The sequence below is a fragment of the Actinomyces dentalis DSM 19115 genome, from assembly GCF_000429225.1.
Taxonomy (GTDB): Bacteria; Actinomycetota; Actinomycetes; order Actinomycetales; family Actinomycetaceae; genus Actinomyces; species Actinomyces dentalis.
The window spans coordinates 1-56,937 of the sequence record NZ_AUBL01000025.1 but is presented as its reverse complement, the minus strand read 5'-3'; the positions used below and the strand labels follow the sequence as shown (position 1 = coordinate 56,937).

Genomic DNA, 56,937 nt, shown 5'->3' with positions numbered 1-56,937 from the left:
CATGATCGGACCGTTGAGCGCGAGGATCTTCTCGGCGCGGGTGAAGTCCCCGCGCACCTCCTGGGAGGCGGCCCGGAACTTCGTCTTCTCGTGATCCTCCGCGACGAAGGACTTCACGACCCGGATCGCGGAGAGGTTCTCCTGCACGGAATTGTTCAGGGCGTCGTACTTCTTGAAGATCCGGCGGAAGATCGGGAACACGTAGGCGACCAGGCCGATGAGCGCGCCGCCGAGCAGCGGCAGCATGATGATGAAGATGAGCGCCAGCCGCGGGTTGATCATCAGGGTCATAATGACCGAGAAGACGATCATGAGGGGCACGCGCACGGCGACGCGGATGATTATCTGGTACGCGTTCTGGATGTTCGTGACGTCGGTGGTCATGCGGGTGACCAGCGAGGACGCCGAGAAGCGGTCGATGTCCGCGAAGGAGAAGTCCTGGACCCGGAAGAACAGGTCCTGGCGCAGGTTGCGGGCCAGGCCGGCGGCGGCGGTGGCGGCGCGCACGCCGGACATAACGCCGCACGCCAGCGAGGCCACCGACATGACGACCAGGGCCAGGCCGATCCGCAGGATCGGGCCCATGGCCCCGCCCGTGAGGGTGTCGATGAGCTCGGCCATCATGAGGGGCAGGATGCACTCGAGCCCGGCCTCGCCCACCATGAACAGCGGCGCCTGCAGCGACGGCCCCCGGTACTCGCGCAGGCTGCGCATGAGTATGCGTACGGTTTTCACAGACGTCTTCTACCAATTCCCTTTTAGAACCCAGCGAACTCTACCAGAGGAGGGGAGGGCGCGAGGGCCCGGTTCGGCGCGACGGCGGGGAAGCGGGGGCGCACGGCCCCGCCGGCGGGGCGGACGCGCTCGCGGGCCGCGGCGCCCAGGCCGACGTGGATCTCGAAGCCGATCCGGATGCCGTACTCCTCGCCGATGGCGTTTTAGCCTGAGAGCATGAAGCGCCCCTGCGAGTCCCCGTCGATCCAGCCGTCGGACCCGTCGCCCTCCGAGGCCGCCCCCGCCCCGGGGCCGCAGCCGGGTGGCGATGATGGAGCGGGCGGCGGTGCGGAGGCCGCCCCCGCCCCGGGGCCGCAGCACTGGCCGGAGCGCCACCGCAGGGGAATCGACCTCGCCGTCGTCGCCCTAGTCCTGGCCTACAACCAGCTCGTCCTGTCCGTGCCCGCGCAGGGCCCGGTCCCGTGGCTGCTGGAGGCGCTCTGCCCGGGCCTGGCCCTCGCCTACCTCCTCAGGCGACGCCGTCCCCTGACGGCCTTCGCGGTCATGCTCCTTCTCACCTGGGCCCAGCTGCTCGCCGCCCCCCTCGGCGGGTTCCTCCCCGTCGACCTCCTGCTGGGGCTCATGGTCCACCACCTCGCGGACACCCGCCGGCGGGCGGTCTCCCTGACGGCCGCCGCCCTCGTCATGGCCTGGGTCCCGATCGCCTTCGCCCCGGCCCTCCGAATGGGCTACAGCCGACTCAGCCTTCCCGGACTGGCCATGATCGCCGTGGCCTGGGCCTGGACCACGGGGGCCCTTCGCCGCGCGCGCCGCGACCGCCTGGCCGCCCTGGTCGACGCCGCCGAGTACCGGCTGCGCGAGGAGCGGGCGCGCCGCCGGGTCCTGGAGCGGGAGGAGCGCTCCCGGATCGCGCGCGAGATCCACGACGTCGTCTCCCACGGTCTGGGGGTCATGGTGGTGGTCGCCGACGGCGCCGCCGCGACCGCCTCCTCCAACCCCGAGCGGGCCGCCGCCGCGATGCTCCGCGTCCGGGACACCGGGCGTGAGGCCCTGGGCGAGATGAGGCGGATGCTCGCCGTCCTGCGCGACGATGAGCCGGCCGGGCTCGCGCCCGGGCCCGGCGCGCAGGACCTGGAGGCGCTGGTCGACGAGGCCCGCGAGACCGGTCTGCCCGTCCGCCTCGAGGTCTCCGGCGGACTCGACCTGCCCGCCGGGCTCGGCCTCACCGTCTACCGCACAGTCCAGGAGGGCCTGAGCAATGCGCGCAGGCACGCCGGCGCGCCCGGCCGGGTCGAGGTGCGCGTGAACAGGGGGCCGGAGGATCTCGTGGTGGAGGTGCTCGACAACGGCGACGGCGCTCCCCCCGCCGCGGCGCCGGGAGGGCCCCCGGCGGGGGCCGCGCTGCCCCCGATGGGCGGTCATCCGGCCGGCGCCGCCCCGGGGTACGGCCTGACGGGCATGCGCGAGCGGATCGCCGCCCACGGCGGCACCCTCGAGGCGGGGCCGCGGCCGGGCGGCGGATTCGCCCTGCGCGCCGTCCTGCCGGTCCGAACCCGGGAGGGGGCATGACCATCAGGATCGTCCTGGTCGACGACCAGGAGATGTACCGGCTCGGATTCCGCATGCTGCTGGAGACCCGGGAGGAGGTGGAGGTGATCGGCGAGGCCGAGGACGGCCGGGCGGCCGTCGAGCTGATCTCCCGCGTGGAGGCCGACGTCGTCCTCATGGACGTGCGCATGCCGCGGATGAACGGCATCGAGGCGACCCGCCGGATCGCGGCGCGGGCCCCCGGACCCCGGGTCCTGGTGCTGACGACCTTCGACCTCGATGAGTACGCCTTCGAGGCGATCCGCGCCGGCGCCGGGGGCTTCCTCCTCAAGGACGCCTCCTTGGAGGAACTCATGGCCGCGATCCACCATGTCCACGCCGGCGACGCGGTCATGGCGCCCTCGACGACCCGCCGTCTGCTGGAGCGCTTCGCCGTCCGTCCGCCCGCCGTCGGGCCGGGACGGACGGACGCGCGGATGCTCGAATCCCTCACCGCCCGCGAGCGCGAGGTGCTCCTCCTGCTGGCCCGCGGCCTGACCAACGGGGGCATCGCCCGGGAGCTGTCGGTCGCCGAGGGGACGGTGCGGGTCCACGTCAGCCGGATCCTGGGCAAGCTGGAGCTGAGGGACCGGGCGCAGGCGGTCGTGCTGGCCTACGAGTCGGGGCTGGTCGCCCCGGGGCGCGGGCGCGGCGCCGACGACGGCCCGCTCGCCCCGACCAGACGGTAAGCCGCCTCCGCCGCTCGCCCCGGGTGGCGGCGGGTCGAGCGGGAGGAGGCGGGCGCGCGGGCGTATGCGATACGCATAGGCCCGTCTGGTCCCGCGGGCGGAGGCCCGGACGCCGACGCCCGAGAATACTCGAGGGCATGAACGATCTCGTCCAGACCTTCAACCTGACCAAGCGCTACGGGGGGCGGACCGTCGTCGACGGGCTGAACCTGCGCATCCCCCGGGGTGCGGTCTACGGCTTCCTCGGCCCCAACGGCTCGGGCAAGTCCACCACCATGAAGATGCTCCTGTCCCTCGTGCGGCCCACCGGCGGGCGGGTCCTCATCGACGGCGAGCCCATGACCCGCCGCACCCGCCGTCGTCATCTGGCCCGTATCGGCGCCCTCATCGAGTCCCCGCCGGGTTACGGGCATCTCACGGGGGCGGAGAACATGCGGATCCTCCAGCGGCTGCTCGACCTGCCCGACCGGGATGTGGCGCGCGCGGTGGACGCCGTCCGCATGGGCGGGCAGATGGGCAAGAGGGTCCGCGAGTACTCCCTGGGCATGAAGCAGCGCCTGGGGATCGCCATGGCGCTCGCACGCCGCCCCTCGCTGCTCATCCTCGACGAGCCCGTCAACGGCCTCGACCCGGCGGGCATCGAGGAGATCCGCCGACTGGTGCGCGACCTGGCGTCCGACGGCGTGACCGTCATGGTCTCCTCCCACCTGCTGGGCGAGATCGACCGGACCGCCACCGTGCTGGGCATCATCGCCCGGGGCACCCTGATCTTCCAGGGCACTCGCGCCGAGCTCGCGGGCGCCTCCGCGCCGGACACGCTCCTGGAGTGCTCGGACCCGGCGGCCGCCTCCGGCCTTCTGGCCGCCCGGGGCGCCGCGCCGGTTCGCGACCGCGACCTGCTGCGGATCCCCGGCCTGACGCGCCGGGCCACGGCCGACGCCGTCGCCGTCCTCGTGAGGGAGGGCATCGGCGTGTACGCGGTGCGCCAGGAGGAGCGGAGCCTGGAGGACGTCTTCATGGCCCTCACCCGGGGAGGCGGACTGTGAACACCGCCCTCGGCCTTCGCGCACTGCGCAACGAGTTCGCCAAGATGCGCCACCTGCGCATCGGGGCCGTCGTGGCCCTCCTCCTGGGCGGCGGGGCCGTCCTCACCGTGGCCTGGGCCATGGGCTCGGGCCTGCCCGACCACCGGCTGGATGCCGACGGCTACGGGTGGAGGCTGCTCATGGTCTCGCTGCACTCCTCCGCCATGCTCGTCGCCCCGGTCCTTCTGGCCGTCGCGGCCAGCCGCCAGGTGGAGATCGAGCACTCGGGCGGCGGCTGGTGGGCCTCCGCCGCCGCGGGCGCCGCCCCGGGGCGGCTGTGCCGGGCCAAGCTCCTCGCCCTCGGGCTGCTCGTCACGCCCGTGCCCGCGGTCTGGGGCGCCATCGTGGCGGCCCTCGGCACGGCGATCGGCGTAGCCGCCCCCTTCCCGGCGGCCCGTCTTATCGGGCTCGTGGTCTCCCTCATGGTCATCGACCTCGCCGTCCTCGCCGTCCAGCTGCTGGCCTCCGCCAGGGCGGACAACCAGCTCGGGCCGCTGGCCCTGGGGATCATCGGGACCCTTCTGGGCCTCTTCTCCCAGATCATGCCCACCTGGGTGCGGTGCCTGAGCCCATGGACCGCCTACGGTCTCGTCGCCCCCGCCGACTTCGTCGGCGAGGACCTGGTCGATCTGGACGCGCACCCGGGGCTCCTGGCCGCCCTGGCCGTGGCCGGCACCGCGCTCTTCCTGGCCGTCACCGCGCACCTGGACCGTCGGGAGGTCTGAGATGAAACCCGTTCTCGCTGAAATCCTCAAGCTGCGCGGCTCCACGAGCTGGGCGGTGGCCGTGCTCCTGCCGGTGGCCTCGGTCGTCAGCGCCTGCATCTTCGTCCGGCCCGACGGCTGGCGGCTCCTGTGGATCCGGTCCGTCGGCTTCTACGGCATGGCTCTGCTCCCGGTCGGGCTGGCGGTGCTGGCCTCTCTCGTGTGGCGCGTGGAGCACCGGGGCTCTAACTGGAACGTCCTCATGAGCACGCCCGTGCCCACGTGGCGGACGGTGGTCGCCAAGACCGCGGCCATCTGGCTGCTCGCATCGGGCATGCAACTCGTCCTGGTCCTGGCCGTGGCGGCCGTCGGTGTCGGCGCTCTGGGCCTTCCGGGCGCGCCGCCGGGGCTCTGCCTCGCCGCCGGCGCTCTGACCGCCGTGGCCTGCGCGCCGGTGTGCGCCCTGCAGTCGGCGATCTCGGCCTTCACCCGGTCCTTCGCCCTGCCCGTTGCCGCGGGACTGTGCCTGACGGGAGTCGGCACCACGATGCTGCTGGCGCACGTGCCGGGGATCTGGCTGCTGCCCCATGCGCTGGTGACGCGGACCACCCAGATCGGGGCCCTGGAGAGGGGTTCGGCCACGGGCTTCACCGTCCAGGACCTCACCTGGGGCAGTGCCGCGGCGACGGTCGGGACGGCCGCGATCCTCACGGGCATTGTCATCGCCGCCACGACCCTTGCGCTCAATCGCACCGACGCCCGCAACTGAGAGCTCACCGAGACCGACCGAAACCGTGGATGTCTCATGGCTTCCGGCACTGCCGGAAGCCATGAGGCATCACGGCGGAAAATGCACGCGAGACCGGCGGAAAGTGCACATCCTGTGGATAGCTCGGGCGTAGCAGATGCCGCCCCGTAGCCAGGTAGTCGATGGCGGCCTCCCCGCCGTCCTCGACGGTGGTGACGGCGCACCGCCGCATCCCGACGACGAAGCGCGGTATGCGGCGTGCAGACAGGCTCCAGCGCCTCGCACTGCGCGCCGGCGACCGGATCCGCGGCACCCGCGGCAATTGCCGCCGGGGCCCGGCGCTGCAAGACTCCCGCCATGGACACCGGCCGCCGCGTCCTCCTCGACCGCCTGTGGTCCGAGGGCCGGGTCTTCGACGCGGCCCAGCCCGACCGCCTCGACCGCCGCCGCAACCTCGAGCCCGAGAGCGCGGAGCTGCTCGCCCTCCTCGTGCGCACCGCCGGCGCCGACCGCGTCCTCGGGCTCGGCACGTCCAACGGCTACTCGACGATCTGGCTGGCCGACGCCGTCGAGCCGGACGGACGGGTCACCACGGTCGATCTCGACCCCGGACGCGCCGCCGAGGCGACCGCGAGCCTCGCCGCCGCCGGCGTGAGCGACGTCGTCGAGCAGCTCGTCGCCGACGCGGGCCAGGTCCTGGCCGATCAGGCGGACGCCTCCTGGCCGCTCATCTTCCTCGACGCCGAGCGCGGCCTCTACGCCTCCTACTGGGCCGACCTCCTGCGGGCGCTCGCCCCCGGTGGGCTGCTCGTCGTCGACAACTGCGTCTCGCACGCCGACCAGGTGGCCGACTTCCGCGCCCTCGTTGACGCCGAGCCGAGCGTGCGCAGTGCGCTCGTTCCGATCGGCGCCGGTCTTCTGCTCATCAGCAAGGACCGCTGAGCTCCGCCGGCGCGGCACCTCCTACGAATCCCATTTCGGGATGCACGACGTTATCCTGAGCTCATGAGCACCCAGATCGCCGTGAGGCTGCCCGACGACGTCGTCACCTTCCTCGACGAGGCCGTCTCCGCCGGGGTCGCTCCGAGCCGTGCCTCTCTCGTCACCGAGGCCCTTGAGCGCGAGATGCGCCGCAGGGCCGCGTTGCGCGACCTCACGATCCTGCACCGCGAGGGCCCCGCCGACGACCTCGATGAGCTCGTCGCCTGGAGCACCGACCAGCGTCCTGCCCCTGAGGACTGACGTGCGCGAGGTCTGCCTGGCCAGGCTCGACAAGACCCGCCCCGTCGTCGTCCTCACCCGTGCAGCGGCACGCGAGGCGATGACGAAGGTGACGGTCGCGCCCATCACCTCGACCGTCAAGGGGCTCTCAAGCGAGGTCCCGGTGGGGCCCGCCGAGGGGCTCGACCATGACTGCGCGATCAGCCTCGACAACGTTTTGACGATCCCGAGCAGCCGCCTGGGCCGGACGCTCGGCCTCCTCAGCCCCGCGCAGGAGAAGGCCCTCGCCCGCGCGATCGTCCTCGCCTACGACCTCGACCTGCCGCTCATGTCCTGAGGCCCGGTCAGGTGGGCGGGAGTGGGCCCCCGAAGGTTATTCAGTGGGCTCATGGTGGCGCTCTCCTGTGCGGACCATTCATGTGCGGTTGGACCACGTCGGTCCGACCGTCGTTCCCGGGGGCGGAGTGCACGTCCCGGCGTCCGGGGCGCAGCGGCGCCGGGCGCCGCGGTCCGCGAGATCGCCGGGTAACCGCCGAGCACGTCACTTAACCCGCGAGCACGTCTGCCAGAGTGACGTGCTCGCGGGTTAAGTGACGATCTCGCGGGTTAAGTGACGTGCTCGCGGGTTGGGTGACGATCTCGCGAGCCGGGGCGCGTCACGACATGCGAGACGCCGTCCCACCATGCGGGACGACCGGCGGGAGCGGGGGACGCCGGAACCGCCCCCGATGCCGCCCGGGCCGCCCCCGACGATCACCCCGGCCGATCCCGCCATCGCGGTTCGGGGCGACGGCGGGGCGGAAAAAGGTGGCCGGCGCTTAACTTTCGGGTGCGCGGCGACTCCTGCGCTCATGGGGAATGGCGTCATTGCGCCATTTCGTGATGGGAGGAGCGCGGGACGAAGGGTGAAAGATATGCGACAGCCACCTTTTTTGAGCCGCCGGACCTCCCGCCATGGGTCCGCCCGCGCCCGCAGCGAAACGAATGGGGCGGATGAGGTGGTGCGCAGCAGCATTCGCAGCCGCGCCCGAGTCCGCGGCGGAGGAGCCTCGCGGGAATCACCACCGCACCAAGGGGCTCACCCGCGGCGGAGCGGATGAAGGCCATGACGGACACCTCGACGAGCAGGGTCGACGACCAGGCGGTACCCGCGGGAACGCCGCTCGACGTCGAGATGCGGCGGGTTATAGGCGTGGATGCGTTGGTCAAGTTCCGGTTCTCCGTTGTGATGGTGGGGTGGAGTCGGGTTCTGTGCCAGCGGTTGATCCGGGGCGGTGCTTGACGTCCTCGGCTGATCGTGCAGCCCGTGAGGGCCCGATCGGTCAGAGTCGGGGCCTGCCCGGTGCGCTGCGATCCGATGAGGAGGCGCGGGAGCGCCGAGGGCGTCACAGGCTCCGGCGCCGGTAGAGGCGAACTGAGCTCACGGCGGACAGGGCGAGCACCGCCGCCGCGATCCCCGACCCGACCGCCCCGGTCCACGGCGAGCCCGCCCACCGGATAATGGTGGCGGCCAGATCGGGGAGCTTCTGGGTCAGGAGCCCGAAGGCGAACATGAGGATCATGGTCGCGCCGTAGGCGTACATTCCCGTGCGCGCATAGCCCAGGGAGAAGAAGAGGAGGAGCTGGATGGCGACGATCACGCCGACCGCCCCCACGGCCAGACCCGCGATCCCCACCGTGGACAGGGGGAGGAGTCCGGTCCAGGGGCCGCGCACGGCGTCGTCGACCCGTGCGGCGATGAGGCCCACAAGGGTTGCGGCGGCGACGATCAGGGCGACGAGCAGGTAGCGGGCGACGACGAACTGCGCGCGCGTCACCGGCAGAACCGAGTACATGGTGTCCAAGTGCGCGCGCTCGTCCTGCGCGAACAGGGCGCTGGGCAGGAAGGCGACCGTCAGGACGCACACGGCGATGGCCGGCGTCGCCCCGCCCATGACGAGGTTCGCTGTGGAGATGATGGCCGCGACGACGACGAAGCTGCACAGCGTGGCGGCGTGGGCGGACAGCTCCGCGCGCAGCAGGTTCCAGATGACGTGCATGTCAGTGCCCTTCTCGATGATTCTTCCGGTGCTTCTCTCAGTGCTTCTCGGCGAGCTCCGCGGCGGAGCGGGCGCTGCGGCGGTCGGGCTCCGGGCCGCGGGTCATGGCCACGACGGCCTCGTCGATGGACGGGGGCTCGATGAGGACATCGGGGCCGAAGACGGCGGTGTCCGCGGTCCTGATGAGCCCCGCGAAGGCGCCCGCCCCGTTGCGCCGGGTTCCGACGAGGACGGCCTCGGCCCCGGGGGTCAGGGCGGAGACGGGGCCGCGGGCCATCGCCCACTGCTCGACGAGGTCGGGCAGGGTCCCGGCGAAGCGGGTGCGGCCGGCCCCGATGATGTGGAGGTGATCGGCGATGCGCTCCAGGTCGGAGGTGATGTGGGTGGAGAAGAGGACCGTCCGCCCCTCGGCGATGAGGAAGTCGCGGAGGATGTCGAGGACCTCCAGGCGCGCGACGGGGTCCAGGCCCGAGGTCGGCTCGTCGAGGATGAGGAGCTCGGGGCGGTGGGCGAGGGCGAGGGCGAGCTGGAGCTTGACGCCCTGCCCCCGCGACAGGTCCTTGATCTTGACCCGGGCCGGCACGTCCAGGCGGGTCAGGAGGTCGTCGAGCAGGTCCCGGTCCCAGTCGGGATAGAAGCGCTCCAGGCTGCGGGCGGCGGAGACGGCCGTCCAGTCCCGGGACAGGGCCAGGCGGTCCAGGACGACGCCGATGCGCCCGTGGCGGGCCCCGGGGGCGCCGCCGAGCACGCTGATCGAACCGGCGTCGATGCCGACCATGCCGAGCATCGCCTTGATGGCGGTGGTCTTGCCGGCCCCGTTGGGCCCGACGAAGCCGGTGACCATGCCGGCGGGCACGGTCATGTCGAGGGGCCCCAGGGTGAAGGTCCCCTGCCTGCGCACGACGGCGTCCAGGCGGATGGCGCCGGCGGGCGCCGGGCGGGCCGCGTCCGCGGGCTCCGGGCCGTTCACTCCTTCTCGGCCGGCTTCCCGCCGGTCTGCTTCTTCTCGGTCCATCGTCGTGCGGTCCTTTCGTGGAGGTCGGGCAGGTCGAGGCCGGCCAGGCGCGCGGTGGCGACGGCGCCGTCGAGCTGGGCGTCCAGCCGGGCGAGGAGCCGTTCGCGGGTCTCGGACTCGTCCTGGGGGAGGACGAAGCTGCCGCGGCCGACCTGGTTGGCGATGAGGCCGGCCGCGGCGAGGTCGTTGTAGGCGCGGGTGGTGGTGATGAGGGAGACCTCGAGGTCCCTCGCGAGCCGGCGCAGCGAGGGCAGCGGGGTCCCGGCGGGCAGGTCGCCGGACCAGATGGCCTGACGGATCTGATCGACGATCTGCTCGTACATGGGCGTCCCGGACGTCCGGGAGAGGACGATGTGCACACACTGTTTATATCGCACATGTACAGCATGTGCAATCCTGTGTCCGGATCCGGCCCCGGTTACGATCCACCCCGTGACGACTCACCCCGCCGAAGCGAAGGAGCTCATCATGGGACGCGTCATCGTCGTCGGTTCCATCAACCAGGACATCACGGTCACGGTCGACCGCTTCCCCCGGCCGGGCGAGACCCTCTCGGACACCTCCACCACCTACCGCCTGGGCGGCAAGGGGGCCAACCAGGCCGCGGCGGCCGCCCACGCAGGGGCCACCGCATTGTTCGTCGGCCGCGTCGGCGGCGACGCGTCGGGCATCGCCCTGCGCGAGGAGCTGCGCGAGCACGGCGTGGACGTCTCCGCCCTGCGCACGGACGAGGAGACCACCAGCGGAATCGCCTTCATCACCGTCAACGCCGTCGGGGAGAACACGATCATCCTCGACGCCGGGGCCAACGGCCGCGTCACCGGGGAGCAGGCGGCCGCGGAGGTCGAGCTCGCGCCCGACGACGTCGTCGTCCTGCAGGGCGAGATCCCCCCGGCCGTCAACGAGACCGTCATCGCCTGGACGCATGCGGCCGGGGCGAGGGTGGTCCTCAACCTGGCCCCCGTCTACCCGATCCCGGCGGAGACGCTGGCGAGCGTGGACGTCCTGGTCGTCAATGAGGGCGAGTGCGGGCTCGTCCTGGGGGCTCCGGCGCCCGAGACGGCCGAGGAGGCCGTCTCCGCGGCGGTGGCGCTGCACGAGCGGGGCATCCCCCGCGTGCTCGTGACGCTCGGCGGGAACGGCGCCGCGCGGGCCTCGGACGAGGGCGCGGTGCACGTCCCGGCGATCGACCTGGGACCGGTCGTCGACACGACGGGAGCCGGAGACGCCGCGGTCGGCGCGCTCGCGGCGGCGCTCGCCGCGGGCCACGACTTCCCGGATGCGGTGAATGAGGGCATGCGCGCGGGCTCGACGGCGGTCCTGTCCGCGGGCGCCGCGGCCTCCTACGCGGGCATCGCGCCCGTCGCCCCGCGGCCCTGAGGCCGTCCGGGCCAGTATGAGGGGGTGTGCCGATCGTAGACGGGAGCCCCCCGCGTGAGAGCCGGGCGCGGGGCATGGCGGGCTCGGGCGGGCGAGGATGGGACCGGGCCCGCTTCCCGACCCGGTCAGCGCAGCCAGACGCACCACCACTTGGTCCATCTCCCGACTCGACGGTAGGAGCACAGCGTGTCGGGGTAGCGCCTGTGGTCGAGCGCATTCTCATTGACGGTGATGCGGCTGTCCTGCTGCACCGCGACGACTGCGGGCCCGGAGACGACGGGCTCGGCGTCGGCCGAGAGCGGGCAGAGAATCATCACCCAGCCGAGAAGAATAGTTACCGTCACGGCGCCGAGAATACGCACCGCGCGAGTGGATTTCACGAGAACCTCCGAAGAATCGGGATGAGGAAGGGCGAGGGGTCGATGCGGAGAGGAAGTAATAATGGCATTACCATGACCCGCGGGCCGATCCGCGTCAATCGGCCGATCGGAGGTCCGCCGGTCGGTCATAATATTGGCGGACGCCCCGTCCCGCGGGGGATCCCGGTCCGCCCCGGCGCCGGGTGGACCCATCGGATGAGCGCATCGACGCCGCCGGCTCCCCCGGTCCGCGCACGGCGGTACCCGGACCGTCATCCTCTTCCGGCGCGCCGCCCCGGCCCTCGGTCCGCACGGCGGTCCGGACCGCCCTTCCGCCGTCGCCGCGGGCGCGGACGGACCCCGGCCGTCGCCGCCGCCCGGGACGCCCTGATCGCCCCACCGCCGCGGGCGCGGGCACGGCCGGGCGCCGCGGTCCGACGCCGTCGGGCCGCAGGACGACTCCGCCGGGACTCCACACCCCTCTGACGTCAGACGACTTGTCCGTCGATTTTACTGACTTCCCGTTCGGAGGTGCGACGCGGCGGGATGTGACGTATTATGGCGCGGGATGCCTTGCAGATAAGGTTCTAGCAATTGAATTGCACAGTATCCCCGCGGGGTCAACGGCGCCTCTCCGTCGGCCCTGCGCGCCGCGGTGCGATCCGATCCCGGATCGCACCGACACACCAAGGAGTTAAGGAGCGCCCATGGTCGCTGTCATTGTCGCCGCCCACGGTCATCTGGCGGAGGGGCTGATCGCCTCGTCCGCCATGATCGCGGGCCCCCAGGAGGACCTCGTCGCCGTCACCTTCGACCCCTCGGAGGGCCCGGACGACCTGCTCGCCAAGTACGCCGCCGCCGTCGAGAAGTCCTCGAGCGACCACTACCTGATCCTCGTGGACCTGCTCGGGGGCAGCCCGTACAACGCGGCGGCCCGCTTCGCCGCGCAGCGCGAGGACGCCGACGTGGTCACCGGCGTCAACCTGCCCATGCTCATCGAGGTCCTCGGCCGCCGCATGATCGGCGGGACCCTGCCCGAGCTGGTCGAGACGGCCCGGACCGCCGGAGCCGGCGGCGTCAAGGTCCTCTCCGAGATCTTCACCCCCACCACCACCGAATCCGACGACGAAGGAGACGAGCTCTGATGGATATCAAGCTCCTGCGCATCGACTCACGCCTGGTCCACGGCCAGGTGGCCAACAACTGGGCGGGGACCCTCGGGGCCGAGGCCATCCTCGCGGTGTCCGACGGCGCCGCCAATGACGAGCTGCGCAAGACGCTCATGCTCCAGACCGGTGGCGGCAAGGTCAAGGTCCACGTCCTGGGCGTGGAGAAGGCCGCCCGCGTCTACAAGAACCCGAAGTACGCCAGCCTCAAGACCGTCATCGTCGTGGAGACCCCGGCGGACGTCGTCCGGCTGCTCGACCTGGGCGTCAAGGCGGACGAGGTCAATGTCGGCGGCATGACCTTCAAGCAGGGCACCAAGGCCCTGTCCCAGGCCGTCTACATCTCGGACGAGGACGCCAAGGCCTTCCAGGAGATCGACAAGCGCGGCATCACCCAGTACATCCAGCAGGTCCCCTCGACCGGCCGCTCGGATCTCATGGAGGCCCTGAAGTCCAAGGGCTTCATCTCCTGAAAAACGCCCGCCCGGTCGTGGCGCCATCGCCGCGACCGGGCCGCGGCGATGGCGCTCGAGGAGGAGCGCCGACGCCGAGAGCTCCCGGGCCCGTCCGGTGATCATCCTCCCGCCCTCTCCCGTCATATCCGCAGAAAGCAGACTCATGCAAGATATCAGCATGGTCCAGATCATCCTCGTGACACTCGTGGCCTTCCTGGCCGGTTGCGACTCCGTTCTGGACGAGCGCATGTTCTACCGTCCGATCATCGCCTGCACCCTCACCGGCCTGGCCCTGGGCGACCCGAAGACCGGCATTATGGTCGGCGGGGCCCTGGAGCTGCTGAGCCTGGGCTGGATGAACGTCGGCGCCGCCATGGCCCCCGACGCCGCCCTGGCCTCGACCGTGTCCACCGTCATCGCCATCGCCGGCGGGCAGTCCCGGGACGAGGCCATCGCCGTGGCGGTTCCGCTGGCCGTCGCGGGCCAGGCCCTGACCATCTTCGTGCGCACGGTCAACGTCTTCTTCGCCCACCGGGTGGACAGGCTCGCCGACCGGGCCAATATGCGGGGCATCGAGGTCATGCACTTCATCGCCCTGTCCCTCCAGGGCCTGCGCGTGGCCGTGCCCACCGCCGCTGTCGCCTTCTTCGCCTCCGGCGACAGCGTGGAGAAAGCCCTCAAGGCCATTCCGGCCGTCATCACCAACGGCCTGCATATCGCCGGCGGCTTCATCGTCGTCGTCGGCTACGCCATGGTCATCAATATGATGAAGGCGCGCAAGCTCATGCCGTTCTTCTTCATCGGCTTCGTCGTCGCCACCTTCTCCACCACAATGGCCGGGAGCGGATCGATCGCCGACCCGAAGGGCGGGCACGACCTGAGTCAGTGGGGCGATCTGTCCAAGTGGGTCGTCAGCACCGTCCCCACCGGCGTCACGCTCGTCGCCCTGGGCATCCTCGGCCTCTGCCTGGCCTTCATCTACGTCCAGCTCAACCCCGAGTTCCACGAGGCCGTGCGGCTGCCCCAGCCCGTCGCCGCGGGCGGCGGTGGCGGCTCGGACGACGACCTCGATGACGACCTGGACGACGAGCTCGACTGAACGCGGAAGGAAGCACGATCATGACCACCGAGGCGAACACCTCCGCCCCCGAGCGCATGCTCACCACCAAGGACCTGCGGAGCATGTACTGGCGCTCCACCTTCCTGCTCGGGTCCTTCAACTTCGAGCGCATGCAGGCCATCGGCTTCTGCATCACCCTCATGCCCGCCATCAAGAAGTTCTACCCGGACGACAAGACCCAGCAGGCGGCCGCGCTCAAGCGCCACCTGGAGTTCTACAACACCCACCCGTGGATCTCCTCGGTCGTCTTCGGCGTCACCGCCGCCATGGAGGAGCAGCGCGCCAAGGGCGAGGGCATCGAGGACGACACCATCACCAACGTCAAGATCGGCCTCATGGGGCCGCTGGCCGGCGTCGGCGACCCCATCTTCTGGGGCACCGCCCGCCCGGTGCTGGGGGCCCTGGGCGCATCCCTGGCGGCCACCGGCTCCTGGCTCGGCCCGCTCGTCTACTTCTTCGGCATCAACGTCATCCGCGTCCTCGTGCGCTGGTACGGCCTGAGGCTGGGCTACGAGCGCGGCACCGCCATGGTCACCGAGGTCGGCGGCGGCCAGCTCAAGCGCATTACGCAGATCGCGGCCATCACCGGTCTGTTCGTCATGGGAGCCCTGGTCTCCAAGTGGACGACCATCAAGTTCCCCCTCGTCGTCTCCACGGCGACCGACCAGAAGACCGGGATCGTCACCGTGACGACCCTCCAGAACATCCTGGACAACCTGCTGCCCGGCGCCGCCGCGCTCGGCCTGACCTTCGCGTGCATGTACCTGCTCAATAAGAAGATCAACGCCCTGTGGATCATCATGGGCATGTTCGCCATCGGCATCCTGGGCGCCTGGACCGGCTTCCTGGGGTGACGCCGCGCCGCGCCGCGGGCACCGACGGGGCCGCCGGGGACACCCTCCCGGCGGCCCCGTCCGCCCCGGGCCACGGCCGTACCAGCACCCGGAAATCCGAGGAGTACAGATAAATGCCCCAGCTCATCGCCACCGATCTCGACGGCACGATCCTGTTCGACCGGAAGGTCCCCCCCGCCGACCTCGACGCCATGAGGCGGTGGAGGGCGGCCGGGAACCTGCTCGTGGTGGACACCGGCAAGTCCGTCTTCGCCACCCGCGACACCCTCGAACCCGAGGGCGTCGCCTTCGACTACGCGGTCGCCTTCACCGGCGCGGTGCTCGCCGACGGCGACTACCGCGTGCTGACATCCCGTTTCCTGCCCGACGGCCTGGCGCACGAGATCGTCATGTCCCTCCAGGGGATCGACGGGCTGACGGTCTTCGCCACCACCCTGGAGACCGACTACATCATTTCGGACACCTACCACGAGATCTCCCCGATCCTCCAGGTGTTCGTCCCCATGACGCCCGGGGAGATGAGCGGGCACCGCTTCATCGGGGTGCCCATGCGGGTGCGCGACGACGACGTGCGCGAGCGCATCGTCGCCGACCTCGCCGGGCGCTGGGGCGAGCAGCTCGAGGTGGTGCGCAACCAGGAGTTCCTCGACGTCATTCCCGCCGGGGCGACCAAGGGCACGGGCCTGAACGACCTGATCGCCTGGCTCACCCGCCCCGACGGTCCCCACCCGGGCGAGAGCGTGGAGACCTGGACGATCGGCGACTCGTGGAACGATATCCCCATGCACGCCGTCGCCGACCACGCCGTCGCCCTGCCCTGGTCCCCCGCGGAGGTCACCGCCGCGTGCGAGCGCACCGCGGGCTCCCTGGCCGAGCTCGTCGACTCCATCCTCGGGCCCGGGGCCCGGGCCGGCGCTCTCGGGGAGGGGCGCTGATGGCGGGGCTGGGCACCAGGATCCGCGACTGGTTCAACGGCGGCGACCCCGACGGGCGCGCCAAGATCCGCCAGTGGGCGCGCGGCTACGACGACAAGCGCCCGGAGGGCTACACCTACGGCATGATGGGGCCGGCCATGGGCCTGTCGGTGCTCGCCGGGCTCCTCTACCCGCTGACCAGGGGGTACGGGAGCGTGGTCGCCCTCGCCCTGGCGGTCTTCCTGCTGCTGGGGCGCCACATGATCGAGCGGCAGGTGGCCGGTGTCGTCTCGGACCTCCAGGAGGCCCGGCGCCAGTACGGGCGCACCCGCAACCCGGAGTACCTCCAGTTCATCGATCTGCGCGCCTCCGGTCTGCTCCGGGACAACAAGATGCTCACCGCCCCGGCCAAGGCGTGGCTCGCCGAGCAGATCGAGTGGGCCCGGGAGAAGACGGCCAAGCACGAGCAGCGGGCGGCCAAGAAGGCCCGCAAGCGCCGCCGCAACGGCGCTCCAAAGCGCGCACCGGAGACAGAGCCTCCGGAGAACGAGTCCCCGGAGAAGGAATCTTCGCAGACCGAGTCCCCGCAGAAGAAGTCCTCGCAGACCGAGTCCCCGCAGGAGGAGACATGACCAATACCGGCCGCTATATCAGAGCCGTCCTGTGGGACATGGACGGTACGCTCATGGACTCCCAGCCCCTGTGGGACGAGTCCTTCCGCAACTGCTGCCGGGAGCGGGGCGGGACCGTCACCCCCGAGCAGGTCGCGGGCATTGCGGGGGCGTCCATTGCGCGCACCTGCGAGCTCATCGCCGAGACCGGCGCCACGGCCTCGCCCCAGGACCCCGCCACCGCCGAGGTCTTCGCCGAGATATCGGCCCGGGTCGAGGCGGCCGTCCGCGCCGATCCCCCGATCCTTCCCGGCGCCAGGAGCATCACCGCCACGCTCAACGAGATCGGGCTGGCCCAGGTCATTGTCACCCAGTCCCCGCGCCCCATTGTCGAGGCGGTCGCCCACGCGCTGGGCGACGTGTTCGTCGAACTGGTCACCGGCGACGACGGGCTGCCGGGCAAGCCCACCCCCGCGCCCTACGCGGCGGCGATCGAGCGCCTCGGCCTGAGCCCCGAGGAGTGCGTCGTCGTCGAGGACTCCGCCACGGGGGCGGCCTCGGCGCGCTCCAACGACCTGCGGGTCATCCAGGTGGGCGGCGAGACCAAGCTCTTCCCCGGCGATCCGGGCCTGGTGGTCGTCAAGGACCTGGCCTCCATCACGCCGCACCTGCTGCTGTGGGACGACTCCATCGGGTCAGTCGGGTAGTGGGGGGTTCAGCCCGCCGGGGCCCCGGACACCGCCCCGGTCGATCCTGGAAATGCGACCGGACGCCCGCCGCACAGCCTTCACGACCCACCGTCCGCATCGAGATCGGGAAGATCCTCCACGACTTCTACCGCGGACGCCTCCTGGAAGCCCTCGAACACGTCATCGAAGTGGTCCTCGTACACCACGTCCGCACCGCTCCCCGAATGCGCTTCAATCGCCCGCCCCCGATGACGGTAGTCGGATTCGAGTATCTCCCTGAAGATCCGCCGCGGCCCTATGAGGGCGACGCACAGCACTATGTAAAAGGCCGTCAACCCCATGATATAGATCATAAATTCCTGGATGTTGTTCAAATCAAATGGCGGAATGAGCATGGTCGAAGCCAGGCAGAATCCCAAGAACACGCCCGTCGACCGGATCATCCAGGCGACCCCCAATGATTCCCTCCATCTAGTCGGGGGGTCCGCGCAGATGACGACGACCGGCGCGAGGACGAGGGCATAAAGCCCAAAAATCCCCAGTATGAGGTCAAGGCCCGAGAAGTAGATCACGGCAATCCATCCCCAGAACATCACAAGGACTGTCGTCGCGGATGTCGCGCACGTCCGCAGCAGGCTCTTCAAGAAGACATCCCTTCTCTTACTCATGATATTCCCGTACTCCTCCGTCCCGCACCCATCGCGTCGGTCTCACAGCGCACCGGCCATCAGACCTTGCAGTACTTGCACCACGGGTTTCCGCCGAGGATGCGCAGAATGTTCGGCGACCCCTTGAGGCGTTGACAACGTCAGTCTAGTCCTTGCGCATCCTCTTGACCCGGGGGTCCGCCATGGCGCTCCTTCCTTCGTAGAACGGTTCGGTCGGTCGGGGCTACTGGTGCAGCGACTCGGAGGGCTCGACGCGCCCGACTTGGCTCATTCAGTGTCGTGGTGGATGTTGTTGAGGGCTTGGGTGAGGTTGGGTGGACCTCGATGGACTGGCGTAGGTGATGGTAGATGGGGCGTACTCTCAGGTCGGACTTGGACATGCGCAAGGGACTTCTCGATGCCGCACAGGCGGTGGTAGGCGCTGATGACCGCTCGGGGTCGGGGTCGGACAGGCCCCGACATGTCCCTTCCAGCCGGCCAGGGTCCGGGCCCGTTTCCCCCGGGTCGCGGTTGATACTCCTGGTGGCGCCGGAAAGACGCACGAACAGGCCGGGGCTGAGCCGTTACCCGGCGACCTCCTTGAGCGCCACCGGCTCGGCGTCGTCATGGGCCGAGCCGATGTGCTCGATGTTGCGCGACCCCCACCAGGAAGAGGAGTGCGCGATCTGCACCGCCCGGAACGCCGTCGTGACCGTGCGGACGTACGGGCTCGCACCCCCGCGCCAGTGCGCAAGTCCGCCCACGCAACCCGCACAATTCCAACGAGAATCAGCCCCCGGCCCACCAAACGCCCCACAATGAGCCAAGTCAAGTCACATGCCGTAGCGGGCGCGGCTGGCGGTGTCGAAGGCGTTGTCCTCCCGGGTTGCGGCCTCCAGACCGGTGAGCCGCTGCGTGCTGGAGGCCTCCGCGTTGGTCAGGGCCAGGAGCGGGGGCTCGTAGGCGGGCAGCTCGCCGTTCAGGTCGGCGAGCGTGGCGAGCACTGGAATGGCGAGGACGTCCTGGGCGCCGACGGCGTCCGGCAGCGGGTATGAGGCTCTCAGGACCTCGCCGACGACAGAGCCCTGGACCGCCGCGCCGTCCGGGCCGACCGCCAGGCCGGTGAAGGCGCCCGCATCGACCTGCACGTCGATCGTCGTGCCCGCGGGCACGGGCGAGGGGCCGGTGGCGGTAATGGCGACCGCCACCGGGTTCCACAGGTGGTAGCCCGCGCCCCAGCGCGCCGGGCTCCAGATGACGCCGGTGGTCGCTCCCCACAGCGAGTCGGTGCTCGTGCCCGTGTCGACGGGTTCCTGGGCGACCTGCTCGTCGCCGTCGGGCAGGGCCAGGGTCAGGGAGGTGGCGGCGGGCGGGTCGATGACGTCGTCGGGGTAGGTCAGGGCCCGCACCGAGCCGAGCGCCAAAGTGTAGTCGCCCTCGGGCATGTCGGCTTCGAGGACGACCGTGGCGCCGGCGGTGGTGCCGTCATCGGAGGGTGGAGCATCGAAGGAGCAGGCGAAGGCATCCGTGCCGCGGGTGAGCGCCGGGGCGGCCTCGACGGCGTAGAGAGCGGAGGCCCAGGTGACGGCGATCCGGGTCCCCGCGGGCAGGCCGCCCCCGGATACGGTCAAGATGCCGCCCAGGAGCACCGGTACCGCCACGGTGGTGCCGTCGGTGGTGGCCACGTCAATGGTCTCGGGGTCGGGGGTGAGGCCTGCCGTGACGCCGGATGCAGCCCACGATGCGGGTGTGGTTGCGGCGAGAAGCGCGACCGTTCCGATTCCGAGCCCGGTCAGAAGGCTGCGGCGGGAAAGGTGAATGAGGCGCGCGGTTCGCAGACCGGTGATGCAGTGCATGATGGTTCCTCGTCTGATTGAAGGGGTTGAGCGGCGCGCAGCGCGCGTCGCGGTTGTCCTCGTGCGAATCAGGGTCGGAGAGGATTACCAGGGCGGAGGCCCGGCGAAGAAGGGGAGGAACCAGTAGTCCCACAGGAGCGCGAGTAGGACCAGGCCCACGAATTGGATCGCCGCCGGGACGATACGGCGCACCCAGACGTCGATGCGGTCCGCGAAGCAGGACATAGCCATCATGACCGTTGCGGCAGCGATAAGAGGAAGGGCCAGGGCCAGACCCTGCCAGATATGCGGCCAGCAATGCGCATATACGCACTTTCGGTCAGGCATGACAGTCTCTGCCCCGGCCATTAAACCGATAAGAAAAACCATGGCGGCCAACGTCACCAACATCACCGTCAGGGTCATTCCGTCGATTCGTCCGCGCGGTTTGCCCTTGGGGATGAAGCAGTACCCCAGAGAATACTCCGCCGCACGACAGAACCACTCCGGGGCGAATACACCACCGCCCTTCAAGGTGCGCGCCTCAATGCTGTTATGAACAGACTCAACGGCTCGGACCATCGACAGCCCATATCCCATGGCGGTCCATGCGACAGCATGCAGCAGGAGAATGCATCCGACAGCAACGGCTCCGAAACGGAGGATGGCGAGGGCTCCGCGCACCGCAGTATCACGAGAGGGCGTCACTAGTTTCATTGCTACATCACTCCCCTAGTGAGTCGTTCCACGAACGCGGATGCCAGTGCCTGACGCTCCGCTTCCGTCGGAGGATAAGTGAATCCCGCAACCTGCTTCATCAGTTGCAGGCCGATCTCCTTAAAAATACCGGAACCGACCCCGTCGGCTATTCCCGAGAAAGCGGATTCCACATTGGCCGCACTCGATTGGAAACGATCTTCAAAGAATGCCGTAAGTCTCTCATCGGGCGACATGGAGAAGATGGATCGCAGGTGCTCCCTGAAAGGCAAACCCGGCTGGTTCGGGTCCACTTTGATCGCCAACCACGCATCCACGTCCGCCAGGAGATCCGCCTTCCCGAACGACGACTTCTCATTCGTTCCCAGATGACTCAATACCCAGGTGAAGAGATCATCTCCGGAAGCCTTCGTCTGCCATTCTCCGAAGAGCGAGTACAGGTCGAGGGCCCAGCCGCCGAGGTCGCCGTACGTGTAGTCCGAAGGTTCGATATTGACGTCCCACATCGCGTAGGCGAGGGTGGCGACCGCCCAGTGGGCCGCATCCGTCACAGTATCGGGCATGGTCATATTGAGACTAAGAGCGCCCTCGCACGCAGCTCGAGCATCATGCATGATGGCATCGTCAGCCTCCGGAGTGTAAACCAACCACAGACCGTAACTGTTGGTGCCCCAGTAAGTGGGCTTGCGCATCCAGCCCAGAATGAACTGCCAGGACATCGGAATGTAGATCGAGTTCGAACCATAAATTGCCTTCAGCAGCTTCTCGCACCGCACCTCCGCCTCGACGTACCATTGGAAGAGCGCATTGAACCCCGTCTCCGAATATGAGCCGTCCTGCTCCACGGGCGGACCGGACACGGCGGCAAGATCGACGGACTGCGCCCGCCGCGAGACCACGACGTGGTCTATGGTGGTGGATCCCAGATCGTCAGTGAGTTCGATGATCTGGTTGTAGTGCCATTCCCGGGGCATGGGGAATCCCATGTTACCGGAGTAACCCGTGGACATTCCAGAAACGTAGGCGGCGACCGCCAGGCCGCGGTCGATCATGACCTGGCAGACGTTCCGAGTGGCGTAGACCCCGATCCTGAAGTTGTAGAAGGCGACGGCATCCATGATCTCCTTGACTCCGCCGAAGTATTCGGCTACGGCGCCCGAGACGACGTCCCCCGTGGCATCGAAGTCAACGCTGAAGTAGATGATGCTCTCCGCGGGGAGCCCGAGCACCCGGCCCCGGACCAGGGCCTCGAAGCCCTCGGTCATGCCATTGGCCCGGGTCAGGTCCGCGACCTCATCGTTGAATCGCTGGTAGATCGGCGCGAGTCGAAGACCGGCCGTGCGCAGCTCGGCGATCTCGGGCGCGCAGAGGTACTTGCCGTTCTCGCCCACCAGGTACCGGCCGACATGCGTATACCCCCGTTGCACCGCGGCGGCGGCCTTGCCGCCCAGGAGCTGGTGGCTGGTGTCGAATCCCGTGGTGGCGATGGTGGTGTCTCCGCAGGAGACCAGCAGGGTGCACCAGGTCGTGTAGTCGCCGGCCCCGGTCTGGGGGATCTCCATGAAGGACTGGAACTCCCGGATCACCGAGCTGGTGGTGCTGGTGAAACCCATGCTGAGGGAGATGTCCAGACCGTTGAGGATCATGGCGGCGTGGAAGATCCTGACGAAGCGGTTGGAGATGTCCGTGCTGCCGACTGAGATGTTCGCCTTCGCCCTCAGACCGCTCTTGGTGCCCTGGCCGAAGTTGCCGTTGGCGACGCCGTCGGCCATCCCGAGCTCGTACTGGAGGGCGAGCAGGAGCGCCGTCTGGACGGATCTGGAGTGCACGCCGTCGCAGGGCACGAGTGCGAAATCCTCCCGGTTGCGGTAAGTGCCGTTGAGCCAGCGCTGGACCTCGCGGATCGCGGAGGTTCCGCCGTAGGCGCCGAGGACCTCGTAGGCGTCCATGGACAGCAGGGAGGCCATGACCTTCACGTCCACGCCCGGGGCGCCGGTTCCCAGCCCGAGGGCCTCGCAGACGGAGGCGACGGAGCCCGCCAGGGCGTCGAAGCCGAAGGACGCCCCGGAATTGAGCGTGACGGCGGTGTACCCCTTGCACCACAGGGCTCCGCTGAGGATGCACAGAATGTTCTGCGGTCCCTTGAAGGAGGCGTTGATCGTACCGATCTTGTTCTTGTAGGCGCTCGTGGTGGCCGGGCCGAAGCCGGAGGCGAGCCGACTGATCCCGAGCTCGGCCTGCAGGGCCCGGCGCAGACCGTAGATGGTGCCCCATCCGGTCAGTCCGTCCTCCTCCAGGGGCACCCATCCCGCGCGGGACGCGTAGGTGGTGTTGAGCCATTGCTGCGTCCTCCTGACCCGGGGGTCCGCCATGGCGCTCCTTCCTTCGTGGAACGGTTCGGTCGGGCGATCGGGACTACTGGTGCAGGGCCTCGGAGGGCTCGACGCGCGAGGCCCGATGCGTGGCGAAGACGGCGCCGAGCAGACTGACCGCCACGCCCCCGGCGATCCCGGCGGGCACGGCGGCCCAGTCGACGACGGGCTGCCAGCCCCGGCCGATGGTGATGGCGAGGATCGCCAGGATCCCCAGGTAGGCGCCGGCCGCTCCCCCGAGCAGCCCGGTCAGGCCCGCCTCGGAGGCGATGAGGACGCGGATGTGGACGCGCCTGGCCCCGATGGCGCGGCGCAGCCCGATCTCGCCGGTGCGCTCCATGACGGAGGAGACCATGATGGTGGTGACCAGGGTGAGGGCCGCGATGGCGGCCACGACGGTCAGGGTGTACAGGACGGCCTGAATGCTGGCCTCGACCTCGGCGCGCAGCGTCATGGGGTCCGGCGGGGCGTCGACGGTCACCGACTGCGGGGCTGAGGGCAGCCAGGCGACGGGCGCCTGCGCGGCCACCTGCTGGGCGGCACCGGGGCTGACCCGGATCTTGACCGAGGCGTACTGGGGCTGGGAGTAGTCGGCGGCCCGGGCCTCCACCATGATGACGGAGTCCAGGAGGCCGACGTCGAGCCCGGCGTCGGTCAGGATGCCGACGACGGTCCTGGGCCGGCCGTCCACCCACACGACGGGCGAGGCGATGACGGGGCCGAGCTGGAGGGTCTGGGCGGCCCGCGACCCGACGATGACCTCGTCGTCGGACAGGGAGGTCAGGGGGCGCGGGGAGCTGACCGTGAACAGGGACTCCGGCAGGGTCTGCGACGCGCTGCCCACGAGCTGGAGCGGGGCGCCGCCCGGCGCGGACGGGCGCGCCGTGACGTCCACCGACGGGTGCGTGGCGAGGACGGCGACGTCGCGCACCCCGGCCAGGCCGCGCAGCCGCTCGGAGGACTGCGCCGAGAGGGCCTGCTCGGCCAGGTTCGCGCTGGTCGTGGACGCCGCCAGGGCGACGAGCTGGTTGCGCTGCGAGTCGAAGACGTCGGACACCTGGAACCTCGCGGTGGTGGACAGGCCCGTGGTGGCAGTGGCCAGCGCCACCGCCAGGGCGACGCAGGCGATGAGGGCCGCGGACCGGGCCCGCCTGGCGCGCAGCCCCTGCCAGACGTCGCCCAGGGCGTCGCGCACGCGCAGGCGGGAGGGGCGCCCCCGCATCGGCTCGGGCCGGAGCTCGCGGTGAGGAGCGGGCGCGGTGCGGTCCAGCTCCTCGACGACGCCGTCCTCGACCCGCAGGTGGCGCGAGGCGTAGGAGGCGACGCGGTCGTCGTGGGTGACCACGATGACGGTGGAGCCGCGCCGGTTCAGCTGCGAGAGCAGCTCCATGACCTGGTCGCTGTTGCGCGAGTCCAGGTTGCCGGTCGGCTCGTCCGCGACGATGACGGGCGCCCCGGAGGCGATGGCCCGGGCGATGGCGGCGCGCTGGCGCTCCCCGCCGGAGAGCTTCTCCACCCGCTGGGAGGACTTGCGTCCCAGGCCGACGAAGTCGAGCGCCCTCCTGGCGGCCAGCAGCCTGCGGCGGTGGCCCAGGCCCCGGTAGAGCAGGCCGAGGGCCACGTTCTCCACCACGCTGCGGCCTTGGAGCAGGTGGAAGGACTGGAAGATGAAAGCGAAGTTCTCCGAGCGCACCACGGCGCGCCGCCGCTCGCCCAGGGTCCGCACGCCGACGCCGTCGATCAGGTAGTCGCCGCTGGTGGGCGTGTCCAGCAGCGCCAGCTGGTTGAGCAGGGTGGACTTGCCGGCGCCCGAGGGGCCCTGGATGGAGATGAACTCGCCCTGGCGGATGGTCAGGGTGACGTCGCGCAGGGCCCGGAGGGGGACCTCGCCGGCGTAGGTCTTGCCCACGCCGCTCATCCTGAGCTCAACCATCGACCCGCACGCTCATGCCCTCGGCGAGCCGGCCGTCCTCGGAGGCGACGGCGCAGGTGCCCGCGGTGCAGCCCAGCTCGGTCACGACCACCTGCGCGAAGGCCCCGCCCTCCTGGGCGACGAGGACGGAGGCGGTGCCGCCGGCGTCGACGGAGACGGCGCGCTGCGGGACGAGCAGCGCGTCGAGCACCGGCTGGGACAGGTTGAGGGTGATCAGCACGTCGCTGCGCCCGATCCACTCGGCGGGGATCTGGCCGCTGCTCGCCCGCAGGACCACGCCCGCCTCGGCGGTGGGCGCGGCCGTCTCCCCGGCCCCCTGCGGCCGGTTCTCCGCGGACGCGGGGCGCACCTGCGCCACCGCGACGTCCACCGACTGCCCCTGGAGGTCGGCGGTGCCGGTCAGGCCGGGGGTCATCCGGGCCTGGACGCCCGCCGGCATGGAGGCCGAGAGGGTGACCTCCTGCGCGCCGAAGACGACCGCCGCCTGCCCGTCCACGGTCGCGCCGACGGCGGGGACGGAGGTGACGACCGCAGGCAGCGTCGGCACGATCATGACCTCGGCGGCCGGCAGGACGAGGGCCGGCTGCGCCTGCGCCCCGGACGATCCCGGCGCCGCCGTCGGGTCGCCGGACGGCGCGGGCGAGGCGGCCTGCGGCGCGGGGGCGGCCTGCCCGGCGTCGGCGTCCTGCGGGGCCTGCGCGTCGAGGCTCCTGTACAGGTCCCGGACGGCGTCGGCGGTGCCCGCCCCGAGCTCCCCGTCCACGCCGACGTCGTAGCCGAGGTCCGCCAGGGCCTGCTGGACCATGCGCACGTCGTCGCCGCGCGCACCCAGGTACAGGTCCCGGTACAGGGCGAACTGCCCCACCAGGGCGATGACGGGGCGGCTGTTGACCCACAGGACCGCCCCGCCCGAGGACACGGAGCCGCCGGCGATCGCGCCGGATCGGGTCACCACGCCGCGGCCCTCGGCCGGGGCCGGGACGGCGACCGAGACGGCCTCGGAGCGGGCCGCCGTCGCCAGGACCGTGGTCTGCTCGGTCAGGTCGCCGCGGGTGACCTGGACGGTCACCGGCCCGGCCGGCGGCGGCGAGGCCGCGGCCTCCCGCTGGGCCGGCGACTGGAAGCGGAGGGCGACGACCCACGTGCCCGCCGCGATCAGCGCCGCGCCCGCGAGCAGCGCCGCCCACGGCAGGAGACGGCGCACCGGATTCACGGGGTTCCGCCCGCTTCCCTGATGATTCCGCGCATGCGCTCGGCCTCGGCGTCGTTATTGGCCACCACCGTGTCGATCTCCGCCTTGTGGGCGGCGATGAAGGCGGCCTGCTGGTTCCAGGTGGCCTCGTACAGAAGACTCGTCCAGCCCGAGGACTCCCGGCACTGGGCGTCCGCCGTGGCCACCGCGATCTCATCGGCGCTGGGCTGGCCGGTCAACTGGAAATTGAGCCTCGTCTGGAGGGACTCGGGCATCTCGCGGCGGATCTCGGTCGCCCAGGGCTCCTGGGGCAGGTCCGCGATCCCCTGCGGGGCCATGCAGGTGCGCCATTGCGCCGCGGCCTCCTGGAGCTGCGGGGAGGAGGTGTCCACCGTGAACCGGTTGAGTTGGGACTCGATGGGGATGTTCCCGCCCTCGTCCACCGGCACCTCGGCCGTCGGCCGCGGTCCGGACAGCTCCAGCTGAACCTCGTCCTGACAGGTGTACAACTGATTCTTGAACGCCTCCGGCTTATTGTCGTAGTAGCCGCCGCCATGGAGGTCGATATTCTCCCGGGAGGGCTTGTAGCCCGGATCCGGGGCCATCCGGTACCCGTACTTCTGGGCGATCTCCACATTGAACAGCGTCGCATTCCCGTGGGGCTGAGTCTCCGGAAAGGGCGCCGAGGATATAGTCAGAACCTCGAAGTCATCGAATCCCGCATTCGACATGCACTGGTCCACCAAGATGTCGGATGCATAGACCTGAAGCCGCAGGAGCGGGCCGCCGTAGACCCGGTCGAAGGGGAGCGACCACGTCGTCGGATCCTTCTTGACTCCCAGAACCTCGTCGGGGGCCACGGGCGCCGACGCCTGGCCCCCGAAGACGCCCGTCCCCGAGCTGCCCCCTCCGCCGGAAGCGGGCGTCCGCGCGGAGCAGGCGCTCAGGGATAGGGCGGCGACAATTATCAGTACGACGGCGCGCGAGGCGCGCACCGGGCCCGTGGAGTGCATCGGGACCTCCGGAGGTATGAGGATGAGAGGTTAAGGATGGTGAAGGATGGCGGGGTGGATCCTCTTGGTAGGATGCTCCGTGAGGTGCCTCACTGTCAAGACCTCCGCGCCTCTCCATCCCCGAAGGGCGCACCCCGCTGAGCTGCTTCCCCGGCGTCGGCAGGCGCGCCCCTCCACCCTCGGGGTGCTTCCCCATCGTGAGGGCGATGCGGTCGACCCCTTGACGTCGTCGCCCAATTCACTGAGCCCTTCTCGCCGGGAGTCGTGGTCCGTGGGCCGGGGGCGGTGCGGGTCGGCCCGAGGACCGGTGATCGCCGCAGCCGCCGTCCGTGCAGGGGTCCGCGGCCGTCGGTTTGTACAAATCTGTTGCAAAAACCCGGATCGTGCCGAAGCGCCGGAGGAGGATCATCAATATTCCGCGCTTTCATCCACGGCCGATCCCGGGCCTGTCCGGGTCGTTGCGGGCGACTCTGATATACCTGCGCCATAACATTGTGCAGGCGGCTATCGGAGAGTTCCCGGGCATGTCGCAGCCCACTGTTTCGCGGGCCGTCAGGGTCCTGACGGAGACTTCACCCGGACCCTGAATGGACTGCTACTCACCGCGGAAAAGGCGTCTTCCGGACTGCTCGACGGAATCGACCCCTCCGGATGGATCGACGACAGGGGATACGTGGGAATGGGAATGATCATCCCGTACAAGAAGCCCCCCAACGGCGAACCGGGCGAGGCCGCGAAGGAGGCCAATCGGAGCATCAGCCGGATTCGCCGGGTCGGAAGAGCGGACCATCGCCCGCATCAAGTCCTGGAGAATCCACCCGCACCGACTACCGGCGCCCCCGGCCCTGAAGTAGGCCCGCGACCACGTCTACGACCCGCCCCGGGCCGCCTTCGACTCCCACTTCGACAACCGCTGAACCCCACCGACGGCCCGGGCCGCCGCGGCCTCAGACCTTCTGGCGGAAGTGCCCGTACAGGCGGGTCAGCGGGGCGGGCGCCCACCAGTTCCAGTGGCCGAGCACCGTCATGGTCGCGGGCACGAGCAGCAGCCGCACCAGCGTGGCGTCGGCGGCGACCATAACGGCCAGGCCCACGCCGATCTCCTTGATGGAGATCATCTCCCCGGAGACGAAGCCCAGGAAGACGGCGATGATGATCACCGCCGCCGAGGTGATGATGCGCCCCGAGCGCTGCAGGCCGCGGGCGACCGCTTCGTCGTTGTCGTGCCCGGCCTCCCAGTACTCGTTGATGCGGGCCAGCAGGAAGACCTCGTAGTCCATGGCCAGTCCGAAGCCGAAGGCCATGAGGCAGGCCACGATGGAGGTCTGCAGCCCCGGCGTCTGCGGCAGGCCCAGGTGGCCGTGCTCGAAGAGCCAGGACGTGACGCCCAGGGAGGCGATGAGCGAGAAGCCGTTGATGAGCAGGGCCTTGAGCGGCACCACCAGCGAACCGGTCATGCAGAACAGCAGCACGAAGACCGCCGTGATGACGATGAGCGCGGCCCACGGCGCGCGTTCGACCATGGAGTCGATGAGGTCGGTCTGCTGCGCGGCCGCGCCGCCGACCCAGAACTGGTAGCCGGTGTCCCGGGCCCGGATCTGCTCGACGGCGTCGACGGCCTCCCGGCCCACCGGATCGTCCACGTCCATAATGACTCGGACGAGCACCATGCCCTCGTGACCGGGCAGTTCCGAGGCGTTCACATGGGCGACGTCGTCCATGGCCCCGATGTCCGAGACGAGTCCGGACGCGCCCTCGACGTCGGTGCGGGCCACGACGCTGATCGTGGGCGTGGCCAGCGCCGGGTAGTCGTTCTGCAAGATGTCGTAGCCGGTGCGCACCGCGGCATCCTTCGGCATGTACTCCGCGACATTGGTGCGCATGTGCAGCGAACCGATGGGGGCGGCCATGAGGCCCAGCACCGCGGCGATGACGAGCATGACGATCCACGGGTGCGCCACGACGCGGTGGGAGAGTCGGCTGAACACGCCGTGGTCGGAGGAGGAGTCGCCGACGGCGCGCAGGACGCGGTTGACGCCGGGCACCCGGCTGAGCGCGCTGGGGCGCACCAGGCGCCCGCCCAGCAGTGTGATGACCGCCGGCACGAGCGTGATCGTGCAGGCCACGGCGACCAGTGACATGCTGATCGCCCCGACCGCGATCGTCTTGAACATGGGCGAGCGGATGATGAGCAGTCCCGTGATGGAGCAGGCGATGGTCAGCGCCGAGAAGGAGACCGTGCGCCCCGCGGTGGCCACGGTGCGCACGACGCTGCGCTGCACGAGCTCCTTCATGTCCGCACCGGTGGGCAGGTCGCCGTCCCGGTGGCCGGCCTCGTCCAGCTGGATCGCGACCTCCTCGCGGTAGCGGCTGACGAGCAGCAGGCCGTAGTCGATCGACAGGGCCAGGCCGAGGATCGAGATGACATTGAGGATGAAGGAGTACACGTCCAGGACGAAGGTCAGCCCCCACAGCACCCCCATGCCGATGAGGATCGAGGCGAGCGCGCCCAGCAGCGGCAGGCCGGCGGCGAGCAGACCGCCGAAGATGATGATCAGCAGGACGAGGGCCACGGGGAGGCTCACGGACTCGCCCTGGGCGAGGTCCTGCTGGACGAGCTCGCCGATGGAGTCCCCGATGAGCTCGGGGGACACGGCGTAGACCCTCGCCTCGGGCGCGTACCGGTGCAGGGAGTCGAGGTAGGCGCCCTCGGCCGCGCGGGCCACGCGCTCGTTGGCGGCGTCGACCTCCTTGTCGGACAGCCCCGCGTCGAGGGTGACGACCTCGACGTAGCCGTCCCCGCCGGTCGACAGCATGGCTCGCGCCTGCTGCGAGGCGGGGTCGGGCAGGGCGAAGGCGTCCGCCACGGAGGCGACGCCCTCCAGGCCGGACAGCTCCTCGCGCGCGGCGCCGACCGCGGCGGCGGCGCTCGCGTAGTCGCCGGCGACGTCGACGCCCTGGACGACGACGGAGATCCTCTCGCCGACGCTGTCGTCGGACGTGGTCATGGAGGCCACGACGTCGGACTCGCTGTCGGGCGTGGAGATGTCGCCGCTCGCCAGCCGCTCGAACAAGCCCCTGGCGCCCCAGCCGTGGAAGGCCAGGGCGGCCGAGACGACGACCAGCAGCGCCCACCCGACGACGACGCTCACGGGGTGGCGGGACACGGCGCGGCCGATGCGAGTGAACATATCGGGTCCTTCGTAGACGGGGTCGGGCGGGTCCGGGCGGGCGGGTCCGGGGACCCGGCCACCCCATAGAGAAACGATCATTTCTGTTTGCGGGGGTCAGCGTAGGCCGTCGGCGACGCCGCGTCAACCGCACGCCCCGACGTGGGCGCGGAGGGACCGGTATCGGGCGGCCCGGCGGCAGGCCCCGGATCCCCGGTTCAGTCCCGCGGGCCCCCGGTTCAGTCCCCCAGGTCGGAGATGTGGCCGCTGGGATCCTTGACCCGCGCCATGAGCACCAGGCCGGCGGCGAGGACCGAGACAATGCCGAGGATTCCCCAGTACCCGGCGCCCCCGCCCGTCAGCCGCGCCCCGATCCAGAGGAAGAAGCCGTACATGGCCGGGGCCATGAAGGACACGGCCCGCCCCGTCGTCGCGTACAGGCCGAAGATCTCCCCCTCGCGCCCCTCGGGAATGAGGCGGGCCAGGAATGAGCGCGCCGCCGACTGGGCCGGCCCCACGCAGGCCGACAGCAGCATGCCGAGCACCCAGAAAATCCGCGCTCCGCCGTCGTGCAGGAAGAAGATGAGCATACCGGCGACGACGAGGACCGCCAGCGCGCCGATAATGACCTTGCGGGGCCCGACGACGTCGTCGAGCCGCCCCAGCCCGATGGTGGCCACACCGGCGACGACGTTGGCGGCAATGGCGAAGACGATGACGTCGCCGCTGGAGAAGCCGAAGGTGTTGCGGGCGATAATGCCGCCGTAGGTGAATACCCCGGCCAGGCCGTCGCGGAAGACCGCCGCCGCCAGCAGGAACCACAGAACCTCCGGGTGGGATCGGTAGAGCGCCACCAGGGTGCGCCACAGCCGCCGGTAGGAGACCACGATGGATTCGGGCCGCAGAATCGGCGCGCCCGGCTCCGTCGGCTCGATCGGTTCGGACTCCAGCCCGGCGAGCTCGCGCTCCCCGCCCCGCAGCTCCTCCTCGGCCAGGGCGCGGCGGCGGCGCCGAGCCTTCTCCCCCGACAGCGTCACGACCACGGGGACGGCGCACAGCCCGAACCAGGCCGCCGCGACGAGCATGGAGACCCGGACGTTGAGGCCGTTCTCGTGCGTCACCCCGAACCAGCCGACCTCGGGGTTGATGAAGCCGACGAAGAGGATGAGCAGCAGGACGATGCCGCCGAGGTAGCCCATCCCCCAGCCCAGGCCCGAGACCGCCCCGACCCGGTCCTTGGTCGCCAGGTGGGACAGCAGGCCGTTGTAGTTGACGCTGGCCAGCTCGAAGAAGACATTGCCCAGCCCCAGCAGGACGATGCCCAACCACAGGTAGCCCGGCTCGGGCAGGACGAAGAAGAGCATGGCGCTGATCACGACGACGACGGCCGTGTAGACGCCCAGCCAGAAGACGGTGCGCCCCGCCCGGTCGGCCCGCTGCCCGGTGACGGGGGCCAGGAGCGCGATGAAGACGCCGGCGACGGCCAGGCCCACGGAGAGGGCGAACTCGTTGTCGGCCTTGTCGCCGAAGGACGCGCTTGTGAGGTAGACGGTGAAGACGAAGGTCGTGATGACGGCGTTGAAGGCCGCCGACCCCCAGTCCCACAGGCCCCAGGCGATGACCGGCCAGGTCAGGAGCCTGCCGTGCGGGGTGGTGGGGTTGGAGTCAGGAGCGGCTGCGCTCGCGCCCTGGGAGGGGGATGCGGGGGTCATGCGATGAGCCTACGGCCGCCGCGATCGCCGCGGGGGCCGTTGCGCAGTACGGACGCGCGCCGGGTTATCCACAGGATGCGCAATTTCCGCCGGTCTCGCGCGTCGTTTCCGCCGGTTCCGATGAAAGGTGGGCGGGGCCGGCGGCGAGGAGCTCGGCGAGGGCGAGGTCCAGGGGCGTGGTCACCTTGAGCGCGAGCGGATCGCCCTCGACGACGACGACCCGGCCCCCGGCCGCCTCGACCAGACCGGCGTCGTCCGAGGCCGCGAGCGCCTCGTCCGCGCCGCGCGCCGCCCCGAGCTCGTGGGCCCGCACGAGCGCGGCGACGGCGAAGCCCTGCGGGGTCTGGACGGCCCGCAGGCGGGAGCGGTCGGGCGTGCCGACGACGACCTCGACGTCGGCGCGCGCCGTCGGGGGCGCGGCCGCGTCGTCCCCGGGGCCGGCGGGTGCGGGGCCGGCGGGCCCGACCTCCTTGACCGTGTCGGTCACGGCCAGGGCGGGCACGACCGCGTCGTGCCCGGCGCGCACGGCGGCCACGACGCGGCGCACCGTCTCCGGGGGGGTGAGCGCGCGCGCCGCGTCGTGCACGAGGACGACCGCGGCCCGCGGGCAGGCCTCCAGGGCCGCCTTCAGCCCGAGGGCGACGCTGGCCTGACGCGATGCGCTCGAACCGGCGACGACCCGGATCCCAACGCCCGCGCCGGCGAGCCCCGCCAGCTCGGCGGTGAAGCGCTCGACGTGCTCGCCGGGCGCGGTCACCACCAGGTGATCGACGACCCCGGAGTCAGCCAGGCCCTGCGCGGCCCGCCGCAGCAGGCTCCGCCCGCCGATCTCGACGAGCGCCTTGGGCCCGCCCGCGCCCAGTCGGGTCCCCGCTCCCGCGGCCGTGAGGACGGCGACGACGGCGCCGTCGTCGTCCGTCGCGCTCCCGGCGCGGGCCGCGGCGGCGTCGGCTCCTGCGGGGTCGTCCGAGGCCCCCCGTACGTCGATTCGCATGTCGTTTCCGCCGGTTTCGCGCGTCTTTTCCGCCGGTTTCGGCGAGGGAGGGGTCAGGCGGCGGTGCCGGAGGACAGGACCTCGTCGAGCTTGGACTCGGCGACGTCCTCCGCCGTCTTCTCCGCCAGCGCCAGCTCGGAGACGAGGATCTGACGGGCCTTGGAGAGCATGCGCTTCTCCCCGGCGGACAGGCCGCGGTCGGTGTCGCGGCGGGACAGGTCGCGCACGACCTCGGCGACCTTGATGACGTCGCCGGAGGCGATCTTCTCCTGGTTGGCCTTGAAGCGGCGGGACCAGTTGGTCGGCTCCTCCGTCAGCGGCGCCCTGAGGACCTCGAAGACCTTCTTGAGCCCGGCCTCGTCGACGACGTCGCGCACGCCGATAAGATCGACGCTGTCGGCCGGGACCAGGATCGTGAGGTCCCCCTGGGCGACCTCGAGCTGCAGGTAGGTCTTCTCCTCCCCGCGCACCTTGCGCTGGCGGATATCAATGATCCGGGCCGCGCCGTGGTGGGGGTAGACGACGGTCTCGCCGACTTCAAAGGTCATGGGTGACGTCACTCCAGTCGAGTAAAGGGGCCTCAGTTTATCAGGGGATCCCGCGGAAACGCCGGGGAGTTACCTCACAGGCTCAGGTTCCGGCCGCCAGCTTGTAGCCCACTCCCCGCACCGTGATCAGCAGTTTCGGCTCGCCGGGCTCGACCTCGATCTTGGCCCGAATGCGCTTGACGTGGACGTCGAGGGTCTTGGTGTCCCCCACGTAGTCGGCGCCCCAGACCCGGTCGATGATCTCGCCGCGCGCGAGCGCCCGGCCCGGGTTGCGCATGAAGAGCTCGAGCAGCTCGAACTCGCGCGGCGGCATGGCCACGGCCTCGCCGTCGACCGCGACCTCGTGGCGCCCGACGTCCATGCGCACCCGGCCGACCTCCAGCACCGGCTCGGCGGGCTCCTGCTCCTCCCCGCGGCTGCGGCGCAGCACCGCGTTCACGCGGGCGAGGAGCTCGCGGTAGGAGTAGGGCTTGGTCACGTAGTCGTCGGCCCCGATCCGCAGGCCGACGACGGTGTCCGCCTCGGAGTCCCGGGCGGTGAGCATAATGACCGGGACGGTGGAGGTGCGCCGGATGCGCCGGCACACCTCGATGCCGCTGAGCCGCGGCAGCATGAGGTCGAGCAGGACCAGGTCGATGGCCCCGCCGCCCGACGGGCCGGCGGCCTCGAAGGCCTCGACGGCGGCGACCCCGTCCGCGGCCTGGACCACGTCGAAGCCGTCGCGGCGCAGGCTGAAGGCCAGGGGCACGCGGTAGTTCTCCTCGTCCTCGACGAGCAGTATCCGGGTCATGGGCGACTCCCTTCCTCGGGGGCGGACTCCTGCTCGGGGGCGGACTCCTGCTCGGGGGCGGGCCGGTCCGCTCGCATCCGCGCGCCCCGGCGGGGCGGGGCGGGCCCCTGCCGGGCGGGGCCGCCGCTCTCCCCGGGATCGCCGCCGGGATCGCCGCCGGAGTCGTCCTCATCGGGGCCGTCCTCATCGGGGTCGGGGCCCGACAGCGCGGCGAGGGCCGCGAAGGCCGCGCCGGCGCCCCCGGAGGCCAGGACGTCCTGGGCGCGGGCGGCGGGCGGGCGGGCGGCGGGCTCCTCCCCCCGGGTCCCGGCCCCGGGGTCCTGGGGCCGCAGGCGGGGCAGGACCAGGGTGAAGGTGGAGCCGCGCCCGAGCGCCGACCACAGCTCCACGGTGCCGCCATGGTCGGCGGCCACGTGCTTGACGATGGACAGGCCCAGCCCGGTGCCGCCGGTGGCCCGCGAGCGCGCCCGGTCGACCCGGTAGAAGCGCTCGAAGACCCGCTCCTGGTTCTCCCTGGCGATGCCGATCCCCTGGTCGACGACGGCGATGCGCACCAGATTCTCGTCGGAGGGGTCGACGCCGACCCCCACGCTCACCCGGGTGCGGGCCTCGGAGTAGCGGATGGCGTTGTCCAGGAGGTTGCGCACGGCGGTGGTGATGAGGGCCGCGTCCCCGCGCACCCGCAGCCCCCGGGTCCCCCCGGCGACGAGCGTGATCCCCCCGGCCTGGGCCTCCACGCGCACCTGGTCGAGGGCCTCGGCGACGACGGCGTCGACCTCGACGTCCTGCGGGCTGGCCAGGGCGTCGCCCTCCTGGAGGCGGGAGAGCTCGATGATCTCCTGGACGAGCACGTCCAGGCGGGTGGCCTCCTTGCGCATGCGCCCGGCGAAGTCGCGGACGATCTCGGGGTCCTCGGCGTTGGACTCGACGGTCTCCGCCAACAGCGCCAGCGCCCCGACGGGGGTCTTGAGCTCGTGGGAGATATTGGCGATGAAGTCGCGGCGGGTGTCCTCCAGGCGCTTGTGGGCGGTGCGGTCCTCGACGAGGACGAGGACGTGCCCGCGCCCGATGCCGGCGACCCGCACGTGGAGGAAGAACTGGCCGGCCCCGGCCACGTGGCCGCGCGCGACGGCGAGCTCGGCGTCCTCGGGCGCGCCGGTGGCCCGCACGCGGGCGACCATGGCGCGGACCTGCGGCTCGCTCACGGCGTCGTCGCGCACGAGGTTGAAGGTGTAGGCGGAGGCGGAGGCGCGCAGGACGTCGTCGTCCTCGTCCAGGACGATGACGGTCGAGCGCAGGACCGCCAGCACGGGGACGATGGACTCGTCCCCGGTCAGGGCGGCGGCGCGCCGGTCCTCCCGCCGGGCGCGTGCGAGAGCGGATCCGGCCGCGGCGCCGACGGCGAGGCCGACGAGCGCGGCGAGGATCAGCAGCGCGATGGTTCCCACGCCGTCCAGGTTAGGCGCCCGCAGCCGCTCGCGGCGAGCGGCGGGCGTGGGATCATGGCCCGAGTTCGCCCAAGGCGGGGCGCCCGACGGCGGTCGCGTCGGCCCGGCGCGTCCGCCGCGCCGGCCGGCCCCGATCCGCCCGGGCGCGCCGCGCAGCCGCGACGCATAGCGAGGAGCCGTCCCGTGCACGACATATTCAGCCAGATCTTCAACCAGGAGCTCAAGCAGCTGGGCTCGGACCTGCAGTCCATGGCCGCCCAGGTGGCCACCGCCATCGAGCGGGCGAGCGAGTCCCTGCGCAATGGCGACCTCATCGTCGCCGAGCAGGTCATCGACGCCGACGAGCGCATCAACGACCTCCAGCGCGATATCGACGACATGTGCGTCATGCTGCTCGCGCGCCAGCAGCCCGTGGCCGACAACCTGCGCACCGTCATCTCCGCCCTGCGCATGGCCCAGACCCTCGAGCGCCAGGGCGATCTGGCCCGTCACCTGGCGACGATAGCCCGGGGGCGCTACCCCGAGCCGCCGGTGCCCGAGCCGGTGCTCGGCCTCATTCTGCGCATGGCCGACCTGGCGGTGCGCGCGGGCGCGGACGTCTCGCGCCTGGTGGCCACCCAGGACCTGGAGCTGGCGGCGACCATCGAGGCCAATGACGCCCAGATGGACGCCCTGCACCGCCGGTCCTTCCAGATGATCCTCGACCCGGCCAACGAGCTGAGCCGCCAGCAGGTGGTCGACGCGGTCCTCATGGGCCGCTTCCTGGAGCGCTTCGGCGACCACTCCACCTCGGTGGCCCGTCGCATGACCTATCTCGTCTCCGGCACGACGGCGCCCGTCGTGCGCGACGACGGCGGAGCGCGCTGAGGGCGGGCGGTCCCGCCCTCAGCGGCTCACGCGCGGCGACTCACTTGCCCTGGTTGGCGACGGCGGCGATCTTCGCCTCGGCCTCCGGGTCGAGGTAGCGCCCGCCCTTCTTGAGGGGCTTGAGGGTCTCCTCGTCGAGCTCGTAGACGAGCGGAATGCCGGTGGGGATGTTGAGGGCGGCGATATCGGCGTCGGAGATCTCGTCGAGGTGCTTGACGATGGCGCGCAGCGAGTTGCCGTGCGCGGCGATCAGGACCGTCTTGCCGGTCTTGATCTCGGGGATGATGGTGCCCTCCCAGTAGGGCAGCAGGCGGGCGAGGACGTCCTTGAGGCACTCGGTGGCGGGGATGGGCTCGCCGGCGTAGCGCGGGTCGGCGTCCTGGGAGAACTCGCTGCCGGCCTCGATGGTCGGCGGCGGCACGTCGTAGGAGCGGCGCCAGAGCATGAACTGCTCCTCGCCGTACTCCTCGCGGGTCTGCTTCTTGTTCTTGCCCTGGAGGGCGCCGTAGTGGCGCTCGTTGAGGCGCCAGTTGCGCTCGACCGGGATCCAGTGGCGGTCGGCGGCGTCCAGGGCCAGGTTGGCGGTCGTGATGGCGCGGCGCAGCAGCGAGGTGAAGAGCTTCTCAGGCAGGACTCCGGCCTCCTTGAGCAGCTCACCCCCGTGGACGGCCTCGGCGCGGCCCTTCTCGGACAGCGGCACGTCGACCCAGCCGGTGAAGAGGTTCTTAGCGTTCCATTCGCTCTCGCCGTGGCGGAGCAGCACAAGGGTGTAAGCCATGGTCCTATCCTGCCAGGCCGGAGGGGCGGACCACCAGGGCCCCGGGTCCCCCAACCTCGCGATCGGGGGCCCGGGGCCCTGGTGGAGCCGGGTCCGGCTCAGGCGTTGGCCTTGAGGTAGGCCTCGCGGACCTCGGCGGAGATCCGACCGCGCGTGGAGACCTCGATGCCCTCGGCACGGGCCCAATCACGGATCCTCTGTGTCTCGCCGGGCACGGAGGAACGGGCGCGGCGGCGGGTGTTGCGGCGGCCGGAGACCCGGCGCGCCTTCGCCGTCCATTCCTCAACCGACTCGCGCAGCGCGGCGGCATGCTCCTCGTTGAGATCGATCTCGTAGGTGACGCCATCAATTCCGAAAGTCACCGTCTGGGTGGCCTCGGAGCCGTCGATGTCGTCCACCAGAATAACCTGCGTCCTCTGTGCCATGGCATCCACTCCTGTTCGTACGGCCGCGATTTCGGCGATCGCAGCTGGTAACGCCAACAGTAAACCGAAACCCGCCGATCCGCAAACCCAATGGGGAAGTCCCCCCGAGGAGTCCCGCACACAAATCAACCGCCGGCTCGGGGCTCGAGCATATGACGACGGTCCCGCGCCGCGAAGGAGACCGGGCCCGGCGCGCTCGCCCGCAATAAGGCCATCACCTCGATTCCCCGTGATTCCAACGAAAAGTCGCCCCCATTGCGGTGCTGCCGCAATAGGGGCGGGGTCCGGCGGGCGCGGACCCGGCGCGCCGAGGCGCGCGAACGGGGCACGGACGGCGCGCGAACGGGGCTGGGCGGGGGGTGACGCGCGCGATAGGGGCGCCCCCGGGGCCGCGGACTGGGAGCGGCCCGACTGGGAGCCACCTGTGGGAATCGAACCCACGACCTATTCATTACGAGTGAATCGCTCTGCCGACTGAGCTAAGGTGGCGCGCCGCAAAAGCAGCGGACCATACCCTACCGGCCGGGCGGCGCCCGCCGCAATCGGGTCCCGCCCGCCGCCGACGTGGTCCTGGACACAGCCCGGCCGTGCGGCACCGGCCTTCCGCCGTCGGCCGAATCATTCCCCCGATCCCATTCAGACCCGTGAAGACCGGCGCCCGCCCGGCCCGCCCCGTGGAGCACGCCGGGCATTCCATTCAGACCCGTGAAGACCGGCGGGCGAGGTCCCATACTCGTCGCCCATACCCTTGTCCCGTGCGCATCCACGTCACCTACACCGGCGGCACCATCGGCATGGTCGACTCGCCCCGCGGCCTGGTTCCCGGCGCGGACCCGGAGAACCGGCTCGACGCCGCCCTGAAAGAGGCCGGGCGGTCAATCGGCGGCATCTCCTTGACCGCGCTGAGCCCCCTCATCGACTCCTCCGACGCCACTCCCGAATCCTGGCAGCGAATCATCGACGGCCTGCGCGCGAGCGCATCCGAGGCCGACGCCTTCGTCATCCTGCACGGCACCGACACCATGGCCCACACCTGCGCCGCCCTGTCCTACGCGCTGACCGACCTGGGCCGCCCCGTCGTCGTCACCGGCTCGCAGCTGCCCCTGGGCGCCGTCGGCTCCGACGCCGCCCCCAATATCGCCGGGGCCCTGCGCGCCGCCGCGAGCCGTCGGGCGCGGGGCGTCGGCCTCTTCTTCGGCCACCGCCTCCTGGCCGGCAACCGGGCCGTCAAGGCCAGCTCCTGGGCCTTCGACGCCTTCGACTCCCCGGCCGTCGCGCCCCTGGCCCGGGCGGGCGCCCCCTGGCGGTGGGCGCCCGCCCCGCCGCCGGGCGCGGGCTGGCCCGATCCCCGCCCCTACACCCGTCAGGACGCCGTCGTCATCGACCTCTTCCCGGGCATCACCGCCGCCCGCCTGGAGGCGATGCTGACCCCACGGCCCGACGCCGTCATCCTGCGCGCCTTCGGCGTCGGCAATATTCCCGACGGCGAGCCCGGGCTCACCGACGTCCTCGCGAGCGCGATCGGGGCGGGCACCGCCGTCGTCGTCATCTCCCAGTGCCATCAGGGCGGGGTCCGGCTGGGCCGCTACGCCGCCGGGGACGCGCTCGCCCGAGCCGGCGCCGTGAGCGGCGCCGACATGACCCCGGAGGCCGCCTACGTCAAGGCGGTCTTCCTCCTGAGCCAGGGCCTGCGCGGCTCCGGGCTGGCCGCGTGGATGGGCCGGTCCATCGCCGGGGAGCTGGACGACCGGCCGGCCGGGGCGTGAGCCGGGCGCACCCGACCGGGGCCGGGCTCGCCGTCGGCGGTGCCGAACGCCGCACGGGCGGGCACGAACGCGCACGACGGCGCGGCCCCGCCCGGCCGAGCGTCAGTTCTTGCCCTTGCAGGTCAGGCCCTCCTGCGGGAGCTCGCCGGTCAGCAGATAGCGGTCCACGGCGTCGGTCACGCAGTCCCCGGCCCGGCCGTAGGCGGTGTGGCCGTTGCCCTCCCAGGTCAGCAGGCGGCCGGAGTCGAGCTGCTCGGCCAGCGCCTCGGCCCACGGGTAGGGGGTGGCGGGGTCGCCGGTGGTGCCGATGACGAGGATGGGGGCGGCGCCGGAGGCGTGGATCGGCTTGCGCTCACGAGTGGACTTGTGGTCCCAGACCTGGCAGAACAGCTCCGGGTAGCTCAGGTCCGCGCCGAAGGTCGGGGAGGCCTGCTCCATCTCGTGGGCCTCGGTCTGCCAGGAGGCCATATCGCCCTCGACCGGGTAGTCCAGGCAGTTGATGGCGTTGATGACCTCGCTGCTGTTGCCGGAGTAGGTGCCGTCCTCATTGCGCGAGGCGAGCGCGTCGCCGAGCGCGAGCAGGATCGAGCCCTTGCCCTGGTTCATCGCCTCGGCCAGGCCGCTCGTCAGGTACTGCCAGTACTGGTCGTCGTAGAGGAGGGAGAGGACGGCGCTCTCGGCCAGGGAGTAGGTCAGCGGCCGCTTCGCGTCATTGGTCGGGAGCGGGGAGTCGACGGTCAGGTCCAGCAGGTCCTGGATCTGCTTGACGCCGTTGTCCACGTCCCCGCTCAGGGGGCAGTTCTTGCCGCGCTGGCAGTCCTCGACGTAGGCGCGCAGCGCGTTCTCGAAGCCCGCGGCCTGGCCCAGGCTGACCTGCCCGGAGCTCAGGGTCGGGTCGACGGCGCCGTCGAGCACGAGGCGGCCGACGTTGCCGGGGAAGAGCTCGGCGTAGGTGGCGCCCAGGTAGGTGCCGTAGGAGTACCCGAGGTAGCTCAGCGCGTCGTCGCCGACCACGGCCCGCAGGATGTCGAGATCGCGGGCGGCGGAGATCGTGTCGATGTGGTCGAGCAGGCCCTCGACGTGGGTGTTGGCGTCGCACTGGCTCTCGAGCTTCTCGGCGTGCGAGGTCACACTCTCCTGGACCTGCTCGTCGGTGAGCTTGTCATTGGGCCCGGCGTCCGCGGCGGCGCGGTCCGCGTCGACCTCGGCGTCGGTCATGCAGTCGACGGCGGTCGAGGCGCCCACGCCGCGCGGGTCGAAGCCGATGACGTCGTAGGAATCCATCAGGCGCTGGGACAGGAGGTGGCCGGCGCTGTCCACGAGGTTCACGCCGCTGCCCCCCGGGCCGCCCGGGTTGATGAAGAGCGAGCCGATGGCCTCGCCCCCGGCGGGCCGCCTCTTCAGGGCTATCTGAATGGTCTGCCCGTCGGGGTGCTCGTAGTCGAGGGGAACGTTAATGGTGGCGCAGGTGAAGGTGGTGTTCGGGTCCGCGTTCTTGCCCCCCTCGCAGGGCTGCCAGTCGATGCTCTGGCTGTAGAAGGACTCCAGGCCCTGGGGGACGGGGGCGGGGCTCGTCGCCGCGACCGGGGTGGGAGTGATCGCGGTCGACTCTGCGGGAGTGAGGAGGTTGTGGCCGCACGCGGCCAGTTCGGCGCAGGCCAGGAGCGCGGCGCTCACGGCTGCGAGGGCGCGGACGGCGCGGGAGCGGGTCGAGATCTTCATGCGGGCAGCCTACGGGCGCGTGCCCGTCGCGGCACTCCCCCGCGAGGCGGAGAAGGCCCCGTCTCTCCTCGCCGAGATCGATCGCGACCAATTATCGAGCCCGGTATGAACGGTGTCGTGACGGCCTTCGGGACCTGCTCGCAGGGTTTCGTGAGAATCACTGCCGGGGATGGCGCGGACGGGCGGGCCCGGGGTGGTGCGGACGACCCTCCCGGGGGCCGGCGGCGGTCGCGACGGGCGCCCCTCTGGCGCCCAGACGTGCACTTCGCACTCGAAAGTGCAGTTCCAACCGTCGTTCTCGAGTGCAAAACGCACCGCTCGAGTGCGAAATGCGCATCTCGACGAGCGGGGGACCGGCGACCGCGTCCCGGGCATCGGCGTCGCCGGCCCCGCCCCGGAGCATCTCCAGTGACCCGGCGGGAAAGGCTCACTGTCACGGCTGAGCCCTTGTCGTCACGGAGCCGTTCCCACTGCCCTGACAGCCGTCAGGGGCGTCGTCGCAGCTGTGATGCCTCAGGACGCCGTCGAAGCGCGCCGGAGAAAAGCCCCACCCCAGCCGACGGGCGATGGTATCGGCCGCGGCGGAGGGGAATTCGTGCCAGCCGGGCTCCAATTCGCGCCGGGCGACGTCGAACAGCCCGCGCGCGCAGACCTCCAAGTTCTCGTCGAGAAGGCGCCCGATCTCCCCGGCCAGATCGGGCAGCGCGCGCTCGAAGCGCCGCGTCGGGTCGTACGGGCTCCCGGGTCGATCGGGGGCCAGGCGCAGCCGCAAGACCCAGCACAACTGCGCGAGCGCATGAGCGCGCACATGGGCGTGCGCGGCGATGTGCTCGCCCCTCCGGTAGCGGCCCACGCCGATGAACAGCTTGGCCAGGAACAGTCGCACCGCGTTGTCCGGTCGGGGCGGCCGCGGCGGCGGAGCGAGTATCAGGTCGCCCCCGTCCAGGGCCGTGTCCCGCTCGGGGTCGCTGATCGGCCACGGCTGTCCGGCGCCGAACTCGAGCAGCACGCCGTCGTCGTAGATCACCACGCCGCCGTCGGCGCCCTCCCGGGCCCGGAGCACAATGCGCTCGGGCTCGGGGAGGAAGGGCCACGCATCGCGGTGGCGCCGGTTCGCCTCGGGGGTGAAGAAGATGTTGAAATCCAGGTCCGACCACTCGTCGCGACGCGCGGCACCGGATCGGGCCGCGGAGCCGAAGAAGACCAGGCTGGTGATCCCGGAGTCCGCGGCGGCCGCGCGCACCAGTGATCGGCGGTAATCATCGAGATCCATCCGGCGCTCTCCGAAGTCAGCGCCCCGAGCGCAGGTAGTCGATCCGTTCGAGGGCGGAGCGGCGCGACTGCTCGAAGGCGGCGTCGGCGGCGGGCACGTACTGACCGGTCTCGCGGGCCACTCCCCGGCGTTCGCCCCAGGCCCAGATGGTGTCGAGGGTGCGCACCATGCCGAGTTCGGGACCCAGTCCGCCGTTGCGGTTCAGCACCCCGAGCGGCAGCTCCCGCCGCTTTCCATCGGGCTCGACGAGACTGACGTCGGCGTACGAGGACGAGCGGGAATAGCGGAAGGTCGCCACCAGCTGGGCGCGGGAGGCCGGCCAGGCGTACGTGCGGGGGATGAGGCCCCTCACGTGGAATCCCTCCTGGTCGATGGTCACGCGCTTCAAGGCCTGATCCACGCTCAGGACGAGCAGGAACGCCCCGAAGACGATTCCCGGCACGCCCCAGAACGAGCCGTCGTTCTGGAGCGCGAATGCGGAGCCGACGATCATGAACAGGCCGAATCCGGCGAAGAGGCACACGGCGAGGACGCCGGGCCCCTTGAACTCCAGTTGCGGCCTGCTCAACATATCGACGTCGAGATCCGCCGCGGCCGAGGCGCCGCGCCCGGCGCCCGCGCCGAGCGGAGCCGACGGCGCGGGGGCGGGCGCGTAGCCGCCCGTTCCGTGATCGGCGGCGTTTCCGTAACCTCCTCCGGCCCCATAGCCGGGGGCGGACTGGGTCGGGGGGACGCCCAAGGCGGTGCCGGTCCCTCCGGCCCCATAGGCGGGGGCGGACCCGTAACCGGGGGCGGGCGCGCCCGCGGCCTGGTTCTCGGGTCGGACGTAGCCGCGGGCCACGGCCCAGGCCCACAGGTCGTCGAGATCCGCCTCCAGGACCGCCGTGGCATTGCCGATTCCGGCGCGCACGCGGCGCAGGGACAGTATCTTGACGGGCTTGGAGCCGTCGGCCGGCCGGTACTCGGGGGTGGCGGTGAAGAGCCACCCGTTCCCGTTACTGACCTCGCCGACCACCAGCGCCCCGCGCGACGCGGGCCAGGGCAGGTCGTGGGAGGAGGCGATATTGCGGACGTGGATTCCCCTGGCGTCCAGAATCACGCGAGGGCGCAGCCCGAACGGCAGGACCGCCACCAGAATCAGTCCCATCACGGTGCACGCGGCGAAGCCGCCCATCTCCCCCGAAACGGCCAGCCCGATCCCCAGACCGATCATGATGACTCCTGCGACGGCGAGCACGATCATCGCAATGCGCCCGATGAGGGGCGGCCTGCGGGTGATGGACTCGGGTATCGGAGCCCGCGGAGTCGACTGGAATGGCGGGGCCGGCTGAGCCGGTGGATTCAACTGAGTCGGCGGATGTGGTTGAGTCGGTTGGAGGGGTTGAGTCGGCGGGCTCGGCTGGATCGGCTGAGCCGGCTGAGCCGGCCGGAGGGGTTGAGTCGGCGGGCTCGGCTGGAAGGGCTGAGTCGGTTGGAAGGACGGGTTCGGCTGGATCGGCTGAGTCATGATCACTCCTCGTTATCAGGGGCCGGAGACGACGGCGGGAATGGCGCCGTCGGATGGGATTCACTTGAGCGCGTCGGTGGTGCTGCCGAAGGGGCATGGCCGTCGGACGGGCGGGATCACTCCTTATTATCAGGGATTCGTTATCAGGGCTCGGAGACGGGGCGGGCCTGCGGGCGCAGCTGAACCATGAGGGACTCGACGGCCAGCAGCGGGGAGGCGTTGGATCTCAGTCGCGCCCGGCACTGCTCGATGGCGGCGATTCGGGCCAGGGACTGCTCCGGGCCGGTGGAGGCCGCGACCCGGTCGAGGACCTCGGCGAGGTCGATATTAACACGCTCGACGTCGCCGCCCATCTGGGAGACCAGCACGTCGCGGTAGAAGGACAGCAGGTCGATCATGGCCCGGTCGAGCACGTCGGTGCGCGCACGCCTGGCGCGGCGCTTCTGGTCCTCCTCCAGCTGGCGGACCTGGGCGCGCAGCGCGGGCGGGATCCTGGCGTCTCCCTCCAGGCCCAGCGCCCGCAGCAGGGCGGTGCGCTCGGCGGCGTCGCGCTCGGCGGTGGTCTCCTTCGCCTCCGCCTCGGCGGCCTCGACGAGGTCCGCGGCCGCCAGGACGGCGTCGCCGACGCTGCGCAGGGAGACGGGCGCGAGCAGGAGGCGGCGCCGGCGCTCCCAGGCGCCGGGGTCCTTGGCCAGGTGCCGGGCCAGCCCGATGTGGGACTGACTGGCCCGGGCGGCCCTCGCGGCGAGCTCCGGGTCCGCGCCGTCGCGGCGCACGAGCAGCTCGGCGACGGCGTCGGGCGGCGGGATCCGCAGGGTCACCAGGCGGCACCGGGAGCGGATGGTGGGCAGGACGTCGTCGGCGCTCGGGGTGCACAGGAGCCACACGGTCTGCGGGGGCGGCTCCTCGATGGACTTGAGCAGCACATTGGTGGTGCGCTCGGCCATGCGGTCGGCGTCCTCGATGAGGATGACGCGCCAGTTGCCCGTCCAGGGCCGCCGCTGGGCCTGGCCGATGAGCTCCTTGACCTCGTCCATGGTGATGAGGAGCTTGTCGGTGGCCAGGCGCACGACGTCGGGGTGGGAGCCGGCCATGACGTCGCGGCAGGGCTTGCAGCGCCCGCAGCCCGGGACCTCCCCCGTGCACTGGAGGGCGGCGGCGAAGGCGCGGGCGGCCACCGAGCGGCCCGAGCCGGGCGGGCCGGTGATGAGCCAGGCGTGGGTCATGGCGGAGGCGTCGGCGTCGGGCCCCGCCCCGGACCCGGCGCCGGACTCGGCGGCGGCGTCAGGACCCGCCCCGGACCCGGCGGCGGAGCCGGCCCGGCGGGCCCGCACCAGCGCCCGGGCGGAGCGGGCCGCGGCGTCGAGGGCGGCCACCGCCCTCTCCTGCCCGACGACGTCGGTCCACACGCTCATGCGCCCCGCCCTCCGGCGCCGGAACGAGCGTCCAGCAGCGGGTCGAGCGCGCTGCGGACCGCGGCGGTCACCGCCTCAACGGGCCGGGCGGCGTCGATGACGACAATGCGCCCCGGCTCGGCGTCCGCCAGGGCGAGGAACTGCTCGCGCAGGGCGGCGCGGAAGGCGTCGGACTCGCGCTCGAGGCGGTCCCTGCCCCCGCGCCCGCCCGTGCGGCGGTCGGCGAGGGCGGGGTCGGCGTCGAGCAGGATCGTCCGGTCCGGCAGGAGCCCGCCGGTGGCCCACAGGGACAGGCTCCGGACATCCTCGGCCCCGAGGGAGCGGGCCGCGCCCTGGTAGGCGACGGAGGAGTCGAGGTAGCGGTCGGAGACGACGACGGCGCCGCGCTCCAGGGCGGGGCGGACGAGGGTGGCGACGTGGTGGGCGCGGTCGGCGGCGTACAGGAGGGCCTCGGCGCGCGGGTCGACGTGGCCGCCGTCGAGCAGCAGGCGACGGATCTCGGCCCCCAGGTCGGTGCCGCCCGGCTCGCGGGTGACGAGGACCTCGACGCCCTCGGCCCGGAGGGCTTCGGCGAGGATGCGGGTCTGGGTGGTCTTGCCGACGCCGTCGCCCCCTTCGAAGGTGAGGAAGAGGCCCGGGCGGTCGGCGGCGTCCCGCGTGGGCGGGGCGGGGGCTTGGCTCACGGAGCCAGCGTAGTAGCGGGCGGGCGGTGCTCGCCGGAACGGGCCCGGCGGGCCTGGTCGCGGGGCGCCTTCCGCGGCGCGCATCGCCGCATGGCGGCAAACCGGCGATCCTGATCACGGGGCGCCGACGCCCGCCCGGTCCTGATCGGATTCCTTGCGCCCCCCGACCCATCCGAAGGCGGAAAACGGCGTCCTGGGAGGATCGTTCCGCTCCGCACCCGACCGCGTCGCCATCACAACCGCGCAATCATGCGGAAATCCTCGAGCACATTCGGTGGGCCCACCCGAACGATCCTCCCGGAGCGCCATAACCGGGAACCGGGCGGGGCCGCCGACCGTCCCCGGTGCGCCGCGAAAGGGCGCGGCCCGACTCCGACGACCACCCGGCCAGAACCCCCGACCGAGTGGGGCGCATGAGGCGCATGGGACTGGTCAGGGCGACGATCTGTCCAAATCTGTTGCAAAGGCGCCCCGGGCCGGGATCGGCCGCGAGAAGAACCGCGGAATATCAACGTTTCTCTTCCGGCGCTCCGGCTCGATCCGGGCCTTTGCAACAGATTCGGACACCGGCCGGGACCGGCCGCGTGGGGCGGACGTCGGTCGGGGGTCGGCCTCCGGGCGATGGCGCCCTCACAGCGGGCGCGATCGCGCGCCGTGCCCGCAGGGGCGTCGCGGGCACCACGAGGTCCGGCGGTGTGGTGCCCGCGCCGGACCATCATGTCACGATTCGATAACAACGGCCGCCGGAAGTCGGGCTGCCGAGACGAGTCCCTCGTCACCGACCCCGCCGCCAATCGCACGATCCCCGGGCGAGTGACCGAATAAACACCGCGCTTCAGAAGTGTCCGGCAACCGCGCCGGCCCCTCACGAAAGGAAGCGCCCATGACCGCCGCCGTCCTCCCACTTCCGACGACCCGTCGCGCCGTCGGGGCCCGCCGCCCCGTCGTCCGCCGGGAGGACCTCACCGTCCTCACCGTCCTCCGCGACGGCGCGTGCGGCGACCGCGCTCTGCACCTCATCGACCTGGAGAACCTGTGCGGCGCGGGATCCACGACCGCCGAGGACGCGGCGCGCGTCCTGGCCGCCTACGTCGACGCCGTCAAGATCGGCCCCGCGGACTCCATCCACATCGGGGTCGCCCACCACATGGCCACGGCCGTCATGCCGGTGCTGTGCGTCTTCCCCGGCCGCCTCCACGTGCGCTCCGGGCGGGACGGCGCCGAGACCGCCCTCCTGGAGAGCATCGACCTGGTGCACATCTCCACCCGTTTCTCCCGACTCATCATCGCCTCGGCGGACCGCACCTTCACCGAGGCGGCCGACGAGGCGCGCCGCCTGGGCATGACGGTCTGGCAGGTCACCGGTCGCGGCGGCCTGAGCCGGGAGCTCAGCAGGGTCACGGACCTCCGCATGCGCCTGCGCCTCCCCCGGCCGCCCGCCGAGGTGCTCGCCGCCCGCGCGCGACGACTCCCGACGCGGGGCCCCGCCCTCGGCCCGGCCTCGATCGTTCCGCATGATGGGACGCCGTCTCGCATGTCGTGACGCCGTCGGCGGGGCTGGCGGCGAGCACGTCACTTAACCCGCGAGCACGTACCTCTAGCAGACGTTCTCGCGGGTTATGTGACGTGCTCGCGGGTTATGTGACGTGCTCGCGGGTTACCCGGCGATCTCGCGGTCCGCGCCGGCGCCCCCGGGCGCCCCCGCCATCGCTCCCGAGCGCCCGAACTACCTCGACTCCTGGATCCCCTCGAGACGACGACCTAGCCTGAGACCCGTGACAGCAAAGGACCGGGCCCCTTCGGAGCCGGACCCCCTGAACCAGCAGTCCCCGCAACCCGATTCCCCAACCTTACAGCCCCCGCAGCCCGATTCCTCGACCCCGCGATCCCCGCAGCCAGACCCCACTCGCATCCTCAGCCGTGTTGAAGCGCGCGATGGCGCGGGGATGACCGTCCGCCGCCTCGACAGGGCCGACGAGACGGGCCGCACGGGTCGTCACCGCGCCGCCGACACCCGGCCGCCCTCGGTGCGGGTCGATGAGACGGGCCGCGCGGGCCGCCGCCCGCCGGCGCCCCCGCCCGAGGAGACCGGCCCGCCCGAGGAGACCGGCCCGCCCGAGGAGACCGGCCCGCCCGAGGAGACCGGCCCGCCCGAGGCGCTCGTGCCCGCCATCAGCACGGCCCTGGCCGATCCCGACCGGGACGTCCGCGAGGCCGGCGAGGCCGCCCTGGGCCGCCTCGACTGGCGCCCGCTGCGGGCGAAGGGCGACCCCACCGACCTGCCCGACGCCGTCGGCCGCATGATGACGGTGGGCGACGACGACGCGAACGCCGCCTACTACCGGGTGGAGAACCTCATCTTCCACAACCGCCACAGCGGCCTCGATCTCACTCAGGCGGCCGAGCCGGTCGCCGCCCTCGTGCTCACCGCCATCCGCTCGGGGAGCTGGACGCCGGGCGGGCTCGTGCACGGCCTCGACATGCTCGTCGAGATCGTCATGGGCGAACCGGACGCCATTGAGCGCGCCCGCGGCAATACGCGCCTGGTCGAGCGCTGCCGCGCCGTCGTGCGCGCCGCCCTGCCGGAGCTGTACGCACTCATCGCCCGGGACGAGGAGCGCATTCTCCAGGGCGTCATCGACCTGGCCGCCGAACTGGAGCCCGACGTCGGGAGGCGCCGATGGGTCTACGAGACGGTTCGCGGCCGGATCGGCCGGCGGGTGGTGCTCAACAGTCTGCGCGGGCTCGAACAGACCCTGGATCCGTCTCCTCGGGAGACGGCGGCCAACGGCGCCGCCCCGCGGACGGGGACTCCGGGCGGCCCGTCCCTCACCGGTTCCGCCGCACCGGACGGGGGCCGGCCGTGATCACCCCGCCGCCCCGACCCCGCCGCCTCCGCCTGGTGGCCGGCAGCTACCGTCTGGGACCGGTTGAGGAGGGCACCGTCGTCGCCCACCACCACTGGGGCTACGAGGTGAGACTGCACGAGACCGGCGATATCGGCACCGTCGACCCGATATTCGTCCACGACGACCCGAGCATCGGCATGAACCCGGAGAACTGGCCCGCCGTCGGCGAGATCGTGCGGGTGCGGCGTCAGACCACCACGCCCCAGGGCGAACTGCGCCTGACGACGCGCGCCGGCGACCTGGCCCGCCCCTGGGCGGAGCCGCCGGACAACGGAATGAACTACCAGATCGTCGAGTGGCACCGCACGCGCGGGCATGCGCAGGATCCCGCCCTCATCGTCTCCGAGATGGACTCCGGGCGCGCAACCCGCCGCATCGTCGAGATCTACGACGACGGCCGCGCGGACCTCGGGGACGCCACGAGCGAGCCGCCGGTCGAGACGGGGGACACCGAGGTCAACTGCAATCCGCTCCCGTCTCTGATCATGGTCAATTCCTCGCCCGAGTTCACCGGGCACGAGGTCGGGCGGGAGTGCTTCGAGGCCCTGTGGCGGGCGGCGCGGCGCCAGCATCCCGAGCTCGGACCCGAACCGCCCGCGCCGGATCCCCTGCGCGAGGCCGACGACGCGCTCACGGCCCGGATTCGCGAGCTGCTCGAGGACCTGCTGGTGCGCGGGGAGTCCTCCGCGGAGGCGATCGGCCGCATTGGCGCCGCCCTGCGGGAAGCCGCGCACCGCTGGCACCGTGAGGATGCGGTGAGCATCCCGACGGCGCGGTTCCTGGTCTCCGTCGACTGCTGGATCCCGCAGACCTGCGAGCACTATTCCGCCGACGAACTGGAGGAGCTGCGCACCCGTCTGCGCAATGAGCTCCTGAGCGTCCTCCGAGAAGCGCCGTCGACTCTGGAGGAGGCCTGCAAGGGCATCGCTCGGTACGATCCGCGGGACTTGATCCGCAGCCCGCTGTGGGCCCCGGCAATCCTCCTGATCCGGCACCTGACCGATCCGGAGTCGGCCCCGGATCCCGGTGGACTCCTCCTCACCGAGCTCATCGTCGGCATGGTGTACGAGCACGCGCAGCGCTGGAGCCTCACCGGCACCATGTCGCCCCATCACCTGCTCATGCTGACCTGCGTCCAGTGCGCGCTCGCCCGGACGGACGAGGACGGCCGCGCACGGCGCGCCGTGCGCCTGCTGCTCGACCAGTTCATGAGGTGAGATCGTGGGGTGAATGGGGCGAGACGGCGCGGTGGGTGTTGCGGACCGGCCACGCCTGGGCGGTTTCCGACCGTTCCGACCGGCCCCGCCGGCGGCTCCCAGCCGCCCCGGCCGGCCCCGCCCGACGATTACGGCCGACCCCGGTGAGGATATTGACCGGCCCCGGCGAGCGGCGGGCGGACGGGCGGCGGGCGGGGAACGGGCCCGAAGCGCGGGGAACGGGCCGGAAGCCCGGGGGCCGGCGGGAGTCCGCCGGCCCCTCCCCCACCGGCAACTAGGCTGACGCCCATGAGTCCCCTCGCGATCGTGCGGCTCGTGTGCGCCGTCGTCGTCCTCGTCTCCACGGCGGTGGGCGTCTTCGTGTTCGGCCGCGCCGTCGCCACGATCGTGAACCGCATGCGCGTGGGCCGCCCCGTGCCGCGCGAGCGCCTGCGCCCGGTCGGCCGCCGTCTGGTGCGCATGCTCGGCGAGGTCGTCGGCCACACCGCCTTCAAGGGCCGACCCTGGATCCGCGCCGCCCACTGGCTGGTCATGGTGAGCTTCCCACTGCTGTTCCTGACCCTGGTCACCGGCTACGGGCAGGTTCTCGCCGGACCCCACTGGGAGCTGCCGTGGCTCGGCCGCCAGGCCTGGTGGGCCTGGATCGTCGAGTTCATCGCCTGGCTGAGCACGGCCGGCATCGTCCACCTCATTATCATCAGGCGCCGCCTGACCCGCCGCGGCGCCGCCGACCCGCCCTTCCCCGACGCCGAGGAGAGCGCCGTCCGCACCCGCACACCCCGCTTCTCCGGCTCCACCGGCTGGCAGGCGCACTTCGTGGAGGCCGTGGTGGCCGGCGTCGTCGCCTGCGTCCTGGTGCTGCGCATGCTGGAGCACGCCCGCCTGGCGATCTCCGACGACGACGCCGAGCGGGCGCTGGCGCACTGGACCCGCTTCCCGCTGACCGCCTGGAGCGGGCCGGCGCTGGAACCGCTGGGCGCCACGGGCCTGTCCATCGCCATCGTGGTGGTGGCGACCCTCAAGGTCGTCATCTCGATGGGCTGGTTCGTCGTCGTCGGCCTGCAGCCGTCCATGGGCGTGGCCTGGCACCGCTTCCTGGCCTTCGTCAACCTCTACGCCCGCCGCAACGACGACGGCACCAAGGCGCTCGGCCCCGCCGAGCCGCTCGTGTTCACCGGCCCCGACGGCGCCCCCACGGCGCTGACCGCCCGGACCATGGACGACCTGGACGCCGCCATGGAGGCCGCCGAGGAGGCGGGCGGTGAGGTCGTCCTCGGGGCGGGCCGGATCCAGGACTTCACGTGGAAGGGCCTGCTGGACTTCTCCACCTGCACCGAGTGCGGCCGCTGCCAGGACCTGTGCCCGGCGTGGAACACGGGCAAGCCCCTGTCCCCCAAGCTCTTCGTGGAGGCGCTGCGCGACCACCACGCCGCCGTCGCCCCCTACCTGCGGGCGGCCGGCGCCCTGGGCGTCGAGCCCGAGGAGGTCACCGAGGAGATGCTGGCGCGCCGCCGCGCCGACGGCGGGCCGCTCGGCCGCCTGACCGGCATGAGGGACGGGCTCGCCTCCCGCGAGGACCTGGGCCTGGCCCCCGGCAGCGCCCACACCGGCGACGTGCTGGGCGCGCTGCTGGCCGCCAGGGCGGCCCCCGCCGAGACGGGCGTGGCCGCGCACCCCGCGCCGCTGGCCGGTGAGGTGGTGCCCGCCGACGTGCTGTGGTCGTGCACCACCTGCGGGGCCTGCGTCGAGCAGTGCCCGGTGGACATCGAGCACGTCGACCGCGTCATCGACGTGCGCCGTCAGCAGGTCCTCATGGAGTCGGCCTTCCCCCGGGAGCTGGGCGGCATGTTCCGCAAGCTGGAGTCCAAGGGCAACCCGTGGGGCCTGGCGCCGCGCAAGCGCATGGACTGGGCCAAGGGGCTGGACTTCGAGGTGCCGGTGATCGGGGTCGACGTCGAGGACGCCTCCGAGGTCGACTACCTGTTCTGGGTCGGCTGCGCCGGCGCCTACGAGGACCGGGCCAAGCGGACGACGCGGGCGGTGGCCGAGCTGCTGCACACGGCCGGGGTGAGCTTCGCGGTCCTCGGCGACGCCGAGACCTGCACCGGCGACCCGGCCCGGCGAGCCGGCAATGAGATCCTCTACCAGATGCTCGCCGGCCAGAACGTCGAGACCCTCACCGAGGCGAAGGCGCAGAGGATCGTGGTGACCTGCGCCCACTGCTTCAACACGATCTCGCGGGAGTACCCGCAGATCGGCGGGCGCTTCGAAGTGCTGCACCACACCCAGCTGCTGAGCCGGCTCGTGCGCGAGGGGCGGCTCAAGCCGGTGGCGCCGCAGGCCGGTGCGGGGGCGGCCGGTCCGGAGCGGGCGGCCGACGCGGGCCCGGCCGGTGCGGAGCGGGCGGCGACGCAGGCCGCCGCGGACCCGGCCGCGCCGTCGGCCCCGACCGTCACCTACCACGACGCCTGCTACCTGGGCCGGCACAACCGGATCTACTCCCCGCCGCGCGAACTACTGGAGGCCACCGGGGCGACGGCGGTGGAGATGCCCCGCAGCCGCGAGCGCGCCTTCTGCTGCGGCGGCGGCGGGGCGAGGGCCTTCATGGAGGAGTCGATCGGCACGCGCATCGCCGTCGAGCGCTCCCGCGAGGCCATTGGCACGGGCGCGCGGGTCATCGCCACCGCCTGTCCCTTCTGCACCACCATGCTCTCCGACGGCGTGGCGAGCCAGGGCGCCGACGTGCGGGTCACCGACCTCGCCACCCTCATGCTGGAGGCCGTGCGCCGCGGGCGCGAGCAGTCCTGAGCGGAGCCGCTCCGGGGGGTCTTTCCGAGTAAATCATTCCGGGCGGGACGCCGAGATCCTCCCGTCTCACCCGCCAGCGGCCCGACCCCGGCCAGCTATTCCGGGCGGGACGCCGGAAGCCCTCCGCCATGCACGCCGATGACTCGGCGACGCTCCGACCGGTCGGCTTCGCGGGGCGTGCACGAGAACGGCATGCCGCCGCCCCCGAACCGCCCAGTCCGACCGACTCCGCCGCGCTTCCCGACCGACTCCACCGCGTTGGCCACCCGGTTGAGTCAGGGGCGAGGGCGCCCTCTCGACACGCCGAGGCCCCTCCGATAAACTGCGCCGAAGTTTCCATCGCCGATCACCCCCGCTCGGTAATGCGCTCTCTTCTCGCTGCCCGCCTAATTCTCAAGGAAAGGTCTTGCAGCAGTCAGAATATTCAATTCAAGGAAAGTTCTCGACAATCAAAACCATAAATCTCATCTATCGAGGAGGAATGTTGGGCTACGCGATCACAATCATGATTGTAGGAACATTAACAAGCCTTGTGGGCGGGTGGATCAAGGGTCCGAACTGGCCTCGACCAGTTCTAATCGGACTATTCTTAACATTTCTCGGAGCCACTGCCGCGCTGATGTACGTACAGATGTCATCCCCTCAGCCGAACGACACCTCGAGCCCGGTCGCCACACCCACGCGAATCGCTTTGTCCGACAAGAGCCCCGTACGGGTCTGGTGGCTGGGCCAGGGCGATACGATTCAGATTCAATGGGACCCCGCGGACAGCGACGAGGTCCACAGTTACAGCGTGGATATTTACGGGATGGCCCCCATCAGGAACTACTACAACCTCGGTTACAGAATAGGGGAGGAGCTCCGCACGAGTGACACAGCGAATCCCGTCGCCGAAATGAACGAGAAGCTGAGCGACTTCGGCGACTCGGAGACAGTGGACTACGAAGAAACCTGGCGGGTGTGCGTCACCGCCCATAGATACACTCCCGACCCGGATGTCGGACCTAAAATCATCCAGGGAACGGAGAGATGCTCGGACCCCTTCGTAATTCCCAAGAATTAATTCTCTAGTGAGCTTTTTCTCACCGGGAAGACCCTCGGACTGGCCAGGATCGGCGTGATGACGCAGGAGGTCCCGGGACGATGCAGGGAGGCGCGGCCCCGTACGCACCGCCCTACTCCACGTCCATCCTTTCCGTGGCACCGCACCTATCCCCGCCCCTGAGTCGCCGGTTCTGATGAGAAAGGTTCAGTGAGCGTTTCCCGGGCTTCGAGGGCAGGGTCTCGGCAAAGTCGGCGGCGGTGCGGGGTGGCGCCCGGCGATCTCCCGGAGGGGCTTGAGGCCGCGGATGATGCGTCGATGCTTATACTGGCGGCGTCCTGGAGGTGGCGGGCTCAGGTCGGTGTCAGTGATGATGGCTTCGTCTTCCATGCCGTGTCCGCGCGCGAGAAGTTCTTGAGGAGGAAGTAGGAATATGAGGACCGCCGAGGAGATGCTCGACGAGATCGAGAACGCCGACGACGGGGATGGCCCGGATCCCGTGGCCACGGTCGATGATCCCGTCCTCGCGAGGATCGTGGTCGCGCAGATGCGCCTTCGCGCCGCCGAGCACGCGCTCGACGGGGCCGTGATGGCCGCGCGCGATGCCGGCCTGTCGTGGCAGGCGATCGGGGATGTGCCGGGCATGACCCGCCAGGGCGCGAACAAGCGCTTCCAGGCCGCCTGAGGAGCCGCGCACACCCGTGCGCCCGCCCCGCCCGGGCCCGTCCCGGCGCCCCCGGGCGGGGCACAATCGGTCTCATGACGGCATCGAGCACGACCGGACCCGGGGCGGGACCGCTCTCGGGCCTCACGCGCGCGGACGTCGCCATGATCGTCACCCGCGGGCAGGCCTGGCGCGACGCGCTGCACCGGGACCTGGCCCAGCTCGGCCTGGAATGGCCGGACGCCGACAGCCTCATGGAGGACTGCAGCGTCGGCGGCATGGACCTGAACCTGTACTGGCGCGCCCAACGGGTCATCGGCGAGCACCGCGACATGCAAGAGACCCTCTTCCACGCCGACCGGATCGCCGACGGCACGAGCAGACGAACCCTCACCGAGGCGGCAGCCGAGCGCGCCGCCGCGGGCCCCGGGAGGGTCGACGCGGACCCCTGCACGGACGGCGGCCGCGGCGATCACCCCGCTCTCGGGCCGGTCCGCTACGCCCCCGGGCGCCGAGACGTGCATTTTGCACTCGAAAGTGCAGTTCCAACCGTGGCGGTGTCAGGGGGTGGTTGCACCGTTGATGATGGTGTCCAGTATCTCGGTGGGGGTCTGTCCGTTCAAGACTTCTCGTGGGCGGCGGTTGAGCTGGTCCTGGACGGCCTGGACCTGGGCGTCGGTGACGTTGTTGAAGTCGGTGCCCTTGGGGAAGTACTCGCGGATCAGGCCGTTGGTGTTCTCGTTGGTGGGACGCTGCCAGGGGCTGTGAGGATCGGCGAAGTAGACCTTGATGTCGGTGGCGAGGGTGAAGGCGGCGTGACCGGCCATCTCCGCGCCCTGGTCCCAGGTGATGGTGGAGTACACGGCCCGGGGCGGGGAGTCGACCATGCTCTTGAGGGCATCGGTGACGGTGCGGGTGCGGTGGCCCGCCGCCGGACGGGTGATCAGTACGAACCGGCTGCGACGCTCCGCCAGGGTGATCAGGGCGCTGCCGGGGGTCGCCTGGCGATGATCAGGTCTCCCTCCCAGTGCCCGGGGACGGCCCTGTCGTCGGCCTGGGGCGGGCGCAGACTGATGGTGGCGCCCTGGATCCAGCTCTTGCCCCTGGGCTTGGGCAGTCCGGCCAGTGGGGAGCGGGGGATGCGGCGGGTGCGTCCGGTGCGCAGGGCCCCCTCCACCCGCAACTGGGCGCGCAGGCTGCCGGCGCCCTGGACGCACCCGGGCCCCTGGGTGGATCTGCTCGTGACAGATGCGCATGCTCCCATCATCGGGGTTCTCGAACCGCAGACGGGCGGCGATCTGCCTGGGGACCGGCCCGATCCCCCGGGCGGGTCGACGACCCGCTCGCGCAGGGCCGGATCGGCGTCCAGCTTGCGGATCTTGGGGCGGGCCAAGGGCGCCCGGGCCGCGGCCTGCGCCGCCGCCCGGCGGTAGACCCCGCCCCACGCCGGCCCCGCGGCGGATCTCGCGGGACACGGTCTGCCGGCACCGGCCGATCCGGCGGGCGATGAGGGCGGCCCAAGTCCCCCTGCGCCAGGCCCGTGGCGATCATGGCCCGCTCACCGGCCCCCAGGCGCAGGCCCCGACCGGCGCGCCCCGACACCCGCGCGTCGGGTCCCCGGTGATCCGATGGCCGCAGGGCGCCCCCGCGCCGCCCTCGGCGCAGGACCTCACCGCCATGCGCGGACTCGACGGCGGCAACGGGGCGGGCGGGGGTGCTCATACGCGTATCGTGCAACCACCTGCCCGCGGTCCTGATCGACACGCCCCCGGCCCGGGCGGCCCCGGCCCGCCCGGCCCCGGCGGCCCAGGCCTCGAACACCGCCCGCCTGCGCCGGGCGGCCGCCAGGGCGCTTCCACCCACGGCCCCCATCGCCAGTCCCACGCCCGCCCCCCGAGCCCACCGCTGCACCGCCGTGTGCGACACGCCCAGCTCCCGAGCCGCCGCGGACGCCGACCAGCCATCCGCAATCAGCTCCATCGCCCGCAGGCGCACCTCATCAGCGACCCTCACCCCACGAGGCACATCGATCACTCCTCCGAACCCGTAATGGTGCAACCACCCCCTGACACCGCCCAGTTAAAAGTGCCCGCTCGAGTGCGAAGTGCACGTCTCGGCG

The 56,937-nt window shown here is 71.4% G+C and carries 53 protein-coding genes, 1 tRNA gene and 1 pseudogene (1 of these 55 only partly in view); 25 read left to right on the top strand and 30 right to left on the bottom strand.

What is annotated here, in order from left to right; genetic code table 11:
* Positions 1-735, bottom strand: the 5' end (the start) of a protein-coding gene (locus G446_RS0106900; protein WP_026409614.1) for an ABC transporter ATP-binding protein. 1,017 nt of this gene lie to the left of the window's left edge; 735 of the gene's 1,752 nt are visible here — the first part of the coding sequence; its start codon is at positions 733-735; its stop codon lies beyond the left edge, outside the window.
* Between the two features lie 216 nt (positions 736-951).
* On the opposite strand from G446_RS0106900, the gene G446_RS16440 reads away from it, so the two are divergent.
* The 8 genes from G446_RS16440 to G446_RS0106860 all read left to right on the top strand — a co-directional run bounded on the left by G446_RS16440 (position 952) and on the right by G446_RS0106860 (position 7,106).
* The gene (locus tag G446_RS16440; RefSeq protein WP_084779060.1) at positions 952-2,304 is read left to right on the top strand and encodes a sensor histidine kinase; all 1,353 of its coding nucleotides are present in this window, start codon (positions 952-954) and stop codon (positions 2,302-2,304) included.
* The gene (locus G446_RS0106890; RefSeq protein WP_026409613.1) at positions 2,301-3,011 is read left to right on the top strand and encodes a response regulator; all 711 of its coding nucleotides are present in this window, start codon (positions 2,301-2,303) and stop codon (positions 3,009-3,011) included. Before G446_RS16440 ends, G446_RS0106890 begins: the two co-directional genes overlap by 4 nt.
* 137 nt (positions 3,012-3,148) lie before the next feature.
* Positions 3,149-4,057 carry an ATP-binding cassette domain-containing protein gene (locus G446_RS0106885; protein ID WP_026409612.1) on the top strand — a complete coding sequence of 303 codons (909 nt, stop codon included), beginning with the start codon at positions 3,149-3,151 and terminating at the stop codon, positions 4,055-4,057.
* Positions 4,054-4,821, top strand: a complete 768-nt coding sequence (locus G446_RS0106880; protein WP_026409611.1) for an ABC transporter permease — start codon at positions 4,054-4,056, stop codon at positions 4,819-4,821. Before G446_RS0106885 ends, G446_RS0106880 begins: the two co-directional genes overlap by 4 nt.
* A gap of 1 nt (position 4,822) precedes the next feature.
* Positions 4,823-5,569 carry an ABC transporter permease gene (locus G446_RS0106875; protein WP_026409610.1) on the top strand — a complete coding sequence of 249 codons (747 nt, stop codon included), beginning with the start codon at positions 4,823-4,825 and terminating at the stop codon, positions 5,567-5,569.
* A 336-nt stretch (positions 5,570-5,905) separates the two neighbouring features.
* On the top strand, positions 5,906-6,490 hold the full coding sequence (locus tag G446_RS0106870; protein ID WP_034469512.1) for an O-methyltransferase: 585 nt from the start codon (positions 5,906-5,908) through the stop codon (positions 6,488-6,490).
* Between the two features lie 63 nt (positions 6,491-6,553).
* On the top strand, positions 6,554-6,790 hold the full coding sequence (locus G446_RS0106865) for a YlcI/YnfO family protein (RefSeq protein WP_026409608.1): 237 nt from the start codon (positions 6,554-6,556) through the stop codon (positions 6,788-6,790).
* A gap of 1 nt (position 6,791) precedes the next feature.
* Positions 6,792-7,106 (top strand): type II toxin-antitoxin system PemK/MazF family toxin, encoded by a 315-nt coding sequence (locus tag G446_RS0106860; protein WP_026409607.1) that lies wholly within the window; start codon positions 6,792-6,794, stop codon positions 7,104-7,106.
* Between the two features lie 1,048 nt (positions 7,107-8,154).
* On the opposite strand, the gene G446_RS0106850 is transcribed toward G446_RS0106860, so the two are convergent.
* From G446_RS0106850 to G446_RS16435, 3 genes are read right to left on the bottom strand one after another with little or no spacing between them, the layout of a single operon-like run.
* Entirely contained in the window at positions 8,155-8,808 is a 654-nt protein-coding gene (locus tag G446_RS0106850; RefSeq protein WP_026409606.1) for an ABC-2 transporter permease, read from the bottom strand.
* A gap of 37 nt (positions 8,809-8,845) precedes the next feature.
* Positions 8,846-9,778 carry an ABC transporter ATP-binding protein gene (locus G446_RS0106845; RefSeq protein ID WP_084779059.1) on the bottom strand — a complete coding sequence of 311 codons (933 nt, stop codon included), beginning with the start codon at positions 9,776-9,778 and terminating at the stop codon, positions 8,846-8,848.
* Entirely contained in the window at positions 9,775-10,182 is a 408-nt protein-coding gene (locus G446_RS16435) for a GntR family transcriptional regulator (RefSeq protein ID WP_034469509.1), read from the bottom strand. Before G446_RS16435 ends, G446_RS0106845 begins: the two co-directional genes overlap by 4 nt.
* Before the next feature lie 109 nt (positions 10,183-10,291).
* Here G446_RS16435 and G446_RS0106835 point away from each other — a divergent pair, with 109 nt between their 5' ends.
* Positions 10,292-11,203, top strand: a complete 912-nt coding sequence (locus G446_RS0106835) for a PfkB family carbohydrate kinase (protein WP_026409605.1) — start codon at positions 10,292-10,294, stop codon at positions 11,201-11,203.
* Between the two features lie 125 nt (positions 11,204-11,328).
* Here G446_RS0106835 and G446_RS0106830 read toward each other — a convergent pair whose 3' ends face one another.
* A complete protein-coding gene (locus tag G446_RS0106830; protein ID WP_156916556.1) occupies positions 11,329-11,583 on the bottom strand; it encodes a hypothetical protein in 255 nt (84 codons plus the stop codon).
* Between the two features lie 686 nt (positions 11,584-12,269).
* Here G446_RS0106830 and G446_RS0106825 point away from each other — a divergent pair.
* The 7 genes from G446_RS0106825 to G446_RS0106795 all read left to right on the top strand — a co-directional run bounded on the left by G446_RS0106825 (position 12,270) and on the right by G446_RS0106795 (position 17,389).
* Entirely contained in the window at positions 12,270-12,707 is a 438-nt protein-coding gene (locus tag G446_RS0106825; protein WP_026409603.1) for a PTS sugar transporter subunit IIA, read from the top strand.
* Complete coding sequence (locus G446_RS0106820; protein WP_026409602.1) at positions 12,707-13,201, top strand: PTS sugar transporter subunit IIB; 495 nt, start codon at positions 12,707-12,709, stop codon at positions 13,199-13,201. Before G446_RS0106825 ends, G446_RS0106820 begins: the two co-directional genes overlap by 1 nt.
* 145 nt (positions 13,202-13,346) lie before the next feature.
* On the top strand, positions 13,347-14,282 hold the full coding sequence (locus tag G446_RS0106815; RefSeq protein ID WP_034469506.1) for a PTS mannose/fructose/sorbose transporter subunit IIC: 936 nt from the start codon (positions 13,347-13,349) through the stop codon (positions 14,280-14,282).
* A gap of 20 nt (positions 14,283-14,302) precedes the next feature.
* Positions 14,303-15,157 carry a PTS system mannose/fructose/sorbose family transporter subunit IID gene (locus G446_RS0106810; RefSeq protein WP_026409600.1) on the top strand — a complete coding sequence of 285 codons (855 nt, stop codon included), beginning with the start codon at positions 14,303-14,305 and terminating at the stop codon, positions 15,155-15,157.
* 113 nt (positions 15,158-15,270) lie between these two features.
* On the top strand, positions 15,271-16,092 hold the full coding sequence (locus tag G446_RS0106805; protein WP_026409599.1) for an HAD-IIB family hydrolase: 822 nt from the start codon (positions 15,271-15,273) through the stop codon (positions 16,090-16,092).
* Positions 16,092-16,703: a hypothetical protein gene (locus G446_RS0106800; protein ID WP_034469503.1), complete on the top strand. Its 612-nt coding sequence runs from the start codon at positions 16,092-16,094 to the stop codon at positions 16,701-16,703. Before G446_RS0106805 ends, G446_RS0106800 begins: the two co-directional genes overlap by 1 nt.
* The gene (locus G446_RS0106795) at positions 16,700-17,389 is read left to right on the top strand and encodes an HAD family hydrolase (RefSeq protein ID WP_026409597.1); all 690 of its coding nucleotides are present in this window, start codon (positions 16,700-16,702) and stop codon (positions 17,387-17,389) included. Before G446_RS0106800 ends, G446_RS0106795 begins: the two co-directional genes overlap by 4 nt.
* 80 nt (positions 17,390-17,469) lie before the next feature.
* On the opposite strand, the gene G446_RS0106790 is transcribed toward G446_RS0106795, so the two are convergent.
* From G446_RS0106790 to G446_RS19870, 4 genes and pseudogenes are all read right to left on the bottom strand, one after another.
* The gene (locus G446_RS0106790; protein ID WP_026409596.1) at positions 17,470-18,039 is read right to left on the bottom strand and encodes a hypothetical protein; all 570 of its coding nucleotides are present in this window, start codon (positions 18,037-18,039) and stop codon (positions 17,470-17,472) included.
* A gap of 308 nt (positions 18,040-18,347) precedes the next feature.
* Positions 18,348-18,584: pseudogene (locus tag G446_RS21525) on the bottom strand (IS1634 family transposase); the annotation flags it as partial.
* A 267-nt stretch (positions 18,585-18,851) separates the two neighbouring features.
* Positions 18,852-19,703, bottom strand: a complete 852-nt coding sequence (locus G446_RS0106780) for a hypothetical protein (protein WP_156916555.1) — start codon at positions 19,701-19,703, stop codon at positions 18,852-18,854.
* A gap of 255 nt (positions 19,704-19,958) precedes the next feature.
* Positions 19,959-20,099 (bottom strand): hypothetical protein, encoded by a 141-nt coding sequence (locus tag G446_RS19870; RefSeq protein WP_156916554.1) that lies wholly within the window; start codon positions 20,097-20,099, stop codon positions 19,959-19,961.
* Positions 20,100-20,241: 142 nt separating this feature from the next.
* Between G446_RS19870 and G446_RS19865 the strand changes: the two genes are divergently transcribed.
* On the top strand, positions 20,242-20,412 hold the full coding sequence (locus G446_RS19865; protein ID WP_156916553.1) for a hypothetical protein: 171 nt from the start codon (positions 20,242-20,244) through the stop codon (positions 20,410-20,412).
* A 160-nt stretch (positions 20,413-20,572) separates the two neighbouring features.
* On the opposite strand, the gene G446_RS0106770 is transcribed toward G446_RS19865, so the two are convergent.
* The 10 genes from G446_RS0106770 to G446_RS16415 all read right to left on the bottom strand — a co-directional run bounded on the left by G446_RS0106770 (position 20,573) and on the right by G446_RS16415 (position 35,742).
* On the bottom strand, positions 20,573-22,942 hold the full coding sequence (locus tag G446_RS0106770) for a glycoside hydrolase domain-containing protein (RefSeq protein ID WP_026409592.1): 2,370 nt from the start codon (positions 22,940-22,942) through the stop codon (positions 20,573-20,575).
* 43 nt (positions 22,943-22,985) lie between these two features.
* The gene (locus tag G446_RS0106765) at positions 22,986-24,875 is read right to left on the bottom strand and encodes an ATP-binding cassette domain-containing protein (RefSeq protein ID WP_084779058.1); all 1,890 of its coding nucleotides are present in this window, start codon (positions 24,873-24,875) and stop codon (positions 22,986-22,988) included.
* The gene (locus G446_RS18675; protein ID WP_156916552.1) at positions 24,868-26,079 is read right to left on the bottom strand and encodes a peptidoglycan-binding domain-containing protein; all 1,212 of its coding nucleotides are present in this window, start codon (positions 26,077-26,079) and stop codon (positions 24,868-24,870) included. The genes G446_RS0106765 and G446_RS18675 overlap by 8 nt, the downstream gene beginning before the upstream one ends.
* A gap of 5 nt (positions 26,080-26,084) precedes the next feature.
* Positions 26,085-27,080, bottom strand: a complete 996-nt coding sequence (locus G446_RS18670; RefSeq protein ID WP_051285727.1) for a hypothetical protein — start codon at positions 27,078-27,080, stop codon at positions 26,085-26,087.
* A 947-nt stretch (positions 27,081-28,027) separates the two neighbouring features.
* Positions 28,028-30,271 (bottom strand): MMPL family transporter, encoded by a 2,244-nt coding sequence (locus G446_RS0106745; protein WP_026409588.1) that lies wholly within the window; start codon positions 30,269-30,271, stop codon positions 28,028-28,030.
* Positions 30,272-30,489: 218 nt separating this feature from the next.
* Positions 30,490-31,962, bottom strand: coding sequence for an MFS transporter (locus G446_RS0106740; protein WP_026409587.1), 1,473 nt, complete (start codon positions 31,960-31,962; stop codon positions 30,490-30,492).
* A 64-nt stretch (positions 31,963-32,026) separates the two neighbouring features.
* Positions 32,027-32,956: an IspD/TarI family cytidylyltransferase gene (locus G446_RS16420; protein WP_084779057.1), complete on the bottom strand. Its 930-nt coding sequence runs from the start codon at positions 32,954-32,956 to the stop codon at positions 32,027-32,029.
* Positions 32,957-33,009: 53 nt separating this feature from the next.
* The gene (locus G446_RS0106730; protein WP_026409586.1) at positions 33,010-33,504 is read right to left on the bottom strand and encodes a CarD family transcriptional regulator; all 495 of its coding nucleotides are present in this window, start codon (positions 33,502-33,504) and stop codon (positions 33,010-33,012) included.
* Positions 33,505-33,586: 82 nt separating this feature from the next.
* Entirely contained in the window at positions 33,587-34,294 is a 708-nt protein-coding gene (locus tag G446_RS0106725; protein ID WP_026409585.1) for a winged helix-turn-helix domain-containing protein, read from the bottom strand.
* Positions 34,291-35,742, bottom strand: coding sequence for a sensor histidine kinase (locus G446_RS16415; RefSeq protein WP_084779056.1), 1,452 nt, complete (start codon positions 35,740-35,742; stop codon positions 34,291-34,293). Before G446_RS16415 ends, G446_RS0106725 begins: the two co-directional genes overlap by 4 nt.
* A 183-nt stretch (positions 35,743-35,925) precedes the next feature.
* Here G446_RS16415 and phoU point away from each other — a divergent pair, with 183 nt between their 5' ends.
* Positions 35,926-36,609 carry a phosphate signaling complex protein PhoU gene (gene phoU, locus G446_RS0106715; RefSeq protein ID WP_026409584.1) on the top strand — a complete coding sequence of 228 codons (684 nt, stop codon included), beginning with the start codon at positions 35,926-35,928 and terminating at the stop codon, positions 36,607-36,609.
* A 40-nt stretch (positions 36,610-36,649) separates the two neighbouring features.
* On the opposite strand, the gene G446_RS0106710 is transcribed toward phoU, so the two are convergent.
* The 3 genes from G446_RS0106710 to G446_RS0106700 all read right to left on the bottom strand — a co-directional run bounded on the left by G446_RS0106710 (position 36,650) and on the right by G446_RS0106700 (position 38,301).
* Positions 36,650-37,387 (bottom strand): phosphoglyceromutase, encoded by a 738-nt coding sequence (locus G446_RS0106710; RefSeq protein ID WP_026409583.1) that lies wholly within the window; start codon positions 37,385-37,387, stop codon positions 36,650-36,652.
* A gap of 98 nt (positions 37,388-37,485) precedes the next feature.
* Complete coding sequence (locus G446_RS0106705) at positions 37,486-37,812, bottom strand: histone-like nucleoid-structuring protein Lsr2 (protein ID WP_026409582.1); 327 nt, start codon at positions 37,810-37,812, stop codon at positions 37,486-37,488.
* Between the two features lie 416 nt (positions 37,813-38,228).
* A tRNA-Thr gene (locus G446_RS0106700) sits at positions 38,229-38,301 on the bottom strand.
* Positions 38,302-38,567: 266 nt separating this feature from the next.
* Here G446_RS0106700 and G446_RS0106695 point away from each other — a divergent pair.
* The gene (locus tag G446_RS0106695) at positions 38,568-39,578 is read left to right on the top strand and encodes an asparaginase (RefSeq protein ID WP_026409581.1); all 1,011 of its coding nucleotides are present in this window, start codon (positions 38,568-38,570) and stop codon (positions 39,576-39,578) included.
* A 102-nt stretch (positions 39,579-39,680) separates the two neighbouring features.
* On the opposite strand, the gene G446_RS0106690 is transcribed toward G446_RS0106695, so the two are convergent.
* The 5 genes from G446_RS0106690 to tmk form a co-directional block, all read right to left on the bottom strand.
* On the bottom strand, positions 39,681-41,300 hold the full coding sequence (locus G446_RS0106690) for an alpha/beta hydrolase (RefSeq protein WP_026409580.1): 1,620 nt from the start codon (positions 41,298-41,300) through the stop codon (positions 39,681-39,683).
* A 433-nt stretch (positions 41,301-41,733) separates the two neighbouring features.
* A complete protein-coding gene (locus G446_RS0106685; protein WP_156916551.1) occupies positions 41,734-42,573 on the bottom strand; it encodes a hypothetical protein in 840 nt (279 codons plus the stop codon).
* 16 nt (positions 42,574-42,589) lie between these two features.
* Complete coding sequence (locus G446_RS18665) at positions 42,590-43,786, bottom strand: hypothetical protein (RefSeq protein WP_156916550.1); 1,197 nt, start codon at positions 43,784-43,786, stop codon at positions 42,590-42,592.
* A gap of 437 nt (positions 43,787-44,223) precedes the next feature.
* On the bottom strand, positions 44,224-45,495 hold the full coding sequence (locus G446_RS0106675) for a DNA polymerase III subunit delta' (RefSeq protein ID WP_026409577.1): 1,272 nt from the start codon (positions 45,493-45,495) through the stop codon (positions 44,224-44,226).
* Positions 45,492-46,178 (bottom strand): dTMP kinase, encoded by a 687-nt coding sequence (gene tmk, locus G446_RS16405; protein ID WP_051285726.1) that lies wholly within the window; start codon positions 46,176-46,178, stop codon positions 45,492-45,494. Before tmk ends, G446_RS0106675 begins: the two co-directional genes overlap by 4 nt.
* A gap of 883 nt (positions 46,179-47,061) precedes the next feature.
* On the opposite strand from tmk, the gene G446_RS0106665 reads away from it, so the two are divergent.
* The 6 genes from G446_RS0106665 (at position 47,062) to G446_RS0106635 (ending at position 54,839) form a co-directional block, all read left to right on the top strand.
* Entirely contained in the window at positions 47,062-47,721 is a 660-nt protein-coding gene (locus tag G446_RS0106665; RefSeq protein ID WP_026409576.1) for a PIN domain-containing protein, read from the top strand.
* Between the two features lie 403 nt (positions 47,722-48,124).
* On the top strand, positions 48,125-49,045 hold the full coding sequence (locus G446_RS0106660) for a hypothetical protein (RefSeq protein ID WP_026409575.1): 921 nt from the start codon (positions 48,125-48,127) through the stop codon (positions 49,043-49,045).
* Complete coding sequence (locus G446_RS0106655) at positions 49,042-50,304, top strand: DUF6881 domain-containing protein (RefSeq protein WP_026409574.1); 1,263 nt, start codon at positions 49,042-49,044, stop codon at positions 50,302-50,304. The genes G446_RS0106660 and G446_RS0106655 overlap by 4 nt, the downstream gene beginning before the upstream one ends.
* 288 nt (positions 50,305-50,592) lie before the next feature.
* A complete protein-coding gene (locus tag G446_RS0106650; RefSeq protein WP_026409573.1) occupies positions 50,593-53,112 on the top strand; it encodes a (Fe-S)-binding protein in 2,520 nt (839 codons plus the stop codon).
* A gap of 406 nt (positions 53,113-53,518) precedes the next feature.
* Positions 53,519-54,175 (top strand): hypothetical protein, encoded by a 657-nt coding sequence (locus G446_RS0106645; RefSeq protein ID WP_156916549.1) that lies wholly within the window; start codon positions 53,519-53,521, stop codon positions 54,173-54,175.
* A 412-nt stretch (positions 54,176-54,587) separates the two neighbouring features.
* Positions 54,588-54,839, top strand: a complete 252-nt coding sequence (locus G446_RS0106635; RefSeq protein ID WP_026409571.1) for a hypothetical protein — start codon at positions 54,588-54,590, stop codon at positions 54,837-54,839.
* A 539-nt stretch (positions 54,840-55,378) separates the two neighbouring features.
* Here G446_RS0106635 and G446_RS20920 read toward each other — a convergent pair.
* Genes G446_RS20920 through G446_RS21520 form a run of 3 tightly spaced genes read right to left on the bottom strand, consistent with a single transcriptional unit; the run spans position 55,379 to position 56,813 of the window.
* Positions 55,379-55,762, bottom strand: coding sequence for an IS30 family transposase (locus G446_RS20920; protein ID WP_245574616.1), 384 nt, complete (start codon positions 55,760-55,762; stop codon positions 55,379-55,381).
* 35 nt (positions 55,763-55,797) lie between these two features.
* Positions 55,798-56,085, bottom strand: a complete 288-nt coding sequence (locus G446_RS20915) for a hypothetical protein (RefSeq protein ID WP_245574618.1) — start codon at positions 56,083-56,085, stop codon at positions 55,798-55,800.
* Positions 56,082-56,813 (bottom strand): helix-turn-helix domain-containing protein, encoded by a 732-nt coding sequence (locus G446_RS21520; RefSeq protein WP_425393876.1) that lies wholly within the window; start codon positions 56,811-56,813, stop codon positions 56,082-56,084. Before G446_RS21520 ends, G446_RS20915 begins: the two co-directional genes overlap by 4 nt.
* Between the last annotated feature and the right edge of the window lie 124 nt (positions 56,814-56,937).

Coding starts and splice junctions, on each gene's coding strand:
- G446_RS16440 (WP_084779060.1), top strand. CDS start 952: ATGAAGCGCCCCTGCGAGTCCCCGTCGATCCAGCCGTCGGACCCGTCG.
- G446_RS0106890 (WP_026409613.1), top strand. CDS start 2,301: ATGACCATCAGGATCGTCCTGGTCGACGACCAGGAGATGTACCGGCTC.
- G446_RS0106885 (WP_026409612.1), top strand. CDS start 3,149: ATGAACGATCTCGTCCAGACCTTCAACCTGACCAAGCGCTACGGGGGG.
- G446_RS0106875 (WP_026409610.1), top strand. CDS start 4,823: ATGAAACCCGTTCTCGCTGAAATCCTCAAGCTGCGCGGCTCCACGAGC.
- G446_RS0106870 (WP_034469512.1), top strand. CDS start 5,906: ATGGACACCGGCCGCCGCGTCCTCCTCGACCGCCTGTGGTCCGAGGGC.
- G446_RS0106865 (WP_026409608.1), top strand. CDS start 6,554: ATGAGCACCCAGATCGCCGTGAGGCTGCCCGACGACGTCGTCACCTTC.
- G446_RS0106850 (WP_026409606.1), bottom strand. CDS start 8,808: ATGCACGTCATCTGGAACCTGCTGCGCGCGGAGCTGTCCGCCCACGCC.
- G446_RS0106835 (WP_026409605.1), top strand. CDS start 10,292: ATGGGACGCGTCATCGTCGTCGGTTCCATCAACCAGGACATCACGGTC.
- G446_RS0106825 (WP_026409603.1), top strand. CDS start 12,270: ATGGTCGCTGTCATTGTCGCCGCCCACGGTCATCTGGCGGAGGGGCTG.
- G446_RS0106820 (WP_026409602.1), top strand. CDS start 12,707: ATGGATATCAAGCTCCTGCGCATCGACTCACGCCTGGTCCACGGCCAG.
- G446_RS0106815 (WP_034469506.1), top strand. CDS start 13,347: ATGCAAGATATCAGCATGGTCCAGATCATCCTCGTGACACTCGTGGCC.
- G446_RS0106810 (WP_026409600.1), top strand. CDS start 14,303: ATGACCACCGAGGCGAACACCTCCGCCCCCGAGCGCATGCTCACCACC.
- G446_RS0106805 (WP_026409599.1), top strand. CDS start 15,271: ATGCCCCAGCTCATCGCCACCGATCTCGACGGCACGATCCTGTTCGAC.
- G446_RS0106800 (WP_034469503.1), top strand. CDS start 16,092: ATGGCGGGGCTGGGCACCAGGATCCGCGACTGGTTCAACGGCGGCGAC.
- G446_RS0106795 (WP_026409597.1), top strand. CDS start 16,700: ATGACCAATACCGGCCGCTATATCAGAGCCGTCCTGTGGGACATGGAC.
- G446_RS0106790 (WP_026409596.1), bottom strand. CDS start 18,039: ATGAGTAAGAGAAGGGATGTCTTCTTGAAGAGCCTGCTGCGGACGTGC.
- G446_RS19870 (WP_156916554.1), bottom strand. CDS start 20,099: ATGTCCTGCTTCGCGGACCGCATCGACGTCTGGGTGCGCCGTATCGTC.
- G446_RS19865 (WP_156916553.1), top strand. CDS start 20,242: ATGGCGGCCAACGTCACCAACATCACCGTCAGGGTCATTCCGTCGATT.
- G446_RS0106770 (WP_026409592.1), bottom strand. CDS start 22,942: ATGGCGGACCCCCGGGTCAGGAGGACGCAGCAATGGCTCAACACCACC.
- G446_RS0106765 (WP_084779058.1), bottom strand. CDS start 24,875: ATGGTTGAGCTCAGGATGAGCGGCGTGGGCAAGACCTACGCCGGCGAG.
- G446_RS18670 (WP_051285727.1), bottom strand. CDS start 27,080: ATGCACTCCACGGGCCCGGTGCGCGCCTCGCGCGCCGTCGTACTGATA.
- G446_RS0106745 (WP_026409588.1), bottom strand. CDS start 30,271: ATGTTCACTCGCATCGGCCGCGCCGTGTCCCGCCACCCCGTGAGCGTC.
- G446_RS0106740 (WP_026409587.1), bottom strand. CDS start 31,962: ATGACCCCCGCATCCCCCTCCCAGGGCGCGAGCGCAGCCGCTCCTGAC.
- G446_RS16420 (WP_084779057.1), bottom strand. CDS start 32,956: ATGCGAATCGACGTACGGGGGGCCTCGGACGACCCCGCAGGAGCCGAC.
- G446_RS0106730 (WP_026409586.1), bottom strand. CDS start 33,504: ATGACCTTTGAAGTCGGCGAGACCGTCGTCTACCCCCACCACGGCGCG.
- G446_RS0106725 (WP_026409585.1), bottom strand. CDS start 34,294: ATGACCCGGATACTGCTCGTCGAGGACGAGGAGAACTACCGCGTGCCC.
- G446_RS0106710 (WP_026409583.1), bottom strand. CDS start 37,387: ATGGCTTACACCCTTGTGCTGCTCCGCCACGGCGAGAGCGAATGGAAC.
- G446_RS0106705 (WP_026409582.1), bottom strand. CDS start 37,812: ATGGCACAGAGGACGCAGGTTATTCTGGTGGACGACATCGACGGCTCC.
- G446_RS0106690 (WP_026409580.1), bottom strand. CDS start 41,300: ATGAAGATCTCGACCCGCTCCCGCGCCGTCCGCGCCCTCGCAGCCGTG.
- G446_RS0106685 (WP_156916551.1), bottom strand. CDS start 42,573: ATGGATCTCGATGATTACCGCCGATCACTGGTGCGCGCGGCCGCCGCG.
- G446_RS18665 (WP_156916550.1), bottom strand. CDS start 43,786: ATGATCGGTCTGGGGATCGGGCTGGCCGTTTCGGGGGAGATGGGCGGC.
- G446_RS0106675 (WP_026409577.1), bottom strand. CDS start 45,495: ATGAGCGTGTGGACCGACGTCGTCGGGCAGGAGAGGGCGGTGGCCGCC.
- G446_RS0106665 (WP_026409576.1), top strand. CDS start 47,062: ATGACCGCCGCCGTCCTCCCACTTCCGACGACCCGTCGCGCCGTCGGG.
- G446_RS0106660 (WP_026409575.1), top strand. CDS start 48,125: ATGACCGTCCGCCGCCTCGACAGGGCCGACGAGACGGGCCGCACGGGT.
- G446_RS0106650 (WP_026409573.1), top strand. CDS start 50,593: ATGAGTCCCCTCGCGATCGTGCGGCTCGTGTGCGCCGTCGTCGTCCTC.
- G446_RS0106635 (WP_026409571.1), top strand. CDS start 54,588: ATGAGGACCGCCGAGGAGATGCTCGACGAGATCGAGAACGCCGACGAC.
- G446_RS20915 (WP_245574618.1), bottom strand. CDS start 56,085: ATGATGGGAGCATGCGCATCTGTCACGAGCAGATCCACCCAGGGGCCC.